Source organism: Microcoleus sp. B3-D7 (assembly GCF_036705305.1).
Taxonomy (GTDB): domain Bacteria; phylum Cyanobacteriota; class Cyanobacteriia; order Cyanobacteriales; family Microcoleaceae; genus Microcoleus.
Map to the genome: position 1 here is coordinate 1 of NZ_JAUBUE010000031.1, position 57,671 is coordinate 57,671.

43 protein-coding genes, 1 tRNA gene and 1 pseudogene (1 of these 45 running past the window's edge) are annotated in these 57,671 nt (G+C 45.8%); 18 read left to right on the forward strand and 27 right to left on the reverse strand.

Annotated elements, in window-relative coordinates:
• Window positions 1–20: 20 nt before the first annotated feature.
• Both QUB25_RS19770 and QUB25_RS19775 read right to left on the reverse strand, forming a co-directional pair.
• Window positions 21–845 carry a hypothetical protein gene (locus QUB25_RS19770; protein WP_333185313.1) on the reverse strand — a complete coding sequence of 275 codons (825 nt, stop codon included), beginning with the start codon at window positions 843–845 and terminating at the stop codon, window positions 21–23.
• Window positions 842–1,105: a helix-turn-helix transcriptional regulator gene (locus QUB25_RS19775; RefSeq protein ID WP_333060556.1), complete on the reverse strand. Its 264-nt coding sequence runs from the start codon at window positions 1,103–1,105 to the stop codon at window positions 842–844. Before QUB25_RS19775 ends, QUB25_RS19770 begins: the two co-directional genes overlap by 4 nt.
• Before the next feature lie 1,013 nt (window positions 1,106–2,118).
• Between QUB25_RS19775 and QUB25_RS19780 the strand changes: the two genes are divergently transcribed.
• Entirely contained in the window at window positions 2,119–2,991 is an 873-nt protein-coding gene (locus QUB25_RS19780) for a pentapeptide repeat-containing protein (protein WP_333060557.1), read from the forward strand.
• Window positions 2,992–3,137: 146 nt separating this feature from the next.
• On the opposite strand, the gene QUB25_RS19785 is transcribed toward QUB25_RS19780, so the two are convergent.
• From QUB25_RS19785 to QUB25_RS19820, 8 genes are all read right to left on the reverse strand, one after another.
• On the reverse strand, window positions 3,138–4,352 hold the full coding sequence (locus QUB25_RS19785) for an FAD-dependent oxidoreductase (RefSeq protein WP_333185315.1): 1,215 nt from the start codon (window positions 4,350–4,352) through the stop codon (window positions 3,138–3,140).
• A 344-nt stretch (window positions 4,353–4,696) separates the two neighbouring features.
• Complete coding sequence (locus QUB25_RS19790) at window positions 4,697–6,229, reverse strand: NAD(P)/FAD-dependent oxidoreductase (protein WP_333185317.1); 1,533 nt, start codon at window positions 6,227–6,229, stop codon at window positions 4,697–4,699.
• A gap of 303 nt (window positions 6,230–6,532) precedes the next feature.
• A complete protein-coding gene (locus QUB25_RS19795) occupies window positions 6,533–7,018 on the reverse strand; it encodes a CRR6 family NdhI maturation factor (RefSeq protein WP_333185319.1) in 486 nt (161 codons plus the stop codon).
• Between the two features lie 212 nt (window positions 7,019–7,230).
• Entirely contained in the window at window positions 7,231–9,180 is a 1,950-nt protein-coding gene (locus QUB25_RS19800) for a DUF3685 domain-containing protein (RefSeq protein ID WP_333185321.1), read from the reverse strand.
• Between the two features lie 47 nt (window positions 9,181–9,227).
• Window positions 9,228–11,441 carry a DUF3824 domain-containing protein gene (locus tag QUB25_RS19805; protein ID WP_333060563.1) on the reverse strand — a complete coding sequence of 738 codons (2,214 nt, stop codon included), beginning with the start codon at window positions 11,439–11,441 and terminating at the stop codon, window positions 9,228–9,230.
• A 737-nt stretch (window positions 11,442–12,178) separates the two neighbouring features.
• A complete protein-coding gene (locus QUB25_RS19810) occupies window positions 12,179–12,643 on the reverse strand; it encodes a Fur family transcriptional regulator (protein WP_333185323.1) in 465 nt (154 codons plus the stop codon).
• A gap of 174 nt (window positions 12,644–12,817) precedes the next feature.
• Window positions 12,818–13,888 (reverse strand): Hpt domain-containing protein, encoded by a 1,071-nt coding sequence (locus tag QUB25_RS19815; protein WP_333041515.1) that lies wholly within the window; start codon window positions 13,886–13,888, stop codon window positions 12,818–12,820.
• A gap of 82 nt (window positions 13,889–13,970) precedes the next feature.
• Window positions 13,971–14,240, reverse strand: coding sequence for a hypothetical protein (locus tag QUB25_RS19820; protein WP_445251969.1), 270 nt, complete (start codon window positions 14,238–14,240; stop codon window positions 13,971–13,973).
• Between the two features lie 252 nt (window positions 14,241–14,492).
• Between QUB25_RS19820 and QUB25_RS19825 the strand changes: the two genes are divergently transcribed.
• The 4 genes from QUB25_RS19825 to QUB25_RS19840 all read left to right on the forward strand — a co-directional run bounded on the left by QUB25_RS19825 (window position 14,493) and on the right by QUB25_RS19840 (window position 16,749).
• Window positions 14,493–14,753 (forward strand): sulfiredoxin, encoded by a 261-nt coding sequence (locus QUB25_RS19825; protein WP_333041516.1) that lies wholly within the window; start codon window positions 14,493–14,495, stop codon window positions 14,751–14,753.
• Window positions 14,754–14,848: 95 nt separating this feature from the next.
• Window positions 14,849–15,400, forward strand: a complete 552-nt coding sequence (dps, locus tag QUB25_RS19830; protein ID WP_333041517.1) for a DNA starvation/stationary phase protection protein Dps — start codon at window positions 14,849–14,851, stop codon at window positions 15,398–15,400.
• A 78-nt stretch (window positions 15,401–15,478) separates the two neighbouring features.
• Window positions 15,479–16,183, forward strand: coding sequence for a helix-turn-helix domain-containing protein (locus tag QUB25_RS19835; protein WP_333060565.1), 705 nt, complete (start codon window positions 15,479–15,481; stop codon window positions 16,181–16,183).
• Between the two features lie 239 nt (window positions 16,184–16,422).
• Complete coding sequence (locus QUB25_RS19840) at window positions 16,423–16,749, forward strand: STAS domain-containing protein (protein WP_041623653.1); 327 nt, start codon at window positions 16,423–16,425, stop codon at window positions 16,747–16,749.
• Window positions 16,750–16,805: 56 nt separating this feature from the next.
• On the opposite strand, the gene QUB25_RS19845 is transcribed toward QUB25_RS19840, so the two are convergent.
• Entirely contained in the window at window positions 16,806–17,942 is a 1,137-nt protein-coding gene (locus QUB25_RS19845) for a SpoIIE family protein phosphatase (protein ID WP_333060566.1), read from the reverse strand.
• A gap of 432 nt (window positions 17,943–18,374) precedes the next feature.
• Here QUB25_RS19845 and QUB25_RS19850 point away from each other — a divergent pair, with 432 nt between their 5' ends.
• A complete protein-coding gene (locus QUB25_RS19850) occupies window positions 18,375–18,854 on the forward strand; it encodes an ATP-binding protein (RefSeq protein WP_333060567.1) in 480 nt (159 codons plus the stop codon).
• Window positions 18,855–19,190: 336 nt separating this feature from the next.
• On the opposite strand, the gene QUB25_RS19855 is transcribed toward QUB25_RS19850, so the two are convergent.
• From QUB25_RS19855 to QUB25_RS19880, 6 genes are all read right to left on the reverse strand, one after another.
• Complete coding sequence (locus QUB25_RS19855) at window positions 19,191–21,899, reverse strand: hypothetical protein (RefSeq protein ID WP_333185326.1); 2,709 nt, start codon at window positions 21,897–21,899, stop codon at window positions 19,191–19,193.
• 356 nt (window positions 21,900–22,255) lie between these two features.
• Complete coding sequence (locus QUB25_RS19860; protein ID WP_333185328.1) at window positions 22,256–24,850, reverse strand: DUF4347 domain-containing protein; 2,595 nt, start codon at window positions 24,848–24,850, stop codon at window positions 22,256–22,258.
• Between the two features lie 177 nt (window positions 24,851–25,027).
• Complete coding sequence (locus QUB25_RS19865; protein ID WP_333185330.1) at window positions 25,028–25,432, reverse strand: hypothetical protein; 405 nt, start codon at window positions 25,430–25,432, stop codon at window positions 25,028–25,030.
• A gap of 394 nt (window positions 25,433–25,826) precedes the next feature.
• Entirely contained in the window at window positions 25,827–27,014 is a 1,188-nt protein-coding gene (locus QUB25_RS19870; RefSeq protein WP_333185332.1) for a sigma-70 family RNA polymerase sigma factor, read from the reverse strand.
• Between the two features lie 414 nt (window positions 27,015–27,428).
• Window positions 27,429–28,196, reverse strand: a complete 768-nt coding sequence (locus QUB25_RS19875; protein WP_333185409.1) for a DUF1350 family protein — start codon at window positions 28,194–28,196, stop codon at window positions 27,429–27,431.
• A 570-nt stretch (window positions 28,197–28,766) separates the two neighbouring features.
• Window positions 28,767–29,798, reverse strand: a complete 1,032-nt coding sequence (locus QUB25_RS19880; protein ID WP_333041521.1) for a glycosyltransferase family 2 protein — start codon at window positions 29,796–29,798, stop codon at window positions 28,767–28,769.
• A 993-nt stretch (window positions 29,799–30,791) separates the two neighbouring features.
• Between QUB25_RS19880 and ggt the strand changes: the two genes are divergently transcribed.
• Window positions 30,792–32,516, forward strand: a complete 1,725-nt coding sequence (gene ggt, locus QUB25_RS19885) for a gamma-glutamyltransferase (RefSeq protein ID WP_333185334.1) — start codon at window positions 30,792–30,794, stop codon at window positions 32,514–32,516.
• A gap of 521 nt (window positions 32,517–33,037) precedes the next feature.
• Window positions 33,038–33,919: a choice-of-anchor L family PEP-CTERM protein gene (locus tag QUB25_RS19890; RefSeq protein ID WP_333041524.1), complete on the forward strand. Its 882-nt coding sequence runs from the start codon at window positions 33,038–33,040 to the stop codon at window positions 33,917–33,919.
• Window positions 33,920–34,481: 562 nt separating this feature from the next.
• Here QUB25_RS19890 and QUB25_RS19895 read toward each other — a convergent pair.
• From QUB25_RS19895 to QUB25_RS19910, 4 genes are all read right to left on the reverse strand, one after another.
• On the reverse strand, window positions 34,482–35,699 hold the full coding sequence (locus QUB25_RS19895) for a pentapeptide repeat-containing protein (RefSeq protein ID WP_333060573.1): 1,218 nt from the start codon (window positions 35,697–35,699) through the stop codon (window positions 34,482–34,484).
• A 108-nt stretch (window positions 35,700–35,807) separates the two neighbouring features.
• Window positions 35,808–36,656: an alpha/beta hydrolase gene (locus QUB25_RS19900; RefSeq protein WP_333185337.1), complete on the reverse strand. Its 849-nt coding sequence runs from the start codon at window positions 36,654–36,656 to the stop codon at window positions 35,808–35,810.
• 194 nt (window positions 36,657–36,850) lie between these two features.
• Entirely contained in the window at window positions 36,851–37,576 is a 726-nt protein-coding gene (locus QUB25_RS19905; RefSeq protein ID WP_333185339.1) for a DUF3120 domain-containing protein, read from the reverse strand.
• A complete protein-coding gene (locus tag QUB25_RS19910) occupies window positions 37,569–38,153 on the reverse strand; it encodes a hypothetical protein (protein WP_333185341.1) in 585 nt (194 codons plus the stop codon). Before QUB25_RS19910 ends, QUB25_RS19905 begins: the two co-directional genes overlap by 8 nt.
• Before the next feature lie 577 nt (window positions 38,154–38,730).
• Between QUB25_RS19910 and QUB25_RS19915 the strand changes: the two genes are divergently transcribed.
• Complete coding sequence (locus tag QUB25_RS19915; RefSeq protein WP_333185343.1) at window positions 38,731–39,969, forward strand: ferrochelatase; 1,239 nt, start codon at window positions 38,731–38,733, stop codon at window positions 39,967–39,969.
• Between the two features lie 57 nt (window positions 39,970–40,026).
• Window positions 40,027–40,221, forward strand: coding sequence for a hypothetical protein (locus tag QUB25_RS19920; RefSeq protein ID WP_333185345.1), 195 nt, complete (start codon window positions 40,027–40,029; stop codon window positions 40,219–40,221).
• Between the two features lie 65 nt (window positions 40,222–40,286).
• On the opposite strand, the gene QUB25_RS19925 is transcribed toward QUB25_RS19920, so the two are convergent.
• The 3 genes from QUB25_RS19925 to QUB25_RS19935 all read right to left on the reverse strand — a co-directional run bounded on the left by QUB25_RS19925 (window position 40,287) and on the right by QUB25_RS19935 (window position 45,073).
• Entirely contained in the window at window positions 40,287–42,092 is a 1,806-nt protein-coding gene (locus QUB25_RS19925) for an ATP-binding protein (protein WP_333185347.1), read from the reverse strand.
• A complete protein-coding gene (locus tag QUB25_RS19930) occupies window positions 42,089–43,624 on the reverse strand; it encodes a DEAD/DEAH box helicase (RefSeq protein ID WP_333185349.1) in 1,536 nt (511 codons plus the stop codon). The genes QUB25_RS19925 and QUB25_RS19930 overlap by 4 nt, the downstream gene beginning before the upstream one ends.
• 174 nt (window positions 43,625–43,798) lie before the next feature.
• Window positions 43,799–45,073 (reverse strand): aminotransferase class V-fold PLP-dependent enzyme, encoded by a 1,275-nt coding sequence (locus QUB25_RS19935; RefSeq protein WP_333185350.1) that lies wholly within the window; start codon window positions 45,071–45,073, stop codon window positions 43,799–43,801.
• Between the two features lie 95 nt (window positions 45,074–45,168).
• On the opposite strand from QUB25_RS19935, the gene QUB25_RS19940 reads away from it, so the two are divergent.
• The 7 genes from QUB25_RS19940 (at window position 45,169) to QUB25_RS19970 (ending at window position 54,830) form a co-directional block, all read left to right on the forward strand.
• Window positions 45,169–47,028 carry a TM0106 family RecB-like putative nuclease gene (locus QUB25_RS19940; RefSeq protein ID WP_333185352.1) on the forward strand — a complete coding sequence of 620 codons (1,860 nt, stop codon included), beginning with the start codon at window positions 45,169–45,171 and terminating at the stop codon, window positions 47,026–47,028.
• Between the two features lie 85 nt (window positions 47,029–47,113).
• Window positions 47,114–48,241, forward strand: coding sequence for an esterase-like activity of phytase family protein (locus QUB25_RS19945; protein WP_333185354.1), 1,128 nt, complete (start codon window positions 47,114–47,116; stop codon window positions 48,239–48,241).
• 56 nt (window positions 48,242–48,297) lie between these two features.
• Window positions 48,298–48,371: transfer RNA gene (locus tag QUB25_RS19950), tRNA-Asp, on the forward strand.
• A gap of 124 nt (window positions 48,372–48,495) precedes the next feature.
• Entirely contained in the window at window positions 48,496–51,624 is a 3,129-nt protein-coding gene (drmA, locus tag QUB25_RS19955) for a DISARM system helicase DrmA (RefSeq protein WP_333185356.1), read from the forward strand.
• Window positions 51,625–51,726: 102 nt separating this feature from the next.
• Window positions 51,727–52,476: a helicase-related protein gene (locus tag QUB25_RS19960; protein ID WP_333185411.1), complete on the forward strand. Its 750-nt coding sequence runs from the start codon at window positions 51,727–51,729 to the stop codon at window positions 52,474–52,476.
• Window positions 52,477–52,479: 3 nt separating this feature from the next.
• Window positions 52,480–54,333 carry a DUF1998 domain-containing protein gene (locus QUB25_RS19965; RefSeq protein ID WP_333185358.1) on the forward strand — a complete coding sequence of 618 codons (1,854 nt, stop codon included), beginning with the start codon at window positions 52,480–52,482 and terminating at the stop codon, window positions 54,331–54,333.
• Window positions 54,330–54,830 carry a phospholipase D family protein gene (locus QUB25_RS19970; protein ID WP_333185360.1) on the forward strand — a complete coding sequence of 167 codons (501 nt, stop codon included), beginning with the start codon at window positions 54,330–54,332 and terminating at the stop codon, window positions 54,828–54,830. The genes QUB25_RS19965 and QUB25_RS19970 overlap by 4 nt, the downstream gene beginning before the upstream one ends.
• A 1-nt stretch (window position 54,831) precedes the next feature.
• On the opposite strand, the gene QUB25_RS19975 is transcribed toward QUB25_RS19970, so the two are convergent.
• From QUB25_RS19975 to QUB25_RS19985, 3 genes are all read right to left on the reverse strand, one after another.
• Window positions 54,832–56,028: a DNA cytosine methyltransferase gene (locus QUB25_RS19975; RefSeq protein WP_333185362.1), complete on the reverse strand. Its 1,197-nt coding sequence runs from the start codon at window positions 56,026–56,028 to the stop codon at window positions 54,832–54,834.
• A 108-nt stretch (window positions 56,029–56,136) separates the two neighbouring features.
• On the reverse strand, window positions 56,137–56,346 hold the full coding sequence (locus QUB25_RS19980) for a hypothetical protein (RefSeq protein WP_190735803.1): 210 nt from the start codon (window positions 56,344–56,346) through the stop codon (window positions 56,137–56,139).
• 96 nt (window positions 56,347–56,442) lie between these two features.
• Window positions 56,443–56,940, reverse strand: coding sequence for a DUF393 domain-containing protein (locus tag QUB25_RS19985; protein WP_333185364.1), 498 nt, complete (start codon window positions 56,938–56,940; stop codon window positions 56,443–56,445).
• 384 nt (window positions 56,941–57,324) lie between these two features.
• Between QUB25_RS19985 and gltX the strand changes: the two are divergent.
• Window positions 57,325–57,671: pseudogene (gene gltX, locus QUB25_RS19990) on the forward strand (glutamate--tRNA ligase); its annotated part runs 1,096 nt beyond the window's last position; the annotation flags it as partial.

Genomic DNA, 57,671 nt, shown 5'->3' on the forward strand with positions numbered 1-57,671 from the left:
TTAAGTTATTAATACATTACTTAAAATTTCACGATATTCCCATTCCTGGGGCATTCATACCTTGATTCAGCAACGCCAAATTCCTCAATGCCTGGATGTACAATTCTGTCCATCTTTGCAAAATTTGTATCTAGTCTATATTCATAGCGTATCCGTAGCTCCCGCAGAAGTCGCTGATACTCTCTAGTGGGTTTGTAGACTTTTCCTTGAGTACCCCATGAATCAACTATTTTCTTAGCTTCTAAAAACTCCTCAGCAGAGCCTTGGAATTTATATCCACTGGTGTTTGTTTGTTGCAAGTTTGCTGTTCTTTGAGTTGTATCTTCCGGCTCTAAAACAAGATAATCCGGCGGATTGTGATAGTGGGTATCTCTCGCTACAGCTACCGATAAACCAGAGACAACGCACACATCAAGAATGCGAGGCTTGCCATAGATGATTTTATCGGGTAGCCATGCCAGGATAGCAACGTAGGTCTGATCGAACCTAAAGTGATTCTGACTATCTTTGAAACGTGCTGTTATCTCTGTTGCTAGTGGGAACCACGCTTTAATTTCTAATCCTGGCGTTGGTTGAACTATGCCGAGGAAAATAGTATCTGGAAAGCCCGGATCTTGCCTATGCCACTTTCCAAATTCAGCGAACTCATTTTGTTGATTCAAGAATTCAACGGTGTTAAATTCGATTAAATTTCCGACTAAGGGCGAAAGCTTTGAGATAACTTTAGACAGGTTCACCGCTGCATCTACGGTAACAGGTTTAGATACATCTAAAACGTCGAAAGTGTTGCCAGATAAGCGATCTAGATATTTGGAGGCAAGTCTGATTACATCTTGGGTATTCATATCTCGCTCTCACAAGATGCTTCAGATATTTTTTGTGAAATTTTCCTAATAATAGCGCAAGGATCTACACCAATTACATGAGCAACTAACAGAAACTCAATTACATCTAAGCGTCGTTCACCGTTTTCATATTTGGCTACGAAAGACTGGGGCTTTTTAAGAGATTTAGCAACAGACTCCTGAGTTAGTTGCGCTTCTTTACGAGCAGCAATCATACAACAACGGAAGGTTTCATATTCATCGCTAAAAACAGATTTCATTATTCTTTGGGTTTAGCACTGCATATTCCCTAGATATAATAAACCTGTTTTCGGATAATCCCAAAATAGGATATTTAAATTTGTTAAAAATCGATAGTAATGACAATTGAACAAAATTAATCACAATCCCGAGAGTGGCAGCTATCTCTACTTGCGGCCCTCGGTGCTACCATAATTTTTTTTGTCATCCTTCGGCTTAGCAACACCATCAGGTTGTTTCTTTGGCTTTTTGACTTCTTTGTTGCTTTTTCTTTCTTTTGACATGATCTTTCCTCAAGTTTGACTCAGCATAACATAGATTGACATATTTGCCTAACTGCCAGTAGAGGGGGTGATTTTATAAAGATCTTACTCGCTGTTAGTTTTGTACCATCTGCAGTATATTATCTGCTAGATTTTGAACCAATCCCCTCTACCGTTAGGCATATCGATAAATTCCTCATAAGTACAATGTGTGAAATTACTTTTCACTCCGATAGACTCAAGGAAATATTGAAAAGCACGATCGTATAACTGCTGCAAGACAACCGAGAAAAATTCTCGCTGATTAAGCTGTTGTTTTAGATCTAATTTTCCTGAAAAATGACAGTAGATCAAAATATGGAGATATGACCATGCCAGCCTTCGCGACACCTGAAGCAAACACAACTAACAAATTTGCAGTCTCCGTTTAAAAAAGCTGTTAGTCACAGTGGACAAAAAGAATATTATTTTACTATTGATTAACAATTCGGACAGTGTTGGATGGCTTACCTACTGAGAATAACGGTTTCACCGATCTCAGTACGATCGCAACGCTTGCCGAAGCACTCTAGAGGTTAAGTAAATCAAGGGTTTCAGGCTAGGACCTCAAGACGGTCGGGACTCTGGAAAAGCACAAAGTATATGTATAAATATAAAGTTAATTGTTCAGCTTTCTTGAAAGTGCGAGCGCGTCCGCTCCTTTTGAGATAAAATACTTATAAAGAGTGTTTATTTCTAGATAAATTTCCGCTATTAGGAATGTGACCCGTATGGAAGTAACCGAGCTGCTCAAAGAGTACGAAAATGGTAACAGAGACTTTGCTGACGCAAACCTCAGCGGAGCAAACCTCAGCGGAGCTATGTTGGTTGGCGTAAACCTTTCGAGGGCTAACCTGTCTGGAGCTAACCTGAGTCGGGCCCATCTGACCAAAGCAGAACTCAACGGCGCAAACCTTTACAGGGCAAATCTGAGTTTTGCCAAAATGGGCCAAGCCAGGCTAGCCGACGCAGAGCTTACAAAAGCCAATCTCAGCGGAGCTTTCCTCGTCAAAGCAAAACTGCCCAGGGCAAAGTTGAGTGGCGCCCAACTCATCGGTAGCAACCTGCGGAGCGCCATCCTCTGGAACGCCAATTTGTGTACAGCCGACCTGCAATTCATAAACCTGCGGGGCGCCAACCTCACGGGAGCCAACCTCAACTGGGCAAACTGCGGAGGGGCAAAACTCAGCGGTGCAAAGCTTTTTGGCGCTCAACTAACAGGCATCTATCTTAGGAAAGCTTACATCAATGGCATCGACATGAGCAGGACGGATCTCAATGGTGTCAACCTGAGCGAAGCCAAACTAAACGGGGTAAACCTGGAAGGCTCGAACTTATTAGCTGCCAATCTCAGCGGGGCTCAGTTGCGGGGCGTCAAGTTGATGGGAGCAGATTTAACCAGGGCAAATCTGGTGGGAGTTTCTTTAGTGCAGGCAAACCTCGATTGGGCTAGGCTGTGCTATGCAGACTTGAGCGAAGCCGACTTGAGCGGGGCAACATTCACGGGAACCAACTTTGAGGGTACTCAGTTAGCCGGCTCAACAATGCCCCCATCTTTGAGCAATGATGTCTACTTAACTGCAGCACCTGGTGTCGCAGCTTAGGCAACGCTAAAAATTAATCTCGCATCCGAGTGGGCGACTCTCGCATTGGTTTAACTTTTGATGCAGACATCATTACTTTTGTGAGAGTGCTGCACCGACAAGAAACTTACTGATATTTGCGAGAGTTTGTAGCATCACAATTGAGTTCACCCGATTAATTTTGCGACTCGCAAAGCAGAGGTAATGGCTCCTTCGTGCAAACCATCCCCCAAATAAGCTCCCGCATGATAAGTGTTGTTTTCGCCATTAGTCTCGATAACTTCATCTCGATATCGAAAAGACTCGACAGTGTACAGCGGCGTGTGATGTTTCTGAATGTGAATAATGTGGTTTTGGGCGATCGACTCTTCGAGTTGAAAAGCTAAACTGTACTCTCGTGGGGATGAGATGCCACAAAGCTGATTCAAGCTCGCATTATATCCCCATCCCTTGTCCGTCTCGAAAAAATCAAATTCTGATAACTTGCGGATACCGTAGCGATCGTACATTGATGTATCCGAATGCAGTACAGTGGTTGCATAATTGGCTTTCCACGCCGAAAACCGCTTCGTTTCCGCCTCCGTCGGATCGGACAACAGCCTCATAACTTGATCTGGTGGCATCGCAAAAACCACCTTATCAAACTCCTGGATTTCCCCATCAGAAAGCACAATTTTTACAGCATCCGCACTTCTAAAAATATTGGCAATCTCCACATTTAGCAGTATATCGCCCTTAAATCGCTCCAAAATCTTTTCAATGTAAGAATACACACCGCCTTTAATCCTCACCCAGTTGACCGAGGCATATTCGCGCAAAACAGGCATCGCTAATTCTGCCGGGAAATTGTCGAGCAATTCAAACGGTATCGAGTAGCTGTACATCGTCAGCAACTTCAGCCAATAATTGCGGACGCACGAGCTTTTCAAAGACTCCGAAAGCGGCACATCGTAGAAATCGTGCTGTTTAGCAAACCGCATTTTTAAAATAAATGCAGCCGAACGAGCGTAGAGACTATCCAGGCGCAAATACTCGATCAGGCGTTGGATTCCGGTGAAATTCTTTCGGATAGATACCGCCGACAAAAAGTGGGTGCCATCTTTAAAAAAAAGCGCGGAACCAATCTGCGCGGGTTCTAATTCAACGTCTAGCTCCTGCATAAAAGCCACGAAATTGTAAAACACAGTGGGAAATTCTAGCACCCCATTTTCTAATATTTCATTGCACTCCGATTGATTGGGTACAACATTTTTGTTCAGCGTCCGAATGTGTCCGCCTAAAATCGGCTGACTTTCCAACACAGTGACGTGATGCCCCTGTTTGTCGAGCCAGTAGGCTGCTGCCATACCACTGGCTCCGCCCCCAACAATTGCAATTCTCATAGTTCACTCCTAGATTGATAGAAGGAAGTTCGGCAACGGATTATGTAACGGATGTAACGGATGTCGGGAAGATGGAATATGGAAGAAGGAAAAAGGAAGAAGGAAGAAGGAATAAATTTTAGTTCGCAGGTAGAACCTGGAAAGGCATTTCACTGTTGCTCTGCCTCGTCATTTTTAAGAGGAGGCAGAGCCTCCAGAAATTCATGCCTTGGCAGAGCCAAGGAACGAGATAATGAGAGCAGAAATGATAATTTTTTAAGAGCAGGCAGAGCAAGAGTGAAATTCATTCCTTGGCTTTGCCAAGGAACGAGAGAAAGAGGAAAATAATCAATTGCTAATTTTCCTTAGCCTAAAATCGGATCGCCGGATAAACGTTGATAAAGCAGCGCCCCCGTCCAAAATGTCGGCGCAAAGCCTGGATAGCCCGAGGAGGCGTTGCAGAAATAGAAATTGTTGAGGGATGTTTCATGATTTAGTCGATCGACCCCCATGTTACGCGGCGTCAGGCTGGAACCGTAGGAATTACCGTTAGGACACCAACAGAAGCGCTCGTTAGTCGTCGGACTTCCGGTAACATGAAAGACCATGTGTTTGCGGAAATTCGGAACATAGTGTTTTTCAACAACATCTAAAATCGAGTCCAGGATCTCTTGCTTCTTCTGCCTGTAAGCTTTGCGATCGCTCTCCCAAAGCTGTTTAAAATAGCTGTAATTAGCAACAGTCAGAAATTCGACAATTTGACAATCTTCTGGGCAATCCCGCCGCGCTTCCGTCAGTAAAGTTGGCGTTGTAATTGCAAAACTCGGACGAGAAAAATCATTTTGCTCATACATTTGAGCAAAAGCTTCATTTATATCCAAGTGTTCCGAATGAAACGTATTCCACTTACCAAATCCATAGTCTCGGAGATCGATATCTTTGACAACGCAGTACACCATGTAGTTAGATGCAGAATACTCATAGTTGAGTTTCCGCCGCACTTTTTTAGAGAACAGTTCCTCTCCAATCATCTTGGCCGCTCTTTTCGGGTCGAGGTTGCAAATCACCGTGTCGCCCGTGAATTCATGGGTTTGATGCGTGGTCAAATCCATCGCTTCAACACCAGTGACAGTTCTATCTGTCACCCTAAAATTCGTGACTTCATGGTTTAGTAGAACTTGCCCCCCATTGGATTCAATGACTTTAACTAAAGAATTGATGACATCTTCAAAATGCTGCGTCGGGTAAAATGCACCTTCTTGATAGCCTCTAAACAAGGCAATCCAAGCATAGAAAGAAAGCTGATTTGGAGGCAGCAAAAAGTCCGGCCATTGCAGGGCTAATAGGGTTTGGGCGGCTTGCGGGAGTTGGAACTTGTCGAAAACGTCCTGAAGTGTACTATTGAGGTGTTGGACAGCACAGAATACGTCACCGAAATTTTTGAGCAATTCAATTGGTTTGACCGGAGGAGCGAGTTTTCTGAGTCCGTTGCCGGTTTTCTCGACTTCGTTGACGAATTGGCGAATTCTCTCGCCCGCTTCGGGAAACAGCGCGGACAATCTGCGGATCAGTTCCTCTGGTTCCGAGGGAATATCCAGCGCATACCCAGGCATTCTCATGTGGTCGTAGCCATTCGGATCGTACCGTTCAAAGGTGACATCTTGATCGAGACCGAGTTTTTTGAGAACTCGATTGACTGTATGTCCTTCGCCGCAGTCCCAAACGTAGTGGAATTGGGCATTAAAGGTGTATTTGTTGGCCATCGTAAAGGTGTGACCAAAGCCTCCGGGATGCTCGTGAGCTTCGAGGATGTGTACGGTTTTGCCGGAGTTTGCCATCAACGCTCCGAAAACCAGTGCTGATAAACCACTGCCGACGATGAGGTAATCTGTTTTCATGGTAAATTTCCTCGATCGATTGAATGGGGCGATCGTTGTCTATTTAAACTAACTATCAATTCTGAGAAAATTCTGAAGTCCAGCAACAATTTTTTGAGGGGCGCTGGTTTAAGGATGGTATTAAAGTCTGATGGCGGTTGCTGTTAAGCTTAATTAAGCTGTTGTGGATGGAACTTATAGCTGCGGAGGCGGACTGGAAAGCCCGCCTCATAAGGGCAGAAACCGGATTTCTACGTTTCTACTTAGTCTTTAGGTATAGAGTAGCCTATCTAATTAGGACTATGTTGATTTGAGCGCGATCGCTTATTTGTGCGGCACAATCACATCAAAAAAAGCATCGTCCAAATCATAACCAAACATCTGCGACATGGCCATCAACTTCGATTTACTGGGAATTCCCTGCTGATTAAACCAATCAGTCAACACAAAAATTTTATTCATCAAAAACATTTCCAAAGCTTCAGGATTGTACTGAATACCTTGGGTGCGATGGAACTGGTGCGGCACCAACATCGCCGCATAGCGCGCCAATTCTCCCGCTTTCCAATCCAGCAAAAATGGCAGCCAAGGGTAACAAGCATCCAAGCGAATAAACCACAGACGCACTTCGGGAATTTCCGAAATTTCTCGCGGATCTAACTCTTCGCGCGGATACTCAATTTCAAATTGTAGCTGTTGTTCGTTTTGGGCGATCGCTCCTTCGGCCAGCCACTTTTCAATCACAGTCCGCACCGGAGACAAATCTAAACTGTTTATGCGCTCGGCATCTATCGCTATCATAATACTCATAAAATTTCAACCTTATAGCATTAAGTTTTATCTATAATACCACTAATCACCAATCACCTATTATATCAAATCTCTTAAATCCCCTACACCAGAACTCTTGCAGACCTTCGCAAATTTTTTTGAAAAGCCTCTGCGTTAATCCCAGTTAATCTACGCTTTCCCTCTTGCATCAAAGATTTATGCAATCTTTTCTACTACTCGTTGCCCAACCATCACCCATTTTTGCCAAACTTGCTATCTTGCAAAGAATTACCAATCCCCTGGATAATTCCCCTGCCTATCAAACCAATTCCCCGCCCTATAACCTGAGTCAAAACGTAAACAACGCCAGCACCCAACAACGAAATAACCGCGCGAACTCTAGGTGCGATCGCATCTCTGGTTTCCAGCAGCAACGTCAAGGCTAACTGCCACCCAGAAAGCTGTGCTAACTCCTGATTTCTCGGAGCATAAATAGAAATTCTCTTAATTCCAGAATCGCCCCAAACAAACAGCCAAAACCTGCTTTCAAAAATAGCTTTCGGTTCCACAAAATATCTATCCCAGCTATATCTCCATGACAAATCATTCCGAAATCTCTCAATTTCTCGCGTTGAAATCAACTTGCCATCGTAAAAAATTTGCTTGATTTCTTCAATATTCGCCAAATTATTTAGTAAAGGCTGCACCACTCCGCTAGCAACTTGAATTGCCAAATTTTCTAACAAAGCTTCAGCTCGCTGCATGGCTTCCGGGCTGCCAGCAACACAAGAAATATTGTCAACTGTTAGAGGAATTTCAAATAGCAAATGTGCAAAAAAATCAACTGTCATCGGTATTTTATCAAGGATTTCTGCTGCAACTACATCAGCATCTGCCAGCAGCATCGGCACAACTTCTACCCCACTGCCTGCCAAGAGATAAGCAGCGCTTCCCCCTTGACTTTCTCCCAGTTTCAAGCTGGTTTGACTGCCATCAAAAACCCGATTTTTTTCCGTTTGCAGTGTATAGTATCTGCCAAAAAAATCTATGATTGTCGCCTGCCACAAATCCCGTAAAATAGCAGGCATTTTTTGCGACAATTGAGTTTGCTGCACTTGCGAAAAGCGCAATTCCTCCAGCAAATCCTTTAACTTCCGCAGGATGGAACTCATCAATTCACGCTTTTTGGGCGATCGCAAAATATCGATTTCCAAAGGTAAGCCAGTCAAATTCACCAACTCAAACTGCAATTTAGCGGCCACCGAGTCAAACAAGCTATTTTGCCAATTAGTTGCAACCACCAAAGATTCAGCCGAAACTTGGGAGTTCGCTAATTGTGATTGAGAATTATTTAACAAATTCTCGCCTCTAATTTCTTCTTTCTGGCTTCTGCCTTCTATCCTCTGCTTTATGCCTTCTGCCTTCTGCCTTCTGCCTTCTGCCTTCTGCCTTCTGTCTTCAAATAATAACTGACTAACAATCCAACGAGCTGCGAGCAATTCTCTGCGGCGTCCGCTGAGTACAACCCCATCTAAAATAGAGGGCAAATCTGTCGGCTCGGCCGCTTTGATCTCTTGCAAATCAGCTTGGACAACTGCCAAACTTGCATCTATTTCCCGTAGTCCAGAAAGACAAAAATAAGCCAGTATTTTTTTGTGTACTGGCGTATCAACTGTCGAATTATCTACATTTTTATCTGCAATTGCTGCGGAGTTTTCTACTGTTTGAACCACCGCTGCATTTAGTTCTATTTCCGGGTTAGTGCCCGCATCCGTCGCCCAATAAGTGCAACCAGATGCCACAGCGCGAATAGCTTCAATAGTCCGGGAAATATCTCTACCTTTAGGAGAATAGCCATTCGCGTCGGCAGCCTGTATTTGCGCCAACAGGTCTGGTGTCAGCCGCCCGCCTAGCACCAACAGTGGCAGGTTGGGGTACAAATTTTTAAGTTCGCGACAAAATTCCAGCGCCTCTATTTGACCCGATCGCAAATTTAGGGTCTCAACAGCCAAAATTACCAAATCTGCGGGCTTCTTGGCTGCTCCAGAGCTGAGCGAGCGAGCTTCTAGAACCCGCAAAGCCTCGGTTTCCGTTGAAACCTCTGCGATAACTTGCAAGTCTGGATACTGCTCGCAAGCGACTCGCAGCCCCAGCCGGAAAATGGGGTCGCCATCGATCGTCAGCAGTTGGAAATTACTCACTTGATTTTAGATTGGAGATTTTAGAGCTCGATCGCGCGAAAACCCAATTACTCGGGGATCAAATTAGCATCAGGAGGCCCAGCCGATTCCGGAATCGAGGGCGGCGCGGGTTCTGGAGCCGGAGCCGGAGGAGGAGGTTCCGGAGCCGGAGCCGGGGCCTCTTCTCTCGCGGGCGGATAGTAAGGTTCCGGCTCCGGAGCAGGCGGATTGTAAGGTTCTGGCTCCCTCGCGGGCGGATAGTAAGGTTCCGGCTCCGGAGCAGGCGGATTGTAAGGCTCGGGAGCCGGGGCCTCTTCTCTCGCAGGGGGATAGTAAGGCTCTGGTTCTGGCGCGTACTCCTCCTGTCGAGGAGCTGGCGCGTACTCCTCCTGTCGAGGAGCTGGCGCGTACTCCTCCTGTCGAGGAGCTGGCGCATACTCCTCTGCTGGAGCCGGCGCGTACTCGCGAACGGGTTCCGGCGGCGGCGCACTGTTGGCTCTAAGTTCAGCACTCCAGCGCCCGATCGCACCTGCCGCCTCTGAATACAGCGCCCTACCGTAACCGATTTGGGAAGCGGTATCGATCGCCGCTCCTAGACTGCCTTGAGATGCCAATGCCGCAGCTCGATCGAGAATCGGTCTATCTTGAGCAACTTGCAGTTCGCTCACCCACTGATAGACATTATCCTGAGCTTTCGCGTACAAAGTCCTACCGCTCTTAATTTGCGAAGCTTTTTCAATAGCAGCACTAAGTTTTCCTTGCTTCGCCAGGGCGATCGCTTCATCCAAAAAAGGCTGATCTTGAATAACTTCTATGCGTTTCGTCCACTGAGCCAAGAGAGTTTGCGCTTCTATCCTGCGGGGGCGGTTTTGAGCGATCAGGAGTAGCTGAGCCATGCCGCCTTTAAGTCCTTCAACCGTTTGCGGTTCTGCCAACTGCTTCGCCAGAGTCAGAAAAGATTGGTCTTCGATCCGCTGAATGTCCCGGCGCCAAGCAGCCACCAAAGTTTGAGCGTGAATCCGCCGCGGTTGCTTAATTCCGATGGTTTGCGCTTGCTCGATCGCGAGTCCAAACGTTCCTATCTGACCGAAACTAGCGATCGTACTCGCCACTTGCAGTCGCAGCAAATCTTGAAACTGCACCTGCAAATTTTCAATTTGAACTTGAGCTTGCTTGTACAGAGGGCGACCCGGAGCAATTTGGCTAGCAGCGCCCTGCCCTTCGAGCAAGCTAAAAATGTGTTGTGGCAGCGGAGTTGATATCGACTGGTTCCACGTCACTGCCTGAGCCCTACCCAACTGCATCAAATCTTGAGCTTCCGCAAACAGTAGCGAATCCTGTGGCACAACTGAAGCAGCCTCGATCGCCCCCGGCAGGTCTTTCGCCCCCAACCGCTTAGTAGCCATTGCCAGCAAAGTCCGGCTCCATCCCTCAATTTCCTTTTCAGCTTTAGCGCGGGCAAAAAGCTGCGAGTCTATTTTGCGAGCCAGGACTATCGCCTCAGCGAACTTTTGCGGAGTCTCGTCCTTCGCCAAATCTCTAGCCTCTTGCAAGCGCTGCCAGCCGTTTCTTTCCAAAGAAATCTGCTGGATCAGCTCGTTGTAACGCTTCTGACTCCAGAAAATATTTTCCAGCTTGAACAAAGCTTGAGCATAATCCCAAGCCTTCCTTAAATCCTCACTTTTCAAAGCTGCTAGGGCTGTATCGTAGAGTTTTTGGCCCTCCTGCCAATTTTTTTCCCAAGCAGTAACAGCCTCTTCTACCTCGGGGTAAGACGGACTGGTTTTCGGAATTTTCGCCACAATCTCTAGGGCGCCTTTCAAATCGCCCCTCTCAATTTTTGCCCTGGCAAATCCCAGAATGGCTTTCGACCATTCCCCTATCAAATGTTGACCCTGCGAGTATAGCGGATGTTCTTTCGGCCAAGCCTGCACCAGTGCCATTGCCGATTCTAGCTGTTCTAGCTTGCCCGACTTAGCAGCTTGTTGAGCGCAGTAAAGTCGCTCTCCGTCGGCCGCCAACGGCGACAGTTGCTGGCAATTGGGCGGTGGCGGCATCGTCAGCAACCAGAGAAATGCAGCGGCACCGGTTACTCCAAATCCCACCAGGAGACTCAGCCAGATAAGCTGCCACTGCCAAAAAGTTCTTTTTCCATCGGTCGGCTGGGCCGTTACGAAGGAACTCGCATCGCCTGTCGCCTCTGCACTGAACTGTGCCGTCGGTTTAGGGGATGGGTTGTATTGCGGTGGTGTGTGGAATTGGTCAGATTGTCGTCTCGCCATTACTTCAGCCTGTCCTGTAATGCGCACTCTTCACGTGACACTCCCACATCAAATCATAGATTGTGATGTGGGCTTCTGACTCCTGTTAAGGAGATCGAGAACTTCCTTCAAGGTACTGGCAATCTTTCCCTCTACGGCGTTTTATAGTGAGGTTCGTGTCCAGCCCCACTGGTTGCTTCCGAGTTTTTTAGGCTCTCGAGGCACGTAAATCATACCAGTTATCACACAGTTATTCACAGATCCCGGGGCCGTTTAGCAGAAAAAGCAGTATAAAGCCCCGTCAGTCGATCAATTTTAGATTTTAGATTTTAGATTTTAGATTTTAGATTTGACTCCACAGATGAATTGGGGGAGGGATTAAACTAAGGTCTAATATTAAATCCGGGTCAGAAATTACCTTATCAGACTCAGCGGTTGAAACCGCAACTACACTAACTTTCGTCTCATCCAAGCCGATTAAAAATAAAGGGGTACTACAGCCGGATTTAGTCTACACTTTTACGTGTAGCGGGTAGAAATGATTTTTTGGGTTTAGTCGTAAATTTTATTCCAGATCGCCAAACTTGTCGATCAAGTTTCATTTTTCTGTTTTCATTTTTTTTCTACTGTTGTGCCGAATTCCGGCAGGCGATGGCAAAAAAACAGATCGAACCCAGCAAAATACTTAAATCATTTTATACGACCGACAGGTCGATCACAAATATCCGTTTTGCTTCCAACAGCAGCTGCTTTATCGGTTACGAAGCCTTTGGCGTATCGCTGACACTCGCTGCTTGCGTGGCGGACTCTGCCGATCGGTATCCGTAGAAATCTATCCGGTAGTCTACAATTTTGACACCAGTTTGCTCTTGGATTAGCTCGATCAAGTCGAGCGGCAATTCCACATGAACGTCTAGAATCTGAGCCGTATCAAGACAATTGACGTGAGAGTGAGAGTCGCTGACATTGCCGTACAAGCGTCCCTCTGAGCGTTCTATGCACTCAATAATCCCTTCTCTCGACAGAGCTTCTAGATTTTGATAAACCGAAGTATGACCGATCGAATGCGCTTGTTTGTTGAGGCGATCGTAAATTTCGCGAGCCGAGAGGTGTTCTTTTGCCTCCCACAAAAGTTCTAGAATAAATCGACGCTGGCGGCTCAAGCGCATTCCCATCGCCTGACAGCGGTTTAAAGCATCTTCTAATGAACGAATTGGTTTCACAGCTACCGCCTTATAAAGCCTGCTCGATTTTTAATTCTGGTACAACATTGCACGCCTACATATCCACTAATTCTAACGCAGGCTTGCCCAACAGTAGAAGGTAGAGGGCAAAAATCTCGACTGAGTAAATTTTTTCGAGTTGCTGCTCAACTCTATCTTCTACTGCCACACATCCTAGTTCGAGGATTTGATGGCGTTAACCAGTAACTTGGCGATTTCCGAGAGTTGCTTTTTGTTGAAAGTTTTGAGCAAAAGCTTGACTACCGCCTTCGGTTCGGCGGGAAGTGCTACTTGCTTCGACGCGGAGGCTGGGGCGGCTGGGGCGGCTGGGGCGCTTGCCTCTGCTGGTTTTGGGCTTGCTGCCAAAAGTAGCAAATTTTTACTCGGAACGATCGTCTTGACTTTCCCCACTTGTACTAAATCGCCAGCTTCCTTGAGTTCTTTGATAATCAGGGGAGCTAAGACTTTATAAGAGTTTTTGGGATTAACGATCGCTGCTCTAGCTGTTTTTACTAAATTTTGCCAAGTCTCAATTTTACCTCCCAACTTATAGAGGCGAACGCACACAGCCGTCAACTCAGAGCGACTAGCAGCCGATTCTTTCTGCTTGAACACCTGCAACATTTCTTTGAGTAAAGTCATCACTTCAACAGCAAAATTCGCCGGTACCCCGCCCGCTGTTGGAGCGGCGGGCGTACCAGACCCAGCAGCAGCCTGCACTTTACCCGACGCCAATTTATTGAGGTGAGTTTCCAGTTGAGCAAAAACAGGCATCACCTGCTGCACGAGTTTTTCTCCCTCTTCATTCCTCAAGCCGAAAGGCCCCTCCAGTCGCCCCAGCAAGTCCTTAAGCGTATCAACTCCCTTTAAAAATAGGGATTCTGCCGTTTGGTCAACCTGCTTGACGGGCCCGTCCTTGAGCACCTTAAAACAATCTTCCAAGCGGTGAGCGGTTGTTTTAATACTATCTAAGCCGAGCATAGCCGCCCCTCCTTTCACGGAATGAGCGGCTCGAAACATCTCTTGGACGCTTTCGGGGTCTTTCATCGTGGACTTTAAATCCACTAAACCATTTTCTAGAGTATCGAGGTGCTCCTTAGCCTCCTCTATAAACAAACGCATAATTCGGTCTTGCTGATCTGACACGACAGTCCTCCTAACAATCTCAGCACCCTCCAGAAAGCACCCTCTTCGCGGGAGAAAACGCGACTCCTGGCTAAAGTCGGAAGCTCCCATGCAAAACATTCTAGCCTGCCTCAGCTAGCAGACTCAAAATACTGGTGTCAGGGCAATCTTAGATTTAAAACTGGTGCGGTGGAGATTGAGCCTAGAGTTCTGAGGGAGTATCTGGAGCGACTTCAATACCCATTCCTTGTTTCATCATCTGCTGAGCCGTAATCAAGTCGCTTAACTCCTTGACTTCGACGCCGATGTCTTGGCAAGCCTTCTTCAGTTCCCGCTCGAAGGTGTTGAGGTCGCCTCCGTAGCCGCAAAGCTTCGCGGCTGTGGCGATTCCTTGTTGGGCGTTAGCTTTGGCGCAGTCGATCAATTCAATGCCTTTGAGGGGTTGGGAGGATGCCATAATTTCAAGCCACAATTTATATTTTCTCCCACTGTACCTAGAAGGTTGAGGTCGATCGATCTATCGAAAGGCATGAAAAATCCTGCCTGTGCTGAGTGTTGCCAATTCATAGGTATTTGTATGGGATTTCCGGGCTAGATAGCAGTAGTTGGGATTTTCTAACCCCCATATTCCCCGCAGAAACCACGTTTTTGCGTAAGTTCTCATGTTTGTTGACAAAACGAAGTCATAACGAGTATGATTTAGATAGTAAAAAAGAGAGTCACTATGAGGATAGAAGAAATTCCCCTCAACCAGATTCGCCGCCCCCTGCCGCGAGTCAATGACCAAACCAAAGTCGCCGCCCTCATGGAATCCATCCGCGAGGTAGGTTTAAACGAACCCATCGATGTGCTAGAAGTAGATGGTCAGTATTACGGATTTTCCGGCTGCCACCGCTACGAAGCTTGCCAGCGTCTCGGTTTAGAAACTATCCGCTGTAAAATACGCCGAGCTCCCCGTGCGGTGTTGCAGATGCACCTAGCCTGAGCCTCTCAACAGAAATTCATGACAGCCAAATATTCCCTCGCCCAAACCTTTCTAAGAAGTTCGATCGACAATCACTAATAACAAGCTAAAAACCTATGACTACCAACAATCACAAACAACATCTTTACCCCACCCGCATCGATATGTCAGCCGCCACCCGCTCTCAAGTAGTCGGGCTGCTCAACGCCACACTAGCAACGACTCTGGACTTAAAAACTCAAGTCAAGCAAGCTCACTGGAATGTCAAAGGCATGGACTTCTACCAGTTGCACTTGCTATTTGACGAAATGGCAACAGAACTCGAAGAATACATCGATTTGGTTGCCGAACGGGTCACAGCTTTGGGCGGTTTGGCTGTAGGAACAGCCCGCACAGCCGCAGCAGATTCGATTTTGCCAGAATTTCCTTTCGACATTTTAGACGGCAAAGAATACGTGACGGCTTTGGCCGATCGCTACGCACCCTACGCCCAACACCTGCGAGTTGCCATCGACAAAACAGACGAACTCGGCGACGCCGACACAGCGGATCTCTACACTGAAATTTCGCGGACAATTGACAAGCGTTTGTGGTTCCTAGAAGCGCATTTGCAAGGTTCTGCGACAACTGCAACAGCCACCGCCCGCGAAAAAGTAGCCGTCAAATAGCAAGCTTTCAATAATTGAACTTGCATCGGCATAAATTGCGAAACTCTTGTGGGGCGGGCCCAACAGCCCGCCCCAAAAATGTATTTCGTTAAGGCTCGTGACAGTTTACGATCGAGAATATGTCCATTTATTAATTTGGATGAGTTTTTCGTGACTGCCAATATTCCAGATTATGCTCCTCAACTGCAACGCCTGATGGAACAGGCGGGGCTTTCGAGCGATCGAGAACTCAGCCAAAAAGCAGGAGTTTCCGAGATCCAGCTAAGTCGCCTGCGTCGCGGTTTAGCTTTGCAAACCCGAGCCGACATCTTGCTCAAAATTAGTCAAGCTTTGCAAATTTCCTTACCCGAACTACTGGCAACCTTGACGCCAGACTATGTAGAGTTAGAACAGGCACCACCGACAGCCGTAGAACAAGAATATCAGCGCCTGCAAGCTTCGATCGAACAGCAGCGAGAATCTTTGATGCAGGAATTCCAGCTATCTAGCGTGCAAATTTTAGAATCTTGGATGTTGCAGTGGCCAACTGCTGCGAGCAAAGCTCAGGAAAATCACAACTTGCGGGCTCAGAAACTACTGCCCTTGCTGCGGCCAGTCGAGCAGTTATTAGAGCATTGGGGAGTGGAGTCGATCGCCCCAGTCGGAGCCCAGATTCCCTACAACCCCCAACAGCACCAGCTCATGGAAGGAACAGCCGAGCCCGGAGAACCCGTCAAAGTCCGCTACACAGGCTACAGACAAGGCGACAAACTGCTCTACCGCGCCAAAGTTAGCCGAGTTTGATTAATACCAGAAGGCATTCAGCAGAACAAAGATTGTCCCTCTCTCACAATTCACTCCCGGCGAAGCGCTGCGACTGCGATCGGCGTTAGGCTCCGCGACGAGCACCATCTTTTGCACTCATAACTATTCTCCCGCTCTCAGGCTCTGGCGCTTTCCCCCCCTGTTATTTGGATCGGAGTCCATCTCGCAGCTATACTAGCCTAGTCTGGCTAGAAATTCTGACATTCCCACCGCAAAATATGAGTCCTGTAGTTAAAATTATTCAGCCCTCTGGCATTTTAGACGGCACCAAGGCAAGTCAATTCCGCCAAGAGATTAGCGACCTAGTGGAAGCGGGAGCCGATGTGGTATTGATAGACTTCACTGATGTGACATTTATGGATAGTTCTGGTTTAGGCGCTTTAGTTTTGGCGCTCAAAACAGTCCGGGCCGCTGGGAGTCAATTAGTTGTCTGTTCTATCAACGAGCAAATCCGCATCTTATTTGAACTCACCAGCATGGATCGAGTTTTCGAGATATTTCAGACCCGCGATGCTTTTAATAGCAAAATTCTCTCAACTAACTAAATCTTTGGGCTGCTGCCTTCTTGCTATTTGGTCAAAGATGCACTGCAAGAAGTCAGCTAGCCAAAGTTTACCTTGAGTAAAGACCAATCATCATCAAAAACTGCTTTAGCGTTCAACTTTTGAATGTAGTTCAAAACCAGCTCTAACTGGTCGGCACTTGCACCGTTGTAAGCTGCTAACAGGTCGATGAAAGGGTCAAGCCCCCAGATATTGCCGTCAGGTTGGTGGATCTCGTATACCCCGTCGCTAAAGATGTAGAGAGTGCTCAAATCCTCGACATCGCAGCAATTATCGACATAGGGGGCGTCGGGGAACATCCCGACCGGCATTCCGGGGGTTTTTAATCGCTGGATTTTAGCCGTGCTCGCAGGCGACTGGGAAATCAACACGGCCGGTGGATGGCCGGCGCTAGCATAAACTAGCTGGCGAGAAATACGGTTGTAAACGCCATACCAGATGGTGAAATACTTGTCATTTTGGTAGCTCATCTGGAAGGTGGTGTTCAGGGCGCGTAAAACGTCGCTAGGTTTGTAGTAGTCTATGTTGGGGAGCGTGCGCGATCGCAGCAAATTCAGCACTGCCACAGAAGGCAGGGCCGCCCGCAAACCGTGACCGGCTACGTCGAGTAAGTAAATCGCCAAATAATCGGCATCTAGCCAGTTGTAGTCGAAACAATCTCCCCCCAACTGCCGGGAGGGAATGAATTTTGCTTCGATGCTGAAAGGTTCCGTCATCGGATCTGGCAGCAGCGACTGCACGTACTCGGCAGCCTCGGCTAACTCTGCTTCCAGACTTTGCTTGGCTATTTTCAAATCTCGGCTGAGTTGGTGCAGCCTCAATCCCGCGCGTACTCTAGCCTGTAATTCGTTGAGTTCGATCGGCTTTGAGATAAAATCGTCGGCACCGGCGTCGAGTCCTTTGACTCGATCGGCGATCGAACCCAAAGAAGTCAACAAAAAGAATTGTGTAGTTGACAGATCCGGATCTGCCTTGACTCGACGGCAGACATCGATGCCGGTCAAGCGCGGCATGATCCAATCGCAAATTATCAGGGCCGGACGCAATTTTTGCGCCTGGGCTACACCGTCTTCGCCATTGCTTGCTACTGTTACTTCGTAACCCTGTTTTTTCAGGGTTCTTCTCAGCAGTTCTTGAACAGCCGTATCATCGTCAATAACCAGAATTTGAAACATGGGCACTTAGGTACTACAAGTTTTTCAAGGTCTGGGGGTCATTTAAAATATATCCTGTCAGCGCCCTTGTCTGAGATTGAGTATAGTTTATTGGCATCGCTTTCGAGGTAATTGCTTTTGACAGCGGGTCGTTGAGTTCAATTTACGTTAAAATTTGATAGAAATTTGGCGCGATCGAACTTCACTCAGTTTATACTCAGAATATAAAATTTTATAGACTTTTATTTGCCACAGGCGCTGGTTGACATGGAAGTGCTATTTATGGTAAAGTGACTCACCGATTATTCGATTAGACATTGATCCACGGCCCACCAGAGCTAGTATCCTCAAACTACCATTCAATTTTGCCGCCGTTATACTTTGTCTCGTTGTATTTTATCTGGTTGTATTTTGTCTCGTTGTATTTTGCCCACCGGCGGATGAAGAACTTGTGTGGTGAGCGTGATTGAATTAAAGGGTTCCGAAAAGTTGCCGATGCTAAAAAAAGCGGATCTTCAAGTCAATACAGGTCTGAATGGATTAAGCTGGGTTTTGTCGTGGTTTGCACAATTGTACGACTCGCGAATTCCTACAAGTGTGTGGATAAGGTGTCAGTTGGCTTTGGCTGAGGGCTTTACGAATGCGGTGCGTCACGCGCACAAGGGCAAACCAGCGGATTTGCCTGTTGACATTCAGGTGGCTGTGTTCGCTGAATCTTTAGAGATTAAAATTTGGGACTCGGGCGATCCGTTTGATTTAGAGAAAAAAATCAAAGATATTTCGGAAAAAGTCGATATTCACTCTCCGGGCGGGCGGGGTCTAAAATTGATTAAAGACATCGCAGACAGTATTAGTTATGTGAGAACGGCTGATGGACGGAACTGTTTGTCGATCGTCAAAAATTATTCCCCCTGTATCGACGATCGAAAATAACACTAATATTTTTAGCGGGTAAGGGTTGAGGGTAGCCCTCCACCTTCCTTAAGAACCGTGTGTGACTGTTAAGCTGCGTAGCAGTTGATTATAGTTTGATTTGACTGCTTCCCTAGATACTGGCAATTCCCATAGCATCGGTATTTCCGGTTCTTCCGTATTTAGTGTGCTAAAACATTATGGCACTGCCGTCCGAAGCAGATTAACTCGCAAATGAGGTAATCTCGGTGAGAGTCCCTATTGGCATAGATTTTCTCCAACGCTTCACAGGCGGGGATGAGGCAGAAGTCTAATTTTTTATTTTAGCAAATTAGTTGGCTTCTAATCTGGGTAAGATTAACGAGAGAGCGGATTAGCTGGAGAACCAATGCGAAAAAGGATCGTAAAAACATTATCATTCAATAATAAACGATTCCCAAAAACATCATCACCATAATCATATTGCTTATTTTGCCAATTGAGGGATAGGGTGGGACTGTTATACTTATTTTCCAGTTGCCAACTTACACTAGCACCGTAGAGAGAGCGAGAGGAGTTTTTATCGATGGGTGCGATATAACCAGACAGAGTGAGAGTGCTTAGAGGACGGATTGTTAACTCAGCGAGTAAGCGATCGTCGTAGGAATTGGGTAGGATATCACCAAAATAGTTGGTCAAACCCAGAGAAAAAATTCCCCAATTCAGGCGAGCGCTAAGGGCTACTTCACTAGCGGGTGAAAGACTAACTACATCACCAATTCTTGTTTCTCGATCGAGAGCATAATTGAAGCCAGTTGATAAGGTTAAATTTGCCCGCCTACTGAAGCGAAATGTTTTAGCCACACTCCCCCAAAGTTGGCTGTAATAATCGCGATCGGGGTTGAGATAACCAATCGCACCGCCGCGAAAACTCCAATTGTTTAGCGTGTTTCTCGTGTAATCAGCACCGAGGTAGAGTTTGGGCTTTTCTGAAGCAATCACACCCGTATAGTATCGCAGGATATCTTCACCTCCCGTCCAGTTTCCGGTAAAGCTGAGATGAGGATAGTAAGAGCTTTTTTCCCGATAGATACTTTCTCTAACAAAGTTGACTTCTTGCTGTAAAAAACCTAAATAAACTTGGGCATAAAAATTCTGCAAATTTGCCGTAGAATACTGATTTTGGTTAACCGCAGAGAATAACTGTACATTGGTATTTGCTCCACCTTCTGCACCAGCATCGACAAGGGTGACTTGTGGCCCTGTTGGATCGTAAAAGATTCGACCATCTTCAAGAGCGCGATCGATCACGGGAGAAAGACCGAGCCAAAGGCTGTTATAATTCGCTCTAGGAACTTGACTTAAGCTGGTGACATTAGGCGTTAAACTTTCGGCGCGTCCGAGTCCGGCGGAATATATCGTAAAACTACTGCTGGGTAAACGAGTATTATTAGCTGCTAAAAATAAGTTGCGGTTGATATTAGTATTAACTGGATTTGTACTGCCTTCTAGGTCAGGAATGACATCTGGTAAAAATTGCGCCCCCGCTTGAATTGCTGTATTGAGCCAGCGATTTTCATCATCAACAAAGAGACTAAATCCTCGAATCGTCCGTCCTAAAACTGCTTCTCGATCATTTGCCTTAACAACTTGACGAACTCGGGAAAAAGTACCTGCAATCGTATAGTCAATTTCTTCTTTTCTATCAACTTTTGTTTTTCGGGATTGGCTGTTTCCCGGATAAGCACCCGAATTGGGAAAATAAAAATCGACGCCAATCGGTTGACTGCTGGTTCCGCCTTGAAAGCCTGGAAGCTGCATAAAAGCCAAAGTTTCGGGTTTGAGAACCTCCCCAACCTGAGACGTTTGAAAGACGCGGGTAGGTACGAAAAACTCTGGATCTATACTATTGCGATCGATAACTAAACCTGGGGTATAAGTACATTGTTGGTCACTGGGAGTATTGGGAAAAATACAAGCCGCCGTTAAACTCATTTGAATTTCTAACCCCGTCATGGTTTGGGGTGCGGTAGTTGTGGTTGTAATTGTTCGTTCTAGGGGAACAGTCCGCAGTTGCAAATAAGTGCCTTTTTGGTCTACTCTATAAATATTATTTCGGCTTAAGCTTTCAATAACTCGACTGTTAAGTTTGAGAGTGCCATTGAAAAAAATATCGCTGTCTGTGGTTTCAGCAAAAGTCTTGAAACCACTAAACTCCCATTCAGTTAGATGGCTGATGGGAATGTCATTGAGAGGTAAATTGGTCGTGAATGGGCTGATTTTTTCGTCTGGAGCGATGCGAGGTGGAATAATGTAATCGGGGTCCGTAGATGGCGCAGAAGGTTGGGGCAATCCGTTAGGATTATTAGTTGATGGGGGTTTTGTGGGTTCAGGTTCAGAGGCTAAATTTGGGGATGAGGGTTCCAAGTCTGTAGCATAAGTAGACCAGTTTGGTGTTTCTGATAATGGGCTGGCTTCTGGAAGGTCGGAAACACTTGGAACGCTTCGAGGTGGAATAATGTAATCGGGGTCAGTAGATGGCGCAGAAGGTTGGGGCAATCCGTTAGGAGTATTAGTTGATGGGGGTTTTGTGGGTTCAGGTTCAGGGGCTACATTTGGGGATGAGGGTTCCTGGTTTGTAGCAGAAGTAGACCAGTTTGGTGTTTCTGATAAAGGGCTGGTTTCTGGAAGGTCGGAAACAATAGGAGCAATTCGAGGTGGAATAATGTAATCGGGGTCAGTAGATGGCGCAGAAGGTTGGGGCAATCCGGTAGGATTATTAGTTGATTGGGGTTCTGTGGGTTCAGGTTCAGAGGCTAAATTTGGGGAGGATGGTTCCAGGTTTGTAGCATAAGTAGACCTGTTGGTTGTTTCTGATAAAGGGCTGGTTTCTGGAAGGTCGGAAACACTCACAGCAGAGGAATCCAGTTGATTGGATGTGTCGAGTAAATTGGAGCGAGTTTCTGCTATAGCTGGGGTTGAGTAAGCGATGCTAAGAAGAGTCAAACCGACGAGAATACTACCATTGTATGCTGTTGAAAGGAGCGCAGTAGGGTTAGCGATAAATTTTAGGAAGTTAATTATCATTAGAAGCGCGCGAATTAGGCATTAAATATATCAGTTAATACACTAATTCTACCCTGATATCCTGATAAGTTTATAAATATTAAATCTCGTGCTTTAATATTGTTATATATAGCCCGTCTAAATCATTGGTACAAATATGTAGGGGTAGTGCCAAGAGTGCCTACCCCCAGGGCTCGGAGCAACCACGGGGGGTTTGCCTCTTCTACAAGAATTACACAATTTATTTAGGCTTGCTATAGATGCAATAAAAAAATATTTATTGGGATGAATATTTTGAATATTTAATCATTAAAAAGTTAAAATCAAGGGTGCGCTAACGGAAGTTAACGCACCTGATAATTTCAGAATTGAGACTATTAGACAGGCGCTATCGCGCTAAAATCAGCCGCCCCAATCAAGGCGGAATTCGTGTTAACTAAAGAAGCGAGGGTGACTCCGGTTGATGCAATTTTTATTAAGGTGGAAGTGCCACTTTGGGCAATCTGTAAAGCGCCGAAAGTTAAACCTCCATCTAATCGGATTCTGTCTACGCCATCTTGGAAATTGTAGATGGAATCCAGACCCATTCCCGATGCCAGAACAAAGGTATCAATCCCTGCATTACCATAAAGCTGATCGTTCCCTGCACCGCCATTGAGGAGATCGTCACCATCACCCCCATAGAGGATGTCATTACCCACTTCACCAAGGAGTTGGTCGTTACCGGCATCACCGTAAAGACGATCGCTGCCATTACCCCCCAACAGCAAATCGTTATCATTGCCACCATAGACAACATCGTCGCCGTCGCCACCATTGATGGTATCGTTTCCGGCGTTACCGTAGAGGCGATCGCTACCTGGTAAACCATTGATTTGGTCGGCACTGGCAGTACCTGTACCCTGGAAAAGATCGTTATTGGGTGTAAGGTTGACAAACTCGTCGATGTCGTTAATATTGACCACTAAGGGCTTATCGTAAGTCAGTCCTCCAGCATCAGTTGTGCGAACGCGGATACTGTAACTGGGCTTAGTTTCAAAGTCGGGGGAAGCGTTGATTCGCAGTTGGTTGCTGACAATGGAGAATGCACTATTATTGGTATCTCCCGTGCCAGCCACTAAACTGTAAGTAAAGGTATTGCCTGTGTCGGGGTCGGTGCTGGTGAAGGTACCGACTGCGCTGTTAGCGGCAACATTTTCATTAATAGTGGTGTTGCTGAGAGTAAGGTCGGTTGGTGTTTCATTGACATTGTTAATATTGACTACCAATGGCTTATCGTAAGTCAGTCCCCCTTGATCGGTAGTGCGAAGGCGGATGTTGTAAGTGGACTGGGCTTCAAAGTCGGGGGAAGCGTTAATTCGCAGTTGGTTGCTGACAATGGAGAATGCACTATTATTGGTATCTCCCGTGCCAGCCACTAAACTATAAGTAAAGGTATTGCCTGTGTCGGGGTCGGTGCTGGTGAAGGTACCGACTGTGCTGTTAGCGGCAACATTTTCATTAATACTGGTGTTGCTGAGATTGATATCGGTGGGTGTTTCATTGACATTGTTAATGTTGACCACCAACGGCTTATCGTAACTGAGCCCTCCTTGATCGGTAGTGCGAAGGCGGATGTTGTAAGTGGACTGGGCTTCAAAGTTGGGGGAAGCGTTGATTTGCAGTTGGTTGCTGACAATGGAGAAAGCACTATTATTGGTATCTCCCGTGCCAGCCACTAAACTATAAGTAAAGGTATTGCCTGTGTCGGGGTCGGTGCTGGTGAAGGTACCGACTGTGCTGTTAGCGGCAACATTTTCATTAATGCTAGTATTGCTGAGATTGATATCGGTAGGAGCTTGGTTGACGTTGCCACCGCTTAGAACATTGGTAGCCCGTAACGAGATGGTAGAGAATGCAGGAATAGTAACTGTGTAATCAACATAAAGGTTGTCACCGCTTAAGGAAGCATTGGTGCGTGTGACACCGGGTGCGTTAGGAATGAAGTAGTGGGTGATGGTTGGATCCCAAACTTCAGGTTCAACTGCATCATCGGTGATTACCCAGTCATCACTACCATTCAAGATAGTATCACCACTGCTTGTTCCTTTAATGAAGGTAGCACTATCAGAACCAAGATTCCCCCCCCATTTAATAGAAACTGTAATCGCATTCCCAGTCGGGTTTGCCAAAGAGTAAACACCTTCCAGGGCGGGTTCGACTTGATTGGCATTATATTGAGCAGTAACATTCAATCCAGACAGTGTTTGTGATGCGGTAGTAAAAGTCTGCCCTGAATTTGTTCCACTGCCAGGAGAAAAAGACTGTTGATTGACAAAGAATTGGAAGAACCCGTCATAGGAATCAGATTGGGCATAGGGATTAGATGGGGTACCGAGTGAAGCTTCCCAGATGATCCCACCATTGTCGTCGTAGTTCCAAGTTGCTCCTGCTCCTGTCAGATTTCCCAGAATTACGGGATAATTTTCAAGGGTTGCTGGCTCAAAAGCTAAGGTAGCAACTGCTTTTGCTGTTGTTACTTCCAGCTCCCAGTTTCCCCCTTTTGCAGCACTCCCCGTCAGAGACTTGGAAGCGGCAATTTCCGACCCCGTGAGAGCGTGTAACTTAGTAATAAATTCTTCTCCTGCATCCCCTGCTGCCACATTACAACCATAGAGCAGCACATTAGCAACATCCCACTGTTGCAGTTGAGGGGCGTAGTGGATTAGGTTATCTAAACTTAGTTGGCTATTTCCCAGATACAAGCAACCCGGGGAACCGTGAGAAATAATATGAACGGCATCAATATTCTGACGCTGTTGTAAAACCAGGCTAATTTGTTCAATGCCATCAGCCGTCCCATCTAGGACAAAGACTTCAGTAGTGGGAATGACACCCTCAATGAGTAGCTCGGCGTTTTCTACTCCAGCATCGATAAAAACAATTGTGGTGGCTGGATTGATAGTTTTTGAAGTATTTAGCAGGGGTTTCATCTGGGGAATGTCCTTGTTATTAATCAGAAGGTATTGCGGATAAAAAAACCCTCTTAATGAGGATCTTTCCTGACTTCCTGTGGCGAGAGTCGCTGAGATCCTCATAACCATCTTTGAGAGGGGAAAAAATTGATTGAATTACTGGGTCAGCTTGCTAGCTAACAACTCTCAACAGTTCTAGGGAGCACTAACCAAAGGAGCGCCGCTAGTAGTACCTAGTTGGATGGTGTATCCTGCTGTGAAGGTATTGCTTTGCGGGGTAGCGCGAGCGCTGTCTTCTATTGTGTTGAGGCTAAAGCCCGCCGGGTCGCCAAGAGCGTTGAGACTCAGTGTACCCGCAGTACCAATGGCAAAGGCTGAGTTCTGTAAACCATTTGCATTGCCGCCATCGTAGTTGAAAGAATGAGCGGCAGCATTTTCTTTACCCACAGCAGCAGATACAGCCACACCTGTAACTTTATCGGCGTTAACGGTGAAAGCCGCAGAACCTGCCACACCACCTTCACCGGCACGGGCTACGGTAGCGAAACCAAAAGCATTGAGAATAACGAGACCAGTAACGAAAGCAATACGACGAATCATAATTTTTCAACTCCAGGGTTGGTTTTTTTTCTTCTATTAGTTAGACGTTTCCCGAAGGTGATTTGTGAATTTTTCAGTCTTTAGATAGATGGCATCTCTATCTTTTGGAGGATGCGCGTTTCGATGGAGGATTTGACCAATTCCTGCTACGCAGTCCATCTCTTCCTGAAAATCTAGATAGACGAAACGGGATGCCGAATTTTTCCATGCCAAATTCCGCCTAGCGCCATATCGCGCCCGGCGCCAGTCATAGAGAAAGCGGGAATATAGGGGATTGCTGCGATCGCGGCAGCATGAAGGCCACCTGCACGCCAATAGCTTTTGGCTTTCCCAAGACTCAGAAAGCAATCCGCTGTAAAAACTGATTTAAAGCGATTTTCTGCCTGCCTATTTTTCAGATGGAACAAAGCCAGCCCCCACTGTCTGCCCACATCCTCCTGTACAGTAGAAAAGGCGATACAGAAGACGCACCGTTGCGCGATATGCCTCCGGCACCCTGGCGCGATCGCATTTCTGGCGATCGAACCTCGGTCAAGTATGGGTTTTCTCTGTTGAGAAACTGCGAATACAGCGGATTGCAGTCGCTGATGGTAGAACAGCCCTGTGCGGGCAGCATTAATGATGCCTCCACACCAAGAGCTTTTTGGCTTTCCCCAGACGAGGAAAGCAATCGGCTGTAGGCGTTAGGCGCGATCGCTTTTTCGCTGTCATCCCCGAGACTATTTGCCAAAATCCGTAGGGGCGAATAATCGTTCGCGCCTCGATGCCAAACACACACTGCCGCTTCTTGAACTTCCCCAGCGGCAACAATTTCTCTTTCTCCTATGTCCCCATCAGATTGAGCATTCACTAAAACCGGCTCTTGAACTTCCCCACCGGCAACAACTTCTCTTTCTTCAATCTCCTCTGTAACAGGTTTTTTTTCAACAATATTCTTAGATTTTTTCCCTTTAGCAGACTGAGGAGGAACCCTCAACTGAGGATTAGACAAATCAGAGTCAGTCCCATCTTCCCCGAAATTTTCATTGAACCGCTGACGCAAAATTGCCCGCGCCTGGGAAATCCGCTTGCGGACGTTATCGTAGCAAATATTAAGCTGTTCAGCAATATCTGGATAAGATAGCCCGGATTCAAAATGGAGAATAAAAGTCTCGCGCAATCTATCTGGCAACTCATCTATTGCGGTGCGAAAAAATAATTCGAGTTCGCGCTGCATTGCAGCGCGAACTGGTGTTTCTTCTTGGCTAATTAATTCGGTTTGGCTTCCTATAGCAATGGTTTCTACACTGTCAACTCCTACTGCACTTCTGTTGCGATCTCGATGGATATCGGCGCAGAGGTTATAGGTCAGTTTGGTTAACCAAGCCTTAAAGTTTTTGATATCATCCGTACAATCTCTTACTTTCTCCCAAGCTTTGAGCATCGCCAGACTCAAGGCATCTTCAGCATCGGTTGGGTTGCCCATCCACTTGCGACAGCAACGGTAAAGATAATCTTGATGCTGCTGCCATAATTTCCAAAAACCTGAATCTATATCTTGAGTCGATGAGGAAGGGATTAATGCAGAACTACAATTTGACATCTCTGGAGCCTGAAACTCAAAGTGGACAAACAACTTGCAATTAATTTAGGCAGTAATTTACCTAGCTTCAGATGCACCTATCACTATGTTAACTCACCACTCAGGCTCCAGTCAGTCGGAAAAGTCGGATCTTTAAAGTCGGAAAAGTAGGATCATCGCCGCTATGAGTGCATAGCTCAGACATCCCTTTAACAATTTAAGCTCACCCGCTAGCTAAAACGCCACTATATTAATACTGAATTCAGTCTGATATATAGGCTAAGGGGAGCGTTTTTTTTATATACTGTCTATCATCCCAACCCAGCTCAGGGGTGGGCTTTGTGGGACGGTAGCTGTAACTTTATGCTATGTGTCTGAATCACCAGCCCCCAGATTTATCCGTGGGAGCAATTTCACAATCTCAAATCTCAAATCTCAAACGCGGGACAGAGGATTAAGCCACAGCAGAATTGTCCGTTTTAATTCATTTAATTCTCGATACACTTCTTGTTTTACCCATTGCCCGATCGCGTCGAATGGCGTAAAAATTTGACCCACAGGCCAGCTAACATCTTGACCCAAGGGCGTTTGATGGTTGCCAGTCAGAGTCTGAACTGTAATCATGTCGGGAAATCGTGCTTTTAGCAGTTTGGTCAACAGCAGGGTTTGGTCGATGTTGTCGCCGTTAAATTTAACTAAAAGATTGCGCCGGATTTGATAGCTATCTTGGACAAGGCGATTAGTCTCTTGCGGGGAAGGGGTAAACTCGACGTTAAAGACGGGGGAAATTTGCTCGACGATCGGGATTGCTTCGGATGCCGCATAATTGTTGAAAGAAATCAGAATATTGCCTGCCCTTTCTACGTCAAATACAGAACCGATCAGCAAGTGCAGTTTGCATCCCATGCTGTGTCCCATACCGTAAATGGGGAGATAGGAAGATTTGAGCAATTTAGTGGCGCGCAGACGATCGAGGGCATTTTCAAATTTGTTGAGAACATCGCGGGCGATCGCAATATGATCCAAAGTATTGACAAACGGCGTTGCTACTACAACATATCCTTGGTTCCCCAAAGCTTCTAACAGCCAGCGATAGGTGAGTTGCGGTGCTGTCGCCACAAATGCACCGCCGAGAAAATGTACGATCGCCATCGGTCTTGAGGGAATTAATACCCAATTGCCAGAAATTTCTTGCCAGTCCATCATAAATTCAATCTAATTCCAAATAAAAAGGCGATCGTTCTCTGAAGGTAAAAGGCAGAATGTTTTATAAAATTTTCCTTTTATTTTCTTCCTCAAAAAGGGGTTTGCTACCCATTTTTTAATGGCCAAAACTTTCCTTTTTACTTATACATTATTTATTCTAACTGTTGTGGGGTCAAATAGCACGGCTGGCGATCGCTGCTATTTTCGCCCTGTATAGGGTTGAAGCTGGCGGCCGAATAAATCAACGCTGACATCCACGACTTTCAAAAATTTTTATATTGTCCCCCACCGCACGACCCCAAGCCACTGTAGCCGGTAGTGCGGGTAATTGACCCGACAGAATATTAACAGTCAAATACGGCTCAAAACGCCAATATCAGGTATTAACCCGCCCCTGGGCGATCGGCGTCCATTCGGCTTTATTGGCAGCACCTAATTTCTTGACTAAACCCGCATATAGCAGTTATCAATAAAGTGAGGTATGCCCTATGCCCACGGAGGCCTATGCCCGCTTATCAAGCGTGCACCTCATGTTACGCTCGAAAGGCTATACAACTATAACATCCTTTAGGACAGCCCCCCAATTTCTGACGATCGCTGGGGGTTTAATGGTGGTGAATGATTGATACCTTCTGCGGTTTGATGACTCAACTTTTCGTGAGTCTTCATCCATTTCCACTTGTGCACAGTAGCTTGAGGATTGAGCACTGTGGTAGCCACCCCGTAAACAATAGTCGGCAAAACCTCCCGATTTAACCAACTTTGTCCCAGCTTTCTCATGTAGTGCAGTGCCAAAACTTCTCGAAATTTGTTAAGCCTTTGCAAAAGCGGCAAATTCTTAAAACATAACTGTTCGTACTCCTGGAGTGATAACTCTTTTTCTCCCCGCAAGCGCCGCAATTGGTTTTCCTTGACACAATCAGAAGCTATGCGCTTTTTGAGCCAGTGCTTATCTGTGAGAGAGTTCCCTCTAATTCGATAATTTCCCAAAGGTTCTGTCGCCGCCAGCAAGCCATACTTTTGAGCAAGTTTGGTAAATAATTCTGTATCTTCTCCTACCTCCCAATCTTCTGGAAACCCGCCTTCTTGGAGTAGAATAGAGCGATCGACTACAACAGAAGACGGGAAAACCCAAGGACTTTCGCCTGTCTCCTTAATCGCCTGCATTTCTGCTTTAGTTGTAGGATAGGTGGGAATATAACTCAACTTCTTACCGTGCTTGTCTAAATACCGCAAAGCGTGAGCCACAGCTTTGACTTCGGGATTGTCTGCAAGCATCTTCAAACAAACTTCTAACTTATTGGGTTCCCAGGTATCGTCGCTGTCGATAAACGCTACATACTCGCCTGTGGCGCGATATATCATTAAATTTCTCGACTTAGAAACCCCGTAATTTTGGGAATTCCTGAAGTATTGAATTCTCGAATTTTGCTCTACCAGCTTAGCAGCAACTTGGTCAGTAGCGTCCGTAGAGCAGTCATCAACTATTAAAATTTCTAGATTTTTGTGAGTACCATTAAGTACGGAGGCAACTGTCTCGGCCAGAGTGTCGGCAGCATTGAATGCAGGAATGATGACACTGACTTTTTTGCTATTCATAACTTGCATTAAGGTGTGGTTTGGTAGTTGTTCGCCGAAGTATAGTATCGAAGCCGACACTCTGACTCATTTACGTGCAAGTACCTGTAGTCAGGAAACTTGCCTACATACTGCCAATATAACAGGTTTACCAACGTGAGTGTTATCTACCATAAGGAGGGGACAGCCCTTAGCAGGCGGAGTGCAGACTCTTATTTGGCGGGCAATTTGTCTGACACAAAGGCGACGGCTGCGATGGATTGAGGGTTTTGTCCGGGGACTGGAGTTGTCCTAAATTCGATGGATCTTTTTGCTTTAATACGGCTTACCCAGAAAAACCCTGCCTCACCCAAAATTATTGGTTTGAGAACTATAGAGCTACTAAAAAACCTGGTTTCTGACTCAGAGCGATTCCGGTTAATCGCTGAGCATAAAATTGTTTGTCATGCGCCAGGGGCGGGCGAGGGAGGACTTTGATTCCTCACTACCAACCTAATTATAATTATTTAATCGAACTTGAGAGCAAAATTGGGAAATCCTGTTTTATTGATTAACTAACCAGTCGAACAACTGCCCAAAAACGGCTATGCTAAGTCGGCTATGTGTTGCATTGCCATAGCAATCACCTATACTGATTTTTTTGCTGTTGCTTAATAGGCTAGGAAAAAAAATAAATTGAAAATTCCGAAGCTTTGTGAATACTGTTTATATGATTTGCATCTTGAGTTTTTTCTACCGTAAATCAGCAACGCCGTTTTTCTGCGTTCATCAGCTTTTTTGAAATCAGGATTTTCTCAAAAAAGATGCTTTTTCCAACTTGTTTACTTATTAAGTTACCATAAGCTGTCCCTCCTTTCTTTCTTCCTCTTGTACCGTGAGAGCCTCCCAGGGTCAAATAGTTTTCCCGTCTGCCATAACAGGTAATTTATCTGCAGTTGAATTCAGTACCGCTCGGTCTTAGGGAAGACGATCATAAAATTATACTGTAAAAAATCTTCGCCTCACCGGTAAAAAATGTTGCCAAATTTCTTGAGCAAAGTGCAAATTTATACTTGTTGCCTAACAGTCTGGGTGTTGGGTGGCTGCCAGCAGCTACAGGCAACCTTGCAGCAGCAGCGCAGCAAACAGGGGATGGCAGTTTCTGCTCACCCTCTGGCGAGCGCTGCGGGGCTGGCCCTGCTGCAACAGGGCGGCAATGCAGTGGATGCGGCGGCTGCTACGGCTTTGGCGATTTCGGTGGTGGAGCCTTTTTCGGCGGGTATCGGCGGCGGGGGTTTTTTGCTGCTGCGGCGGGCGGAAACGGGGACTGTGCAAGCGCTGGATTTCCGGGAACGAGCTCCGAAACGGGCGACGCGGGATATGTACCTCGACAAGCAAGGCAAGGTGCGCCAAAGGGCAAGTCTGGACGGGCATTTGGCGGCGGGTATTCCGGGCACTGTTGCTGGACTTTATACGGTGCACCGCGAGTATGGTAAGTTGCCTTGGGCTCAGGTGGTGGCGCCGGCGATCGCCCTGGCAGAAAAAGGCTTTTCGGTAAGTTCGCGTTTTACCACGGCTACCGGGCGACGAGAGGACGTGCTCAAAAAAAACCGGGCGGCGCGGGAGGTTTTTACTCGTGGTGGCATTTTATACCAGCCGGGTGAGCTTTTGGTGCAGCGGGATTTGGCGCGGACTTTGCGGCAGATTGGTGAAAATCCGCAGAGTTTTTATACCGGGGACATTGCGCGGGCGATCGCCGCCGATATGGCTAAAAACGGCGGCATTATCACTCTCGAAGATTTGAAAAACTATACGCCGATTTGGCGGAATCCGGTTTGCGGCAACTTTCGCGCCTACGAAATTTGCGCGATGTCGTCTCCTTCTTCCGGCGGCGTTCATTTGTTGCAAATCTTGAATATTCTGGGAGATTCGGATCTCAAGAGGTTGGGGAGGCAAAGTCCAGATACTTTGCACTTGCTGGCGGAGAGCATGAGGATTGCCTATGCTGACCGGGCTGAGTATTTGGGCGACCCGGATTTTGTGAGTGTACCGGTCAAAGCTCTGACTAACAGCAATTATGCCAAATTGAGACGATCGCAAATCCAAATGTCAAAAGCCCGACCTTCGGGAGAGGTAAAAGCTGTTGACCCTGAAACTTTGAGCCACTTTGTGTGGGAGTCTCCCGAAACTACCCACCTCACGGTAGTTGACAAAGAGCGCAATGTAGTAAGCTTGACATTTACGGTGAATGGCGGCTTAGGGGCTGGAGTCGTGGCGGCGGGTACGGGAATTTTGCTCAACAACGAGATGGATGATTTTGCAGCAGCGCCGGGAGTGCCGAATTTGTTTGGTTTGGTGGGCGGGGAGGCAAATTCGATCGCCCCGAGGAAAACTCCTTTATCGAGCATGACGCCGGTCATCGTGACAGAAAATGGCAAATTTCGCCTCGCTGCGGGGGCTCCCGGAGGCAGCACAATTATTACCACCGTGTTGCAAATTGTACTGAACGTATTGGTTTACGACATGAATGTCGGCGATGCTGTGTCTGCACCTCGGATACACCACCAGTGGCAGCCCGATCGCCTGAGGGTGGAACGGGGAGGTTTTGAGGCTGCGACGCTTTCGGAGTTGCGGTGGCGGGGACACCAGATTGTGGAAGGTGATGGCTGGGGCAATGCCAATGCGATCGTCCTGACTGCCGACGGTTGGTTGGAAGGGGCTGCCGATCGGCGCGGCGAAGGAGAAGCAAGGGGGTTTTAGTTATCAGGTAGTCGATTAGAGATTTTAGATTTTAGACCTTCGGCGAGCCGTCGAGTCGCACTCAGTCGAAAAATTTTAGATTTACTCCAGAGATGAATCTGGGATGTTGAACTAGGGTCAAAAATTTTGAGTTCTCTACGACAGGAATTGGGGGCTTATATAGTTTTTTTTTACGAGGTCATCTTTCATGAGTCATCAGTCATTAGCTATTAGTCATTAGTGATTAGTCATTAGTGATTAGTCATTTTGGAGATGACCAAAGGTATCAAAACCCGGTTTATTTTGTCTCCAGTGCGTAATTACTGAAATTATTAGTCTGTGTACGTGTATTTTTGCATCCGTATTTTTGCGCTGATGTTTATTGGCTGACTAATTGCCAAGAATTACTAAAAAAGTAAACCACAAAAAGCGTATATACACTTATGTGTAAAGTTATTGTAAAGGCACTAGACATTGATACTTATATAATGTAAAAATTAAGTTGTGCATAGGATCAGGTTTGTATCTTCCAGGAAAAATTTATGATAATTACTCACAAAATTGCTGCCTTAACAGCTACATTAACTACTGCTCTGAGTTTGTTGGCAGGGCCAGCAATGCCATTTTCGGTAGGGCCAACTAATAACACTGAGACTTTAAAAAATAATTTATTGGGGACTAATACAGCCGGGTTGAGTAATTTCTCTGTTTCAATTACAGGTAATTCGGCTGCTTTTGGTACTTTCACTAATGACCCCTTCGGTTTGACATCAGGTGTTGTTCTGAGCACTGGTAAAGTCGCCGATATACGGGGTAAAAATCGGAAAGATAACTTCACGACCACAAAGATCAGCGATTTAAGCACAGACTTTGGACCTGAAGGTGAAGAGGGGGATTTGACTCAGCTAAACCTCAGCTTTTTTGCTAATAGCACGGTCGAAAAGTTAGTCTTTCAATATGTATTTGCTTCTGAGGAGTTTCCTGAGTTCGGCAATTCTGCATTTAATGACGATTTTGAACTGCTGCTGAACGGCACTAATTTGGCAAAATTGAGCGACGGAAAAACAGTTACTATTAATAATCTTGTTCCCGATCCATATAATCGCTCTACATATCACTCAGACTATATTGACAACCCAAGTTTGACAGGTATTGCTGCTAACATCGTTAAGCTCGACGGTTTTACTAAAATTTTAGGTTTTGAAGGTTTGCTCAAGCAAAATCAGACGAATGTTCTCAGCATTCGCATTAAAGATGTGGGCGATGGCAAGTTAGATTCTGCTGTATTTATTAAAGGCGGTTCTGTGGAGGCGGTTCAAGCTGAGCCGGTTCCCGAACCGATGACTGTGGGGGGTTTGATGGCGGGAGGCGCTATGCTGGCTGCTGGACGAAAGTTACGCAATCGCCGTGGCGGAAGTAATTAATAACGGAAGGAAGTTCGGCAACGGATTATGTAACGGATGTAACGGATAAAAGGAAGAAGGAAGAAGGAAGAAGGAAGAAGGGAAGAAGGAAGAAGGAAGAAGAAAGTTCGGCAACGGATTATGTAACGGATAAAAGGAAGAAGGAAGAAGGAAGAAGGGAAGAAGGGAGAAGGAAGAAGGAAAAAACAGAACAGGAACCATTTTGGCGGTTGCTGTAATATGAATCTCGATTAGCCGTGTTGGAGACAGAAACGGGGTTTGATGAACGAAAAGACCTTGTTGCAGTTCTTGAACCGGGTAAAAAAACTCGGTTTGTGCGATCGCGTAATATCATGTCAAGTAATTTAACCATTATGGGTACGCAGCGAGGAATGCAAGTCCTCATACAATTCTGACGACGAACGCCCTCACTACGAACCAATTTTATTGCGGTTGTTCTAGCGGACAGAATATAAGTTTTTATCCCAAATTCGCAAAGGGCGGATTTTTTTTGTATTTGGAGTTGCAGCAAATATTGCGGGTAAAACCCGCGTCTACAACCACACACTAAAAACTAAATAATTTAGCTATGAACAGTACCGTCCGGTAAAATTGTACCTGTTAATGTAGTCCGCGTAAGTTTGACCATAACTCGATCGCCGTAACCGATTTTCGCTCCTGTTAAATCAGCACCGCTCAAGTCAGCACCGCTCAAATCGGCTCCGATTAAGTTGCTTTCTCTCAAGTTGGCATTGATCAAACAAGCTCCTAACAAATTAGCCCTGAACAAGTTTGCTTGGTGCAAATTCGCGCCTGTGAGATTGACGTTGTGTAGAAAAGCATCACTTAAGTCGGCTTCACTCAGGTTTGCATTGCTCAAGTTTCTTCCTGAAAAATCCTTTTCTTTTAAGGAAGCTCCTTTGAAGTTGGAACCGCTTAAATCGGGAGCTTGTGGCCCAGCTTGGCGGTAAGACTGAGATGGCGGCGGCTGCGATTGGTAGCGGGACGCCTCGGAATACGGCCCTGCAGGGTTTCCCCCATAGCTTCCCGGATAATTTCCAGGATATTTTCCTGAAGAGGGTTCAGAAGAGTAGCGGGGTTCTTTAGGGTTGACCGGTGGTGGCTGGGTGTTTTGGTGCTGGGTGTTTGGATACTGAGTATTTCTGTACTGAGTGTTTTGGTACTGATTGTTTTGGTACTGAGTATTGGGTTGCTGATTGTTTTGGTACTGAGTATTGGGTTGCTGATTGTTTTGGTACTGAGTATTGGGTTGCTGGGTAGTTTGTTGCTGGGTAGTTTGTTGCTGGGTATTTTGTTGCTGAGTGTTTCTGTACTGAGTATTTTGTTGCTGGGTAGTTTGTTGCTGGGTATTTTGTTGCTGAGTGTTTTTGTACTGAGTATTTTGTTGCTGGGTATTTTGTTGCTGAGTGTTTCTGTACTGAGCGTTTTGTTGCTGGGTAGTTTGTTGCTGAGTGTTTCTGTACTGAGCGTTTTGTTGCTGGGTGTTTTGGTGCTGGGTGTATTTGTGCTGGGTGTTTTGGTACTGGGTGTGTTTGTGCTGAGTATGTTTTTGCTGAACGTTCTGATTCTGACCTCTTGGTTGAATCGATCGCAATTTTTCGCGAGCTTGATTAATTTCCTTAATCTTTTCTTCAGCTTTCTGTAGTAGTCTGGGATTGTCTTTGGGGATGCGATCGGGGTGCCAAATGAACGCTAAATCCTTGTAGGCTTGGCTAATTTCTTCTCTGGAAGCTCCCGGCAACAGTCCCAGCACTTTATAGTATTGGTCGAGGTCGTTCATTGTACCACCTTTCGCTTTAAGAAATTAGGAATTAAAAATTAAGATCGGAGCAAAAGCCGTTCTCAAAGCTTGCGTGTCCGATCGTACATTAGATGAACAATAACTCAGCTAAGCCGCTGCTGGCAAAAATTCTCGAATTCGCTGCAAGTATGTTGCGGCATCCTCCAGCATCGGAAAGTGAGCCGTATTCGGAATTATAACAAATTCTACTTTTTTGCTGAGAGAGGCTGCTTGCTCTCCCATGACGGCGGGGATAATTTGGTCGAATTCTCCGGCCACAAGCAGTGTGGGAACACTCAGCCGCGCAAATTCTTGGGGCATTTCCTCGGCGGCTCTTTTGCTGACGGCCGTCACCATTGTACCTATAGCAGCTTGCTCGTCTGCCATTAAAAAATCCTTGAGAAACGCCAGACTGACCTCTGTGGGCAGGGAACGGCGCAAAAACCGGGCCATAAATAGCCGATCGGCAAACGGGATGGATGCCAGCCAAGAGGGTCTAAATTTTACCACATAGCCACCGAATTTGTGAAAAGTTGTAAAAGATTTTTCGTCGTATTCAAAAATACCGCTGCAAGTGAGAATTGCTTTTTCTACTTTTTCGGGGTAAAGGTTGAGAAATAAAGTAGCAATTGAAGCCCCTGTGGAGTGAGCATTGAGAAAGACGCGGCTTAAATTCAAAGCTTCTAATAATTCAGCTAAGTCCCGGGCGTAGGTTTCGAGTTCGTAGCTGGACTCAGGAGGCTCTTTTGGCAAGGGCGATCGACCAAAACCTCTCATATCGTAGAGCAAACAATCAAAATCATCAGCAATAGCCCGTGCCGTGCTTTCCCAGTAGCGCGCCGAGCCCGCCCAGCCGTGCAGAAATACCATCACTCGTTTGCCGCTGGGTTGGGTACTGTTATCTGCCGTTATCCACTCGTAATAATGTTCTACACCGCGAATTGAAATGAAAGACATGATATTGATTGGGGATTCTTAGATTTTAGATTTTAGATTTTAACTCATAATTGTTCACTAAATACCAAAATTCCCGACTTATTAAAGAAGTCAGGAATCTCAAGACTACATCTATCAAAAAATCTGCGTTAATCTGCGTCAACCCGCCCACATCTGCGGTCAAAAATTACCAACATAGGAACCAATCATAAATCTTAAGCTGCAGAAGCAGCCAGCCAAAATAAACCATCTACCAAAAGAGTGCTTAACACCGCGCCACTAAACGCGCGCCAGTGCAGTTCTCGATCGCGCAAACTCAGCAAACCCACTGTTAGCAACACAGCGATTAAAACTAGAGCGCAACCTATGCCCCAAGGGGTTTCAATTTGACCGATCGCACTTTGAAAAATCGGCATGGCTAATTCCGGTTCCGCGTGCATCACTTGGCGCCAGTAGGGCATCAAGCCTGTCAAGTAAAAATATAAATCAGTAATGGCAGTACCCAATAGAGAACCTAAATAAAAATAGCCGCCAACTTTTCCCCAAGATTTGCCCAAGCACCAAATAGCAAAAGGCAAGCCAATTGCTTCTATAGGTAGATGTAAAATAGGTTCCCATCTAAACCAGCCCCAATAGATAGAACCTGCCAGCCAGCATCCGGCAAATCCTAATAATAAATCTCCCCAAAGTTGTGTTTTGGGGCGGAAAATGAAGATTAAACTAACTACGAACCAGGGGATAGTTGATAGCAAACTGATGGTTGGATATAAACGCACTAAGGGTGCTTGCACGAAGACTGGAATTGAGACTAAAAATGCTGAAGCGCCAAATATTAACCACTGTTTAATGCTGTTTGTTGTGCCTGAAGTGACAGAATTGTCGAGGCCGGCGATGGTGGCAATAGGTGCGATCGCAGAGGATACTAAATTAAGATTAAACAACTGATTGGACTCCGTATTGTTTCAATAGGTGGACTAAAAATTTTGCTGCGGTTGTGGGTGCGACAGTCTCGATGCCGGCGGCGGTTTGGCTGACGTGCCAGCCTTTTGCCGTTTGAGGAGCTCGCCATAAATCCAAATGTTCGATCGGCGGATCTGCATAAAAGCTTTCTCCACCGCCACCGAGAATTGCCGAGCTCCAGTGCGTGAAGCAATCGTGGCTGATTCGGTGGATGGGAAAATTGCCCCCCAGAGGTACTCCCCAACCGTCTAAGGCAAAAAAAGCCCCGACTGTGCCGCCGAGTTGCTGCCACATCCAAGCCGCCCCGATCGCCCCGGCTACTCCTGCCGAAAAGCTGACAAATACTAGGCTTTCTCCTCCTAACTCTTCGCTGCACAAAAAGTGGAATATGTCAAGAGCTGAAAAAGGCGGATATTTATGAGCGGGAAAAATCTTGACACGATCGACTATTTGCTGGTTTTGGCGATCGGCAGCCAGTCCCCAAAGCCCCGAAAGTCCCGCCAGGAAACAGTCGGTTAGCTTTGGTTCGTGGACTCCGGGGCAAATTACCAGTCTCATAGTTCGTCAAGAAAGTTAATATAGTTCGCAACATAACTTTATCATATGCCTACTATATCATATACTACCCCTGGGGATAGGGTGTTAAACTTATAATAGAGTCAAGTTTGAAGAGTATCCCCCCAAGTTAAAAGCTGGGAACGCTCCAAACAGCTTTAATCTGAGGCAAGGTGAGGGAGTCTTAAGAAAACATAAAACTTATCCCCCCCGACCCCATTCCCTGTCAAGCTTAGCAAAGCCTGATTCTAGTTTTAAGCAGTTCTGTATTTAGATTTAACTTTTCTGGCGGCGTCGAAGCCGACCCCACAAAAGCTTAAAGAAACAGGATTGTGAAAATTAGAGGCCTGCCAGCTTAGCTGCTACGAATTTGGGGTCACGGTCAAAAAACCCACTTAGGACTGATGCTCATCAATCCGGTTTCTAGGATAAATAAGAGGTTTGACCGGAAAGTATGGGCGCAGAAACCGGGAATCAGCCCCGCGCACGTCAGTCGTGCGATCGCAAACAATGAAAAATCTCCGATTCACCCTTCATCCTGCCTGGATCTCTTAGAATAAATAAAATTGAGGAATACAAAGTGGTTGCTTCTCCAGAAAAAATCGAGTCCAAAACATCTGCAGCACCCGCAAGTAACGATCGGGTTGCTGTATTGCTGATGGGTTACGGCGAAGTCGAAAGCTACGACGATTTTGCCAACTACAACGAACAAGCTTTAAATTTGCTTACGGCAAAGTTTGCGCCAGTACCGCTTTGGATTTATCCGCCGCTGGCGAAGATTTTAGCAATCTTTGACTTGCACGAGTGGAGTCACCAACACGGTCAATTTGTTTCGCCGCACAATGCAATTTTTGAACAGCAGCGCGCCGGGATAGAAAAGAATTTACAGGAGAAATGGGGCGATAGAGTAAAAGTTTTCAAAGCTTTTAACTTTTGCGCGCCCTTTTTGCCGGAACAAGTAATTCCGCAAATTAAAGCAGAAGGATTTGACAAAATTCTGATTTATCCGCTGTTGGTTGTTGATTCTGTTTTCACCAGCGGCATTGCAGTCGAACAGGTGAATAAAGCTTTAGCACAAACCTTTGATGGTAAGGAACATTGGGTAAAAGGACAGCGCTACATTCCTTCTTTTTACGATGAACCTGCTTACATCGATTTGATGGCGCGTTTGGTTGAAGAGGAAATTAAGAACGATTTAGCTGTAGCGCATTTGCCTTCTCAAATTGGGATTGTGCTGATGAATCACGGTTGTCCGCACAAGGCGAAGGGCTTTACTTCGGGAATTGTGGAAAGTCAAGCTTTGTACGATCGCGTGCGGGAACGTTTGATGTATCGCTATCCTTTGATTTCGGTGGGTTGGCTGAATCACGACACGCCGCTGATTGAATGGACGCAGCCGGATGCGACGTTGGCTGCGAAGAATTTGATCGATCTGGGTGCAACTGCGATCGTCTTTATGCCGATCGGATTTGCCACAGAAAATCACGAAACTTTGTTAGATGTAGACCACATTATTGAGTCTTTGCAGAAACAGCGTCAAGGAGTTACTTACCGCAAATTGCCTTGCGTTAACGACCATCCAGAGTTTCTGAAAATGGCCGCTGAGTGGGCAAATCCGCAGATTGAAGCGTTGTTGAGTGAGACTGCGGTTGCTGTTAATCCGAGTTTGGCTGCCGCGCAGCGCGAGCACGCGCATTCTCACGGGGAACACGGCCATTCTCATGGCGGGCACGGCCATTCTCACGGTGGACATTCTCACGGTGGGCATTCTCATGGTGATCACGGACATTCTCATGGTGATCACGGGCATAGTCACTAATAGGAGTTGGGCCTGAGAGCTCAGAAACCGGGTTTTTTGCGAAGATACTGCATGGAAATGGCAGATTTAGTGAAAAACCCGGTTTCTTTTGTTGGGGTGCGTAGGCCGAAATTTGGGCGAAAAGGGCCATCGTCCTTTGGTGTTTTTAGCGAAAGGGCGATCGAACTTCTGACTCTCTGGTTTATCGCACTTCTTCCGGTTCCTGCAAAATATGATGAACGGGTTGACTTTGGGAAGTGGGTTGAACATTAGTGGCACAATATCTGCCACTAATGTTAAACCCCTAACCCCTAGTTAAACAATGATAGAGCCTTCAGTTATTCCTCACTTTCAAGGAATTGTCGAGCCACCCGTCCCCAATCAAAACGAGCATCCTGTACCCTCTGACGTCGTGCCCCGTCCGGTTCCTCATCCTCGTAACGTGCCCAAGCCATCAGTAACAATTTCAGACCTTCGAGAGAATTTGTTAGACGAGAGCGAAGTGTTTCAATATCTACGCCTTCTACCTCTTCTTCTAAAACTTCGACAAGGTTTTTGTAGGCAGGATGGTTAGCGTTTAAAAATATCATAATTGCACCTCCTCCGCTCTTAACTGAAAAAAAAGCAGGGGTTTCCATATCTGCTTTTGCAACAGTGTACTTCGATCCATCCGAGAGTGTTTTTGCGGTCAATTCTTCAGCTTTAGATTGCAGAACACCTGTATCTATTAATGTGGTTTCAATGATTTCCTTTCGCTCTTCCAAAGGTAGTGACTCATCCTTGTCGCTCTGCCCGTGGTGTCCCTCCTTCTTCCGTTCCTCTGTTACCTCAGTTGCAACTTTCTCCGCAAAAGATCCTTGATGCCGCTTTTGTCCGCTGCGTGAATCTGGCGTTTGTGCATCAATCAGCCTTCGCATGAGTCCTATTTGATTATGGATCTTCTGAGTAATTTCTATTAATGGCCCTCTGGGGTCTTCATCTTGGGTTAATTCTTCTTTTAACTGAGTCATTGATTTATCTTTGAGCACAGATTCGATATCTAGGCTAGCCATATCTGAGAAGTTACGGGCAGATTGCTTACTGTTTGTGACCCCAAACAATTCGTCAAGTGCCGGGGGAAATTCTATCTCGACCCCCCACCATCTTTCTGTAGGTCTCTTCTGTATCCAAGACTGGTCTAGTTCCAATTCACGCCTTGCACGAACCACTGAAACTCCCATATTATTACCAGCGTGCTGTCCATGTGGAAGCTTACCAGGATTTTTTCCTTGACGGGCTTTTTCCTTCGCATAAGAAAAGCGAATTTTCACCTCATGTTTTTTGCCACGAAACTCAATAGTAAAGGTGGTCTCATAGGTGTCTTTCTCTGGCCACGGTTGAAACATTGGCTCTTTGTCAAAGGGAGCAGGGCAAACAGTCTCTGCCATGAGATAACCCGGATCGTTCGCCTTTGCATATTTCCCTTCCTGAATCTGGGTAGGTTCATCAATATTAAAAGTTGCCATGCGAATGACTACTTCTTTAGTATCTAAAAATTTTCGATACATTCGTCCAATTACCAACTCTGAATTTTCGATAATTGCCTTACCAGTCTTCCACACACAGCGATCGATATCTGACCAGACTACTAATGTTCCCGTCTGTCCAAAGCCTGTTGTGACTTTTTCCCAAATCACAGGTATCTTGCGCTTCTCAGGTTCGGGAACTTCAGTAAGCTGCTTGTTTTTGATTTCATTCAAATCGAGGTATGTGTAAATTGCATTTTCTACACCACTCTGCCAAGTCCAAACATCTACCCGTTTACACTGGGAAATTGAAGAGCATGGCAACCCCATACCAAAGCGCCCCATTCCTGTATGTTTGTCTTCTGCTAGATAGGTTCCGTTGCCGAACTGTAAAGCCATTCGCAAAACAGTGGAATCCATGCCACTTCCATTATCTAAAACAGCAATTTTATGAATGCGCGAGCTACGTCGCTGTAGCTGAATTTCTTTCTCAGCACAGAGAAGTTCTACCTCAGTAGCTCCCGCTTGAATGGAATTATCCATGAGTTCGGCTAGTGCATAGGCTGCGTTTTTATAACCGTTGTCGCGCATTGCCTGAACAACTAAATGTACCGGAACGATATCATGTTGTTTTGTCATTTTAATCTCCAAATGTCTTCCCAATTGTTAAAAGCATCGGCAACACTGCCAAAGCCTGGTAAATCTGTGTCCACTACAGTAACAATCTCAGCTTGTTCATTGCCACCTGCTTTAAGTCCGCGAATAGCACGTCCAACCATCTGGCTGTATAAAACAAGCGACTTGGTGGGACGAGCAATCACGGCGGCACTGGTTCGCGGGGCATCAAATCCTGTTGTAAGAACGCCATAATTACAGATAATCTTAGTTTCTGGATGGTCATCTTTAAACCTTGCAATGATTCGCTCTCTTTCTAAAGCAGGAGTCTTGGCAGTTACAGCGGATGCTTGCCAATTTCTAGCTTTCAGCACAGCGGCTAGAAGTTTTGAGTGTTCTACAGATATGGCAAACACCAAAATACGCTTGTGGGTCTTTGCCAAATTTTCAATTTCCAAAATAATGCGGAGATTGCGCTGTTCGTTTTGAGCTAGGCGAGTCAGGATATTTTTTGGTAATTCTAACTCTTCTTCAATACGCTTCAAGTCGTTATTAGATAAATTCAATCCACTCTGGTGTAGTAAAGCTCGGTATTTTACTCGTGCCAAGTATTGCTCTGACACTAGGTAATCTACTGGATTATCGTAGCCAGGAACCTCCAAAGTAACCTTGCGCTGTGCAAAGAATTCCGCTAATTCTTCGTCCGCACTAATGTCTGCCCAAGTGCGGCCTGGTGTAGCTGTTAACCCAAGCAGTGCTGTGTTTTGGTATGGTAAAACGAGAACATCTAAGACTAGCTTGTAAGTTTCTGCTATTGCTTGATGGGCTTCATCAATAATGACAAGAGAAGAACGAGAGCCTAATTTGTTAATAAATTGGATGCTACGTTTAGCACGACTGTAAAGCTTGGAAAGACCTGCAACTACTAAGCCGTCATGCACCTCATCAAGATCGAGTTCGTGGTTTCCCCAGAAACGATAGACGGATAAATCTCGATCGCCCAAGTATTTCCAGGCGCGTTGAAACTCGGCGGCGGCTTGTTCGCAAAGTTCTTCACTGTATGCCAACCATACGACTAAAGTAGGCTCTTGCGATCGCAGGCGATCGGCGATAATGTGCATTGCCGTGCGTGTCTTTCCCGATCCAGTGGGCATATGAAGCAGAACACGCCGAGGTTCTTTTTGGAGGAACTGTTTGACTTTGCCTGCTGCACTACGCTGATGACCAAACAAAGCGTATTGAGGTGCAGCCAGATCCGATGAGGGTGTTTCTTCAGATTCCTCAGTTGATGGCACAACCAATTCAAAAAAGTCGAAAAGGGCACGTTCGCGATCTGAGCCGCGACGTATTTTGACTTCTTTCAGCGCTTGAAAGACATCTTTGTTGTCTGAAGCTGACAAAATTGTAGCGAGAATTTCTGCTTGTTTGGGTCGTAATAATTCAAATAGGATAGTGCGAGTGTCTTTTGATAAAAGCAGGCTTTCACGAGAATAAATACTCACCAAGACTTCACGCAGATTAGTGGGAGTTGCTAGGCGACTATCTAAAAGCTTCACTAAACTGAAAGCTGAACTGCCAAATAGACTCTGTAACGTTTCTTCACTGGCTCGTGACAGTATCTCATCAAAATTCAAAGGATGCACCCCTCGTATATATAATAATCGTCATAGCTAACAAGCTAAGCATGGCAGCTCATCATCTTCGCTGCCAAGTAAGTTCTCTAGCTAACTTTATTGATTTGCGATCGCCCCAACCAACTTATCAATCTCCGCCTCAGTTGTAAAATATTGAACACAAGCCCGCACACAATCAGGATTAAGAATTGTCCGCACCATAATCGCCTGTTTTTCCAACAAATCGACAAGCTTTTTGTGCGGCATCCCGTTAGTTAATCTAAACGAAACCAAACCCGCTTCCGGCGCAGATTTCCGCAAACATTCCACATCGGGAAGTTCCGACAAACGCTCCCAGAGATACTTACTCAAACGGCAAATTTCTGCATACCTTTCCTCGATCGTACCCCATTCATGTTGCAGGGCGATCGCACTCCGCAAACCCGCATACAAAGGATAAGCAGAAGTCGCAATTTCATAGCGCTGCGATCCCGACTTCCAGCCAAGGACTTTAGCATTAGCATCCGTCACAATTCCCCGCCAACCGATAAACACCGGATGCAAATCTGCCAAAGCTTCAGCACTCACATAAAGCCCCCCCAAACCTTCCGGGCCGCACCACCATTTGTGACCAGTAAAAGCATAAAAGTCAACCCCCGATTCAATCAAATTTAAAGGCAAAACCCCCACTGATTGAGCGGCATCAACTAACACTCTAACTTTGTGATTCTTGGCAGGCAATTCCTCTTGTCCCCCCCCTTTAATCAGGGACAAATTTTCTGATCTATCCCCTTGAACCAGGGAAAAATCCTCTTGTCCCCCCCCTTGGTAAGGGGGGGTTAGGGGGGGTTCATGACATACTTTCACAATCTCAGCCAGAGGCAAAACTTGGCCAGTATTCCACAAAATGTGACTGATAACCAACAAGCGAGTATTTGGTCGCAAACTATCAGCAATCACCGCCACCGGATCGCCTTCATTCAAAGTTGCCGCCAACGGACAAACCGAAACCTCAATGTTGAAACGGCGCTGAAGTTCCATTACACTAGCTACAATGCCGGGGTGTTCGCAATCAGAAAGCAGCAAATGGTCGCCTGCTTTCCAGTCAATGCCCCACAGCGCAATATTGCAGCCGACGGTGACATCTTCAGTCAGGGCGATGGTTTCAGGAGGTACCGTCAACTCAGATGCGATCGCACGTCGCGTCAGCATCGCCTCCTGAACCACCCAAGCCCCCACCTCCCCCGAAAACGGCCCCCCAAGCTGCACCCGTTTGTAAGCCTCATAAATCGCCTCTAAAGCAGGCTCAGGCAGCGGCCCTTGTCCGCCGTAGTTAAAATAAGCTTTATTGGCTAAAGCTGGGAATTGTTGCCGGTGATTGTCCTTTGTCATTTTTTTTTGGGAATTATTGATAGCGTTAATATTGAATAACTAATGCTGTGAATTTTATACCTTTGGCCTGATACTCTATGCCTTGCGAATACTAAATGTTAATAACTGACAAACTGCTACTTTCCTATCAGCGATGCCATCTCCGAGCATTTTTAGACACCTGCGGAGACTGGAAACAACTAGATCCCCCCAGCGACTTTTTGCTGAAACTGATGCGCGACAGCGCGGCATACCAGCAGCAAGCTTTGGAACACGAGACTTACCAACAACCATATTATCCTAGAGGGGATTGGGAAGCCGGCGCGGCCGCTACATTGAGTTTAATGCAGCAAGGGGTCGATCGCATTTACCGAGGAGTTCTGATCCAGGGCGAATTCGGCCAAACCAACGACGCAACAACTTCTCTGGTAGGAATTGACAGTCAATATTTCCCAGAATTTGGCGAAATCCCCGAAACTCCCGTTCATCTTTCATCCTCCAATCTTCACTCTTCAAACATTACCCTGATCAGCCGCCCCCATTTATTAATCAAACAGCCGGGACAATCAAAATTTGGCAATTGGAGTTATATTACTGCGGATATTTGGCTTAGCAAGCGACCAAAACAAGAGTATCAAATTATCGCAGCTTTTCACGCCCAAGTTTTAGCTTCGGTGCAGGAAACAATGCCAGAAACTGCGTGGCTGATGCTGCGAAAAAAAGGGCTGTGGGCGGTGAATCTCGACCAGCGAACTCCTCAGATGTTCGAGATTTTAGATGATTGCATTCAGATGATAGAAAATCGGGATAAACCAGAGGTGTTCATTTCCCGGCAAAAGTGCAACCTTTGCGGTTGGTATACTCTCTGTCACGCCGAAGCCGAATCTATTAAACATCTTTCCTTATTGCCGGGAGTTACGGCCAGCCGCTATGCTAGACTAAAAACTCTCGAAATTACTGATGTTGAAGCTCTCGCTAATGCTAGTTCCGCACTGCTTGCTGAGTATCCAGAATTCCCCGACAGAGTTGCCTTTGATGTAGTGCAGCAAGCTAAATCGCACTTGCTAAATCAACCGCTGTTGCGGGAAGAAGGAAGTTCGGCAACGGATTTTGTAACGGATGTAACGGATAGAAGTTCGGCAACGAGCAATGTAGGGGATTTAACGGATAGAAGTTCGGCAACGAGCAATGTAGGGGATTTAACAAATTTAACGGATGTAGGTGTGAGGAAAGAAAGAATAAGGGAAGAGGCAGAAGTTAATCAATTTATAACCATACCAGAAGTTGCCGAGAAGAGTTTAGCAACAGTTAATCTTGTACTGGGAAACACTACAGAAAATAAACCTGCGACATCTTCTATACCTGCGCCAATTCTCCGCAAGAAACCAATTCCCTATTCCCAATCAGTCTTTTTGCCGCTCGCCCCTATCGAACTATACTTTGATATTGAAGCGGAACCCGAGTTAAACTTAGATTACCTCCACGGAGTCTTAGTTGTTGACCGATGCAACAATACGGAAAAATTCCACGGTTTTTTAGCAGAATCAGCAGCCGAGGAAGGTGCAATCTGGGAGCAATTTTTAGAATTAATGTGGACTTATCCCATTGCTCCGATTTTCCACTTTTGCGACTACGAAGTCAAGACTTTTAAGCGACTGGCTAAACTTTACAATACTCCAGCTTATTTGTGGAAACCCGTGCTGAAACGGTTTGTAGATATTCACAAACAAGTGACGCAAAAAGCGATTATGCCGGTGGAAAGTTACGCACTCAAACCAATTGCCCGCTGGCTGGGTTTTGACTGGCGAGATGCTAAGGCTAATGGTGCTCAGTGCGTCTGCTGGTACGACGATTGGCTCAAAACTGGCGATCGATCGCTCTTGGAGGCGATCGTCCGCTACAATGAGGACGACTGTCGTGCTACTTATGTGGTTAAAGATTGGTTGACCAATTTTTTGCTAAATCATGAGCCGTGATTTTCTGATTTAATGAACCGCTTTCGTCGCGGCGCGAAGGAAGAAAGGGAAGAGGAATATAGGTAATAATGTATTTATTGGTCAAATGCGAAAGCTAGCAAAAGCAACTATATTTATTGTCTGTTTTTTGATGGCAGCAACTGTTGCTATTTGGGTAAACCAGTCAGCCAAATCTTTCGCTGTTACAAAAATAGATTTTATCGGCAGAGCAATATTTCCTACAGGTTCTCCGTTTCAGGGGACGGAAATTGGCGGACTATCGAGCATTACTTATGATGCCGACAAACAAGTTTATTATGCCATTTCTGATGACCGCAGCAGCAAGGCTCCGGCGCGATTCTATACTCTCAAAATCAACTTGCAATCTGGTAAATTGGAAAAAGAGCAAATTACTTTTACTGGTGTCACTACTTTATTAGATGAAAACGGCAAAGGTTTTCCTGAATTAAGTTTAGATCCCGAAGGGATAGCTTTTACTGGCAATAGCGTGTTTGTTTCTTCTGAGGGAGATGTCGATCGCCAAATAAATCCTTTTATCAAAGAGTTCTCTCTAGATGGTAAACTCCTGAAAACGCTGGCAATTCCTGAACTATTTTTGCCCGACGACAAAGGCACTAAAGGCATCCGCAACAATCTATCATTGGAAAGTTTAACTTTAACGCCCGATCGCAAATATCTATTCACCGCTACCGAAAACGCCTTGGTTCAAGATGGCGGCGTAGCTTCCCTGGAAACCGGGAGCCCGTGCCGGATTTTGCGCTACGATGCGGTGAGCGGCAATCCAGAAGCATCGTTTCTCTACATCACCGAACCGCTACCCCCTGGCGCGAATCCTGTGGGAAAATTAACTAGCAACGGTTTAGTGGATTTGTTGGCGATCGACGATAACCGCTTGCTGAGTTTAGAGCGTGCTTTCTCGCTGGAAACCGGCACAACTATCAGAATTTTTGAGATTTCTCTGGAAAAGGGCGATCGTATTGAAGCACTCGAAAGCCTCAAAAGCCGTCTCAGCGAGGTTTCTCCCGCTCAAAAACGCCTGCTGCTGGATTTGGAAACGCTGAAAATTCCCCTAGACAACATTGAGGGGTTGACATTTGGCCCCGCCCTGGCGGATGCTAGCAGAGGTCTAATTTTGGTGAGCGACAACAACTTCAGTCCCCTGCAAGAGACTCAAATTTTGGGCTTCCAAATAAAAGTTCAAAAAACCTCTTGACAAAAGGTGAAGTTATAGGCATAATAGAAATTGTGCCTGAAAAAACGGCAAAACGAGGGACAGTAGTTCAATTGGTTAGAGCACCGCCCTGTCACGGCGGAAGTTGCGGGTTCGAGCCCCGTCTGTCCCGTTCAAAATAAAAAATGTTCAGATTGCTGAAAAAAGCTATATGCTGAAAAATAACCGCTTGTACTGAGTTTTCACAGTACAAGCGTTTGTTTTACACACCCCAAATCGACATCAGAAGGTAAATTGTGTCAGCACGCACAGAACTGCTACTGAGTCTCAGACAAGAAATTCTTGGCCCCAGACAGTCTTGTTACGAGGTTCTGCCAAGCAATCAAGAACCCCGCAACGAATTCATCACGGGTGTCCTGATCCCCAGAGATGCCAGGGATGAAGATGCCAGAGAAATTGAGGGGGAAGCTGAAACTTTAGGGACTGGGATAGACGAATATGCCGATGACGACTCGGAGGAAGAAGTACCAGTTGCAACCTCGGCCCCAGTTCTCGACCCAAAATCTCTACCCCGTTCTATGGGGATTTCTTTTATTGTTCGGGCTACTGATGGACATCAGCCGCAGATAGTTTTTTGTGCAACTTGGGCGCGATATAAAGATGAGAAAGATCCGCGCGGCAAGCAAGTCTTCAGGCGAATTCCCAACTGCTACCTCACACCAGAACCAATTCCTGTTGCAGAACCTTCACCAATACCAGAAATAGACGCCATTAGAATTAGTCTTCGCAGCGTACAGCGGGGTGAAAATACTTACAAAGTATCGATTTACTTAGTCAATGAGACTTGTCTGATCGACCCGATGGAAGAATCGGGAAAGCGACGGTTTCAGACAAGTGACATGATTTTTCAGCCTCAAATTCGAGTGGTTTGTGCAGAAAATACAGAGCTTTTGCCTTTCGATAGTTTCGAGCCTGCTGCGGAAGTTCCCGAACCGGGAAGTCTTGAAGAAGAAGATGAGTCATTAGCACTAATTTATCGAGAGTATCAAGCTTATGCGCGGGGTCATTTGTGCGCTGCTGTCTGGCAAGAAATAGACCCAGAACGTCGTTGTCAGCGAGAAAATCCCTTGCGGTGGATTGACGGGGAAGTTGTCGATTCTCAATATGGAAAACAGCAAGGGGAAAAGTTTGTAAATCCTGACTGTCGAACAGAATATGTCCCTTGCTACCCCATCCAATCTCCTGAAATTGACTGGAAGTTAGAATTAACAGGACAGACACCAGAACTCAGCACAGCACAACTCGCAGAAACTTGGAATCATATTGCAATGCGCGAGGCACTTCAACCTCTTGTAGATGGGTATGGAGTCTGGATAAGTCAACAACAAGCTAGAGTTAATGAGTTAGATTGTAAATATCTGAGAGCTGGTAACAGACACTTAGAAAGTTGCGATCGCGCGCTGCAGCGAATGCAAGAAGCCATTGATTTGATTGTTGGAAATGAGGAAGTTAGACTGGCTTTCTGCTTGGCTAATAAAGCGATAGATTTGCAGGCATCTTGGAAGGGAAGAGGAGGGGATTTCAGGTGGCGGCCGTTTCAACTTGCATTTGTCTTGATGAATATTCCAGCAATTGCTAACCCCCTGCATCCCGATCGCAGAACTTGCGATTTACTAGCTTTTGCTACTGGCGGCGGCAAGACTGAGGCTTATTTGGGTTTAGCTGCTTTTACGATGGGATTGAGGAGATTGAGGTCTGAGAAAGATACTAATGGCGATCGTACTGGACAGGGTGTTAGCGTTATCTCCCGATATACTCTCCGACTGTTAACAATTCAACAGTTTCGTCGAGCTTTGGGTTTAATTGTTGCTTGTGAAGTATTGCGAGTTGAAAATTTAGGGAAAGGTCGTCCTGTCGGCTGGCGACCTAAAAATTGCAGTTGGAAAGATAGTAATATTTGGGGAACTACTCGCTTTTCTGCGGGATTGTGGGTTGGTGGAAGTGTTACACCCAATAGTCTAAAAGGATTGCCACACCTCAAGATTACTGGTGCTATTGATGCCCTAAAAGGTCAAAAAGCAGAGGGAGAACCTGCTCAAATTCTTAACTGTCCTTGTTGCGGCTCAATTCTGGCTGTTCCGAAAGATGGTTTGGGTACAAAGCAAGAGGGACATACTATTCATTTGGTAATGAAAGGTGATGTGAATCCCGAATTCCTTTCTCGCCAAGTGATACCCTTGGATGAGATGGTAGAAGCTCCTGTTTTTTCTGTCTCTAACAGCAGCACTGCTGATGGCTACATAACGCTGTCAATGACTTTTTATTTACAAGCAGGTTCCAGAGTTTTTGCAGAAAAATTAGATAATTGGTGGCTAAATCAGGTCAAGCCTTACTTAAATTCTGCTCCCTTGGTTCCGTTTAGAATCAGTAGATGCGGATACTTTAAAAAAGCTTACACAGGAACTCGCGGAGCTGAAAATATCGAAAATTTTGAAATTTATTGCTCTAATCCGAAATGTGAGCTAAACAATGGTCAGAATTGGAATGAAAAAGTTCCTGTTCGTTTTAATGAAAAATGTTTGGGTTCAATAAATGTACCAAATAATTTTGTTTGGGAACACCCATTGGAAGCTTTTAAACAAAGCACGTATTCTTTAAGAATACCAATTTCCGCGTTTACAGTAGACGACCAAATTTATTCACGCATTCCTTCTCTATTGGTTGCAACAGTCGATAAATTTGCGCGTTTAGCCTTTGAGCCAAGAGCAGGATCGCTTTTTGGCAATATCAATCATTATCACAGCAGAACAGGCTATTACCGCGATAATGGGGCGACTGACGATCCGTCACCACGAACGCATATTAAAAATGTAAATTACCTCGCACCGCCTGACCTAATTTTACAAGATGAGCTGCATTTGATTGAAGGGCCCCTCGGAAGCATGGTAGGGCTTTACGAAACAGCAGTTGATACTTTATGCGAACAAATGTGTCGCGGTCAAATTGTCAGCCCTAAATATATTGCCTCTACAGCAACAGTACGGCAGTCTCAATCGCAAGTACAATGTTTGTTTGCTCGCAATGTTTTTCAATTTCCACCTCTTAGCTTGTCAGCAGCAGATACCTTTTTTGCGAGAACGCCAGCGAATATTCACCCGATAGATACTGATGAAAACGATCGGCATCCTAGCGGTCGCCTTTATGTTGCTGTTTGTGCTCCCGGCAAAGGTGCTCAAACTCCCATTGTTCGGCTTTATTCATCAATGCTCCAAAATATTTGGGAACTGAAACAAGGAGAATATAACGATACAAATTGCGATCCGTTCTGGACGCTTGTTGGTTATTTCAATGCGATTAGAGAGTTAGCAGGAGCTTTGACTCTTTATCGTCAAGATATTCCTGAAAGGCTGAGGTATATTGCATAATATAGAGAAGTTGCGGACAGACCATTAGGTGAAGAAGTTGAGCTTTCTAGTCGTAAGGATTCTACAGAATTGCCTGGGTTATTAACTAGCCTTGCACAAGAATTGCCTGAAGCAAAAGATATAGTTTTGAGTACCTCAATGTTTGGGACAGGTGTTGATATTGATCGCCTGGGTTTAATGATAGTAAACGGGCAGCCTAAAACAACTTCATCCTATATTCAAGCTACTGGTCGCGTCGGTCGTTCTCAAGGAGGGCTAGTCATTACTTTTTTGAGAGCTAGTCGTCCGAGAGACTTAGACCACTATGAGTTTTTTACTGGGTATCACAGGGCAATTTACCGCTATGTAGAGCCAATTACAGTAACACCATTTGCAGCGAGAGCTAGAGAGCGAGGAATCGGGCCGGTAGCAGTCGCATTGCTGAGACAAGCAAGAGAAATTCAGAGTGTACCTGTTTTAGCGGAATGGGCCGCAAAAACCAATGCTTCTGTTATGCAAAATAATCGTAATTTAGCACAGGAATTAGAGGTAATTAATGAAATAATTAATAGGCGATCGCAAATTCAACTGCCAATCCGCCGCCCGCCAGAAGACCAAGTTGACCGCGAAGTGCGAGGGGGGTTCGATCGCTGGCAAACAGTCGCAGAAAATGAGAACAATCTGGTGTATGAAGAATATGCAATTGACAAAGACCCAACTAAACCCGTTGTCTTGGGGGACGAACAACACCAAGAACGAAACTTTACAGTAGTCTATCGGAATGCTCCGCAGTCATTGCGTGAAGTAGAAGGAATGACACGCTTTGGCAGCATTCCCTCTAATCAACAAAACTCAGAAAATCAACGAGGTTAATTTATGGCAGCCAAAGGTCAATCTCTGCGACCTTCACAGTACATTACTACTTTTGGGCCGAGCAGCATTCTAGAAACGCCAGACGGCCCAGTTGTAATCGCCGCTCCCAGCCACTCCCGGTTATTTGATAATAGTCATCCCGATGCTTATGAAATTCGAGACTTGCGACTTTCACAAACTCTACTGAATAAAAAAAGAATCTTTCGGATTCCCTCTAATGCTGAATTAGGATGCAAAGAAAATCGGCTGGTATATAATGCCTACTATTTTCCGAGGTGGTCGCTGTGCCCTACTCACGGCATTCTATACAGATATCAACCTCAGTCTCAATCTCAGTCTCAATCCTTAATTGATTGTCCTCGGTGTCCGAAGAAACGTACCTGGGGAGAGGCATGGGCTAAATCTCGCGAAGAAGCTGTGCGTTTTGTTTTAGCTTGCTCTCACGGACACTTAGATGAAGTTCCTTGGGGTTCGCTCATGAGACACAGAGGTAAATGTTCAGGTTCAAACTTCTACAAATGGGAAGGCGGTGGAGGTGCGATCGGAAACATTCAGATTACCTGTCCAAATTGTGAGGCTAAGGAAAATTTTGGAAGTGCTTACTCTAGAAGATTTCCATGTAGAGGTAGATTTCTAGAACGAGGCTCGGAAGAAGGTGGAGCCTGTGGAAGACCAGCTAAAATAATTCAACGGGGTGCTGCTAACTTGCGAGTGTCTGAAATTCGATCGGCACTCACAATTCCTCCACTAGACACAGCTTTACACAATTTACTTCAAAGGCGAGTAATTATTGATACAATCTTCAGCGAGGACTGTATAGACTCAAAAGACCAGCTTATGCAAAAATTGAACAATTTAGTCAGAAGAAATCGTCTAGATATTACAACTGCTGAAACTATTAAGCGATATGATGAAGCTGAAATACGAGGAGCAATTAATGACATTTTAGGCGCAATAGATAATCCTAGAGACTTGACAGAAGCGACACTCAGACAAGATGAATTTATTAGCTTGCGGAACGCTGCTTGTTATGGTGCGCCACCTCAGAGAGCTGATAAACCAGGCGGCCCGAATCAATTTGAAGTGTATATAGAAAATGTTAGAAACTTCAGCTTAGATTCAGGTCGAACGTTGAGGGTAACACCCCTTAGTAGGTTGCGAGTGGTGATGGTACAAATTGGCTACACGCGACCTATTGATACAGATAATGAAGAAAATCAGCCTAGAATTGTCCCAGTTGAATACCTGCCACCTAATGAAAGTATTGCTTGGCATCCGGGCGTTGAGTTATTTGGCGAAGGGATTTTTATTGATTTTATATCTGATGAAGAACCTAAAGGAATTCCCGAACACTTTCCTTTACAGGGAGAAGCATACCAGCGCTGGCTAGCGGCCTACAATTCACCCGAACTATACAGACAAATAAGGGCTATGCCAGGAACTAGAGAGGAATATTTACATCCTGTGTTTGTCTGGTGGCACACGCTATCTCACCGTTTAATCACAGCACTTTCTGTTGATTCTGGCTACTCTTCTGCGGCCATCAGAGAACGAGTTTATACTTGCACAACTAACAATAAAATATCAGGAGGATTGCTGCTTTACACAGCACAGTCCGGTGGCGACGGTACCCTGGGAGGATTAATTGGATTAGTTCCCCATTTCGATCGCATCCTTAAATCTGCTCTTCGCAATGTAGATGCTTGTTCCAATGACCCCATTTGCATTGAGGAAAAATTTGGAGAAGACAAGGTAAACGGTGCTGCTTGCTATGCTTGCCAGTTAATTTCTGAAACTTCCTGCGAGCACAGGAATACTTTACTAGACAGGCGATTGTTACTGGACAATTTACCGTGAAAGCTCAAACAGTAGTTACTGGACTGACTTGGATGGGGAGCGGTGTCCGCTCTGTTCGATCTGCCTTGACAGATATGTTGAGAAATGCAGAAAGCGAGGTTTTACTGTGTGCGTATTCTGTAACCGGTGGTGCTGACGAAATCCTTGCAGAGTTTGAAGATTGCCTGAAGCGCGGCATCAAGTTTGAAGTAATTATTAATCGCCTTCACCAGCAGCCTCAAGACATTCAAAAATATTTTTTCAATTTAGTGAAAATTTATCCTTATTGTCAAGTTTATAACTTTAATGACTCGGTTGAGGAATTGCATTCAAAACTAATTGTAGTCGATCGCTCAGTTGCTCTGATTGGTTCTGCTAATTTAAGTATGCGGGGCATGAAACAAAATTACGAATTGGGTATTGTTCTCCGCGATGCCGAGGTTAGCACTATCTCTAAGTGCTTTGACAGCCTGCTTAATTTCGCATCTGTTTCGCCTATAAATGGTAGGGATAATTGAGCTAAAAACTTGCATGGTACGCTTGTACTTGCTCGACAATTGGTTTGGCGATCGCCTCAGCTAAAAGAGGCGGCACAGAATTACCAACTAACTCAAACATTCTAGTCATAGGTGCATCAAATACAAAACGATCTGGGAAACTTTGCAGTCTTGCAGCCTCTCTCACAGAAATACTTCTAGTCTGAGTTGGATGAATATAAGCTAAACAGTCTTTCTGCATATGTGCAGTTAGCGTCCACGACGGTTTATGCGATTCCAATCGTCTGTACTTGTCCTCAAAAATTTGATCGCTATAGCGTTTAAGCTCGTCAGGTATATTTTTATATTTTCCTCCTTGAGGCATGATGCTAAATATATACAAATCTTTGTCATTGTGAGCGCGACAAAGATGATTCATTACTGTTGTGTCAGATTGGCTTCTCATCAACTTTTGATATTCGGATTGTGGCCCGCACTTGTAATCTGTGGCAGAGTCAACTTGCTTTGGTGCCGTGTTTTTTGTTTTCAAGGACAGACATTTAGGCTCTAATTGCGGTAAATCTTCAATAGCTTCTCCCACAGAAATAGGAGAAGCTGTATTCGGTTCGGGAAACTTAAAATCTAGATTTAAATCCTGGCGCCGCCCGACGATGAACAGGCGTTTTCTGATTTGAGGTACGCCGTAATCTGAAGCCACCAAAATTTTTGAGCTAACATTGTAGCCTGGATAGTCCCCATCTTTTTTGTGCAGTCCTTTTTCCAAATCTTCTATCAAAATAGGGAAGATCCAGTGGCTGTGCAGATAATTAACATTTTCAATTACAAAAAAACTAGGTTTATAATATTCAATAAATCTAATAAAATCTTCGTATAAAAAGTTTCTAAGATCGTTTTCTATATCCTTGCCTAAAGACCTCATTTTGCCTTTGCCAACTACTGAAAATACTTGGCACGGCGGGCCGCCAATTAAAATATCAACTTCTCCCGGCTGTAGACCAAGTTCACTTAAATCAGTAATGGATTCTATCGATTGGGCATCAAGCTTGAGCTGGCAGTTAGGGAAGTTTCTATGATGAGTTCTGATGGCATGGGGATTTTTATCAATACCCCCTAGAATCTCACAGCCGGCATTTTGAAAACCTAAACTCATCCCCCCTGCACCGCAGAAGAGATCGAGTACAGTCGGAGCTTTGGTTGTCGGCTTACTTGGCTTAGGCATTCGATCGACAAAGTGTTTTAGGTAAACTAACTACTACGCGATACAGTTTACCCGAAAAGGCTGGCAAAAAAACTCCTGCTTGCAGTTACGATCGACTCCCACCAGCGCTCAAAGGTGCGAGGAAATAAAGGGTCGGGCGATCTGATATGTCAAAACCAAGACGATGGGGACGAGAATCGGAATCGCAACTAGCAATCCCCATTTGCCAAACCTAAGTTTTTGACCGTCCGATTTTAACAGGAAAATTACAGCGGCAATTCCCATAAGTATCCATAGACCACCGAAGCCCATGAAGACTGTATAGCCTGCATCTTGCATTTTTTTGACCTTTAATAGTCGTCCATCTTTAATGTTAGTTACAGTCTGTTTCTGCTGACATCTTCTGATAGGCAGATCGAACTTACTAAATATGACTCATTTCGAGTTTGGTCGGCAGCGGCCCTGACTTTCGCACTCGATCCGCTGAGTTCGATCGCTCATAATTGTTGCTAAATCCGGCCTTCCCGTCAGCTTCAGCCGCCAGTCAGCCCAAATTCCGTACAGCCAATTGGCGATCGCCCCGATCACTGGTAACTTAGTCACAGCATAAACCCAGCCCATACCTAAAATCTCGTAGGTGCGGCGAAAAACCTCTACATTTTTAACCGTCGTACCGTCGGGTAACACCGCGTGAATCCGCCCCATCGCCGTTTCGTAGTCGATTCCGCCGTGGGCTTCCGGGTTGTAGCCATCCTCCGCGATATCCACAAACGACACTAAACCTCGCCCCGCGTCCTGTTTTTTCAAGAAATTAACCTCCCGCACGCACAGAGGACATTCACCGTCGTACAGCAACTCAATCTGCCAAGCAGGCGCAACAGATTCGGGTGAGGGTGCAACAGATTCGGAAAACTCAGTTTTAGCAGCAGACATAGGGAAATATATTTTAATGTCGTCGATCGCACACAAACATTTTACAAGCATCAATAGTTATCAGGTGCGCCTTGGGTACTCCTAAAGCAGTTATTTGTGGTGTGAAAAATAGTCCCAAAGGTGAATCCTGTCTTGGCCACCCGCAAGCTAATATCATCAAGACGCCCTCTCCTGGCTTGCCGGAGACTTGCGCCCGGTCGCTTGTTAGCTCAGCGATCCGAAGGAAAGCCCTCGAAGAGGAGCGCGTATTATCAAGCAATTCGAGGCAAAGCACCTGCCAAGCACAACTGTTAATTCGGCAACAAAATATAATAAAATTTGAAGTCTTAAACATCAGCTATTCCCCCAACCCGTAAATCGCCCAATCTAAAAGCAAAAATCTACATGAATGTCAGAGTCCGTCTAGCCCCCAGTCCCACCGGAAACCTACACATCGGTACCGCCAGAACCGCCGTATTTAACTGGCTGTTTGCCCGCAACCAAGGCGGAAAATTCATCCTGCGGGTAGAAGACACAGACGTAGAACGTTCTAAAAGCGAATACACCGATAACATCCTCGAAGGCCTCACCTGGCTGGGTATGGAGTGGGACGAAGGCCCGAGTTTTCAGTCACAGCGTCTGGAAATATACCGCAGAGCAGTCCAAACCCTTCTAGACAATGGACTCGCCTACCGCTGCTACACCACGTCGGAAGAACTCGACGAAATGCGGGAAGCACAAAAAGCCAACAA

Excerpts from the sequence above, each read along its gene's own strand:
- QUB25_RS19770 (WP_333185313.1), bottom strand. The coding sequence starts at position 845 with ATGAATACCCAAGATGTAATCAGACTTGCCTCCAAATATCTAGATCGC.
- QUB25_RS19775 (WP_333060556.1), bottom strand. The coding sequence starts at position 1,105 with ATGAAATCTGTTTTTAGCGATGAATATGAAACCTTCCGTTGTTGTATG.
- QUB25_RS19780 (WP_333060557.1), top strand. The coding sequence starts at position 2,119 with ATGGAAGTAACCGAGCTGCTCAAAGAGTACGAAAATGGTAACAGAGAC.
- QUB25_RS19785 (WP_333185315.1), bottom strand. The coding sequence starts at position 4,352 with ATGAGAATTGCAATTGTTGGGGGCGGAGCCAGTGGTATGGCAGCAGCC.
- QUB25_RS19790 (WP_333185317.1), bottom strand. The coding sequence starts at position 6,229 with ATGAAAACAGATTACCTCATCGTCGGCAGTGGTTTATCAGCACTGGTT.
- QUB25_RS19795 (WP_333185319.1), bottom strand. The coding sequence starts at position 7,018 with ATGAGTATTATGATAGCGATAGATGCCGAGCGCATAAACAGTTTAGAT.
- QUB25_RS19805 (WP_333060563.1), bottom strand. The coding sequence starts at position 11,441 with ATGGCGAGACGACAATCTGACCAATTCCACACACCACCGCAATACAAC.
- QUB25_RS19815 (WP_333041515.1), bottom strand. The coding sequence starts at position 13,888 with ATGTTTTGCATGGGAGCTTCCGACTTTAGCCAGGAGTCGCGTTTTCTC.
- QUB25_RS19825 (WP_333041516.1), top strand. The coding sequence starts at position 14,493 with ATGAGGATAGAAGAAATTCCCCTCAACCAGATTCGCCGCCCCCTGCCG.
- dps (WP_333041517.1), top strand. The coding sequence starts at position 14,849 with ATGACTACCAACAATCACAAACAACATCTTTACCCCACCCGCATCGAT.
- QUB25_RS19835 (WP_333060565.1), top strand. The coding sequence starts at position 15,479 with ATGTATTTCGTTAAGGCTCGTGACAGTTTACGATCGAGAATATGTCCA.
- QUB25_RS19840 (WP_041623653.1), top strand. The coding sequence starts at position 16,423 with ATGAGTCCTGTAGTTAAAATTATTCAGCCCTCTGGCATTTTAGACGGC.
- QUB25_RS19845 (WP_333060566.1), bottom strand. The coding sequence starts at position 17,942 with ATGTTTCAAATTCTGGTTATTGACGATGATACGGCTGTTCAAGAACTG.
- QUB25_RS19855 (WP_333185326.1), bottom strand. The coding sequence starts at position 21,899 with ATGATAATTAACTTCCTAAAATTTATCGCTAACCCTACTGCGCTCCTT.
- QUB25_RS19860 (WP_333185328.1), bottom strand. The coding sequence starts at position 24,850 with ATGAAACCCCTGCTAAATACTTCAAAAACTATCAATCCAGCCACCACA.
- QUB25_RS19865 (WP_333185330.1), bottom strand. The coding sequence starts at position 25,432 with ATGATTCGTCGTATTGCTTTCGTTACTGGTCTCGTTATTCTCAATGCT.
- QUB25_RS19870 (WP_333185332.1), bottom strand. The coding sequence starts at position 27,014 with ATGTCAAATTGTAGTTCTGCATTAATCCCTTCCTCATCGACTCAAGAT.
- QUB25_RS19875 (WP_333185409.1), bottom strand. The coding sequence starts at position 28,196 with ATGGACTGGCAAGAAATTTCTGGCAATTGGGTATTAATTCCCTCAAGA.
- QUB25_RS19880 (WP_333041521.1), bottom strand. The coding sequence starts at position 29,798 with ATGAATAGCAAAAAAGTCAGTGTCATCATTCCTGCATTCAATGCTGCC.
- ggt (WP_333185334.1), top strand. The coding sequence starts at position 30,792 with ATGTTGCCAAATTTCTTGAGCAAAGTGCAAATTTATACTTGTTGCCTA.
- QUB25_RS19890 (WP_333041524.1), top strand. The coding sequence starts at position 33,038 with ATGATAATTACTCACAAAATTGCTGCCTTAACAGCTACATTAACTACT.
- QUB25_RS19895 (WP_333060573.1), bottom strand. The coding sequence starts at position 35,699 with ATGAACGACCTCGACCAATACTATAAAGTGCTGGGACTGTTGCCGGGA.
- QUB25_RS19900 (WP_333185337.1), bottom strand. The coding sequence starts at position 36,656 with ATGTCTTTCATTTCAATTCGCGGTGTAGAACATTATTACGAGTGGATA.
- QUB25_RS19910 (WP_333185341.1), bottom strand. The coding sequence starts at position 38,153 with ATGAGACTGGTAATTTGCCCCGGAGTCCACGAACCAAAGCTAACCGAC.
- QUB25_RS19920 (WP_333185345.1), top strand. The coding sequence starts at position 40,027 with ATGGCAGATTTAGTGAAAAACCCGGTTTCTTTTGTTGGGGTGCGTAGG.
- QUB25_RS19925 (WP_333185347.1), bottom strand. The coding sequence starts at position 42,092 with ATGACAAAACAACATGATATCGTTCCGGTACATTTAGTTGTTCAGGCA.
- QUB25_RS19935 (WP_333185350.1), bottom strand. The coding sequence starts at position 45,073 with ATGACAAAGGACAATCACCGGCAACAATTCCCAGCTTTAGCCAATAAA.
- QUB25_RS19940 (WP_333185352.1), top strand. The coding sequence starts at position 45,169 with ATGTTAATAACTGACAAACTGCTACTTTCCTATCAGCGATGCCATCTC.
- QUB25_RS19945 (WP_333185354.1), top strand. The coding sequence starts at position 47,114 with ATGCGAAAGCTAGCAAAAGCAACTATATTTATTGTCTGTTTTTTGATG.
- QUB25_RS19965 (WP_333185358.1), top strand. The coding sequence starts at position 52,480 with ATGGCAGCCAAAGGTCAATCTCTGCGACCTTCACAGTACATTACTACT.
- QUB25_RS19975 (WP_333185362.1), bottom strand. The coding sequence starts at position 56,028 with ATGCCTAAGCCAAGTAAGCCGACAACCAAAGCTCCGACTGTACTCGAT.
- QUB25_RS19980 (WP_190735803.1), bottom strand. The coding sequence starts at position 56,346 with ATGCAAGATGCAGGCTATACAGTCTTCATGGGCTTCGGTGGTCTATGG.
- QUB25_RS19985 (WP_333185364.1), bottom strand. The coding sequence starts at position 56,940 with ATGTCTGCTGCTAAAACTGAGTTTTCCGAATCTGTTGCACCCTCACCC.